The organism is Streptococcus xiaochunlingii (assembly GCF_006385805.1).
Taxonomy (GTDB): Bacteria; Bacillota; Bacilli; order Lactobacillales; family Streptococcaceae; genus Streptococcus; species Streptococcus xiaochunlingii.
On sequence record NZ_VFSG01000001.1, the window covers coordinates 631,817 to 689,487 of the forward strand.

Genomic DNA, 57,671 nt, shown 5'->3' on the forward strand with positions numbered 1-57,671 from the left:
GGATCTGACAAGTTCCAATTTCAGGTACCAAAACGAGTTTCAATTGATTGCCCCTCGCCTTCTTGTCCAAGGTTAAGGCCTGATAAAGCTTTTCCTTATCCCAAGTATGGAATTCTACTGGTAAGCCAAATTTTTGACACATTTGACGAATAGCCTGCGTTAAACCGGCTTGGACCAATCCCTTAGCTTCTGCCACCTTAGTGATTTGCACCATTCCAATCGCTACGGCTTCTCCGTGCATAATCTGGCCATAACCGGCTGTTGCTTCAATCGCATGGCCAAGGGTATGACCAAAATTCAGATATAGGCGAATGCCTTGGTCTAGCTCATCTTCGACGACCATCTTGCGCTTGACTTGACAGGAATGGGCAATCAGGGATTCTGCATGCTCATAAATAGACTCAACGGAGCCATCCATTTGATCCAGCTCTTCCCATAAGACTTGATCTTCTATGAGACCGTACTTGATAACTTCTCCCATGCCCTCGATCAACTCGCGCTTGCCAAGAGTCCGCAGCACTTCAGGATCAATCAATACCCCATCCGGTTGGGCAAATGTTCCTACCATGTTTTTAGCATAGAGTGTATTGACTCCGGTCTTACCTCCGATAGAGGAGTCAACCTGCGCTGTCAAACTAGTCGGTACTTGAACGAAATGAATGCCCCTCATATAGGTGGAAGCTACAAAGCCAGCTAGATCACCGACAACGCCACCACCAAGAGCGAGAATGCCGTCTGATCGTGTCATCCCATTTTTCGCTAAAAATTCATAGACTTTCTGGACGGTCGTCAGATTTTTACTAGCTTCTCCTTCTAGGAACTCATAGCTAATCACTGTAAATCCTTCACTTTCAAGGTTTTTTACCACCTGACTTGCATAAAGAGATCCTACATGGTTGTCTGTAATGACTGCTACTTTTTGAGCTTCCCATAAATGACTGAGCCAGGTTCCAACCTTTTGGATCGCTCCATTCTCAATGACAATCTCATAACCATTCTTTGGTAGATCAACATTCACCTTCATAAGGATCTCCTTTCAAATCCATGTGAAAAAAATTACAATTTCACTATTGTATAAAAATAGAAAACAGAGCATACTTGATTAAGTTTTTCTGTTTTCTTCCATCATTTTTCTAATACATAATCTGGGTATTCCAATTTCAAAGCTTGCCAGACTTCCTCTTCCGGGAAAGTTTTATCCGTCATCAGTTCGAAGGCAACGGCAGCTTGATGGAAGAGCATTCCCAAGCCATTTAAGGTTTTTGCCCCTTGTTCTTCTGCTAATTGAAGAAATGGTGTCTTGACAGGAAAATAAGCTAAATCAGCCACTAGACAACCTTTAGGAAAGATAAAGTCTTTCGGAATAGGGAGAGAAAACCCGTCCATTCCAAGTCCTGTAGCATTGATCAATAAATCCGTCCCCTCTATCGTTGCATTCAACTGATCCCAACTGGATAAGTCATGAAGGACAATTAAAACAGCAAGAGTTTCGGATAGTGGAGCAAAGATAGCCTGATATTTATCTAAGCTTTCTGGACGAACAAATAAATGAATCTCGCCAACTCCTTGCCGAATAGCCTCTACAACAATAGCAGTCGCAGCCCCACCCGCTCCTAAAAGGACGAGTTTCTTATTTTTTATCGAAAAAGTTTTAGGGAGACTCTTCAGAAAACCAAGTCCGTCTGTGTTGTAGCCTGTTAAACGACCATCTTTCTGAACAATTGTATTGACCGAACCAATAAGTTGTGCGCTTCCATCTACCTGATCTAAAAATGGCAAGACCTTTTTCTTATAGGGCATGGAAATATTGGCGCCCAACATATCCAGTACTTTTAAATGTTGAAGACTTTGTGCAACTTCATCTTCTTCCACTTCCCAAGCAAGATAGACCGCATTGGTAGCGGTTAGTTGGTAAGCATGATTGTGAATAAAGGGAGAGATACTATGACGAATGGGCTTGGCAATCACGGCCGCCATTCGCGTATAGCCATCAATCTTCATCTAAGATCTCCCGAATCTTGTGCATGCTGGACAAGCTGATTTGACCTGGTGCACTTTGCTCTCCAACGCTAGCATAGGACCAAACAGAACCGGTTAAATCGGCAGCAATGCGAGAAATTCGGCCAATTTTCCCCATAGAAATGGTAACGAATTCTTGTTCTGGATTTAGGGTTTTAAAACCACGTGTATAGTTCATCAAGTCGAGAACATCCTGCTCGGTATGAGCCATCACAGAGACCTTAACCAATTTCGGTGTAAAGCTGGTTAACTCTGACATAATCTCCATCATATTTTCAGGGGTTTCCTGGAAATTATGGTAGCTTAAGACAAGATTGGAATAATCCATCATCTGATTGAACTCGTCCTGGTGACCAAAGTACTCAAAATCGACATAATCCGGATGATAGATGTTGTTGATATCATGGATAATCGCTACGTACTCTTCACCAGAAAGGTCAATTTCTCCTCCCTGTTCCCGTGTCCGCAGGGTAAATAAAATCTCACGACCGGCAAATTTTTCAAAGATGGCAGGCGCAACTTGTAAGATATCATTCTTATCCAAATAATCCGCACGCCATTCAATGACATCTGCATCCTGATAACGACTGGCATCAATGGCCTGTGCTTCTTCAAAATTTCTTGGCATTACAGAAACGACTAATTTCATTGATCCACCTTAATCGTAAAAACTTTCAAGTAATTACTACTTTCTTCCCTTTCATTGTATTGAAAATCAGCTGGAAGTCCTACTTCACTGATAAAGCGATGCTTTTGGCCTTTGAAGCCCTTTTCAATTTCTTTCTTAAATTTATCCCGACTGACATTGGCAGCATTCGTACTTGCAATCAAAATACCTTTTGGTTTCAAGATCTCTAGGGACTGCTCGATTAGTTTGTGATAATCCTTCGCAACAGAGAAGGTACGCTTCTTATTGCGAGCAAAACTCGGCGGATCTAAAACGATCACATCATAAGTCAAGGCATGACGCTTGGCATACTTATAATAATCAAAAACATCCATGACGATAAAGCGGTGCTGGTCCAATGCTAGACCATTTGCCACAAAATGAGCTTCAGATAGTTCGCGACTCCGCTTAGCCAAATCAACAGAGGTTGTTTCTACTGCTCCGCCCATGGCCGCTGCTACCGAAAAAGCCGCCGTGTAGGAAAACATATTGAGTAAGGATTTACCTGCAGCTAAGCCATCTACTAAACTAGCACGCACATCGTGTTGGTCCAAGAAAATCCCTGTCATCAAGCCATCATTCAGAAAGACTTGGTAGCGAACACCATTTTCCAAAATCAAAAACTGCTCTGGAGCTTCTTGACCAAAAAGATGGGCTGACTCATAACCTGGATCCTTGAAACGGATTTTTTCATATCCTCCCAAGACCTCTGGAAAAACTTCTTGAAAAGCCGTAACAAGAAGCTCTCTGATTTGATAAACAAAGGCATTGTAGATAGAAAAAACAGCATAATCTCCATAGAGATCAATGGTCAAGCCACCAAATCCGTCGCCTTCTTGATTAAAAATTCTAAAAGCTGTATCCAATTCCGAATGATAGTAAGACTGACGTTTTGACTTAGCCTCAGCAAATAAGTAACTAAAGTAAGCCTGATCCAAGATGATTTTCTTCGTAGAAATGACCCAACCAAGCCCCTTGTTTTGCTCTGAAAGATAGCCTGTCCCTAGAAAATGACCTGAAGCTGTGACCAGCTCGACTACCTCATTGTCAAAAGGGAGTTGTTCAAAATCACTCTTCTCTAAAATCTTATAACCTTTATGGATTTTTTTCTCAACTTGTCGGTTAATTGTCAGCTTTTTCATACTTCTATTGTATCAAAATTTTCAAAAATTCACAAAGTCTCCTACTTAAGAATCCTATTATCAAGGAAGTATTCACCATCTTTTTAAACAATCTCACTTCTTTTGTTTAGCTAATGATTACCAATATCAACCATACTCTTTTTTAACATTATTATTTACTTGCTTTATTTTCAAAACGTTTTAAATTATGGTATACTGTTGTAAGAAAATTTTTAGGAAATAAGGCAAGGAAGTATATTTTTGTGAAAAAAATTACCAAAACGATACTCGATGCTATGAGTACCAGACTAGGATTTGTCTTTACCCTACTGTTGCTTTATTGGTTTAAAACCATGTGGGCCTATGCAGTAGACTTTAATCTAGATATTCAAGGCTTTTATCAGGTTTTTCTCGCAGTCATTAACCCGATTCCACTCAGCCTCTTATTCATCGGTCTCGCTTTTTATATTAAGAGAACCAAACTCTTTTATTTGCTATCTTTTAGCATCTATGTCATTTTATTTATCTGGTTGATTTCCAACTCGATTTATTATCGTGAGTTTACTGACTTCGTAACGGTTAATACCATGCTGGCCTCTAGTAAGGTTTCCGCTGGTCTTGGAGCTGCAGCCTTAGAATTATTCCGTCCCTGGGATATTATCTATATTTTAGACTTCCCGATTCTAGCTTTCCTCTTCTTAAAGAAATTGGTCAAACTAGATCACCGTCCCTTTAACAAACGGGCAAGTTTTGCAGTGACTTCGCTCTCTGCTATGCTCTTCTCTGCCAACCTTTTCTTGGCAGAGATTGACCGTCCGGAATTGTTAACGCGTGGCTTCTCAAATTATTATGTGGTCCGTGCGCTTGGCTTGCCAGCCTTCTTAGGTTACAGTGCCAACCAAACCTACATGGCCAACAAAGAACGCTCTAAAGCCTCTGAAGTAGACTTGAAGCCAGTTGAAGAGTACGTTGCTAGCCATTACGCTCAACCAAATCCGGAAACCTTTGGTCTAGCCAAGGGACGAAATGTCATCTATATCCACTTGGAAAGCTTCCAACAGTTCTTAATCGACTATAAATTGAAGGTCGATGACAAAGAATACGAAGTGACTCCTTTTATCAACTCACTTTACCATTCCAATGAAACCTTTGCATTTGCCAATGTCTTTAACCAAGTAAAAGCTGGAAAGACATCAGATGCAGAGACCATGATTGAGACTGGCTTGTTTGGTTTGAACCAAGGTTCCTTTATGGTGAACTATGGTGGGACCAATACTCAACAAGCAGCTCCTTTCATTCTTTCTAAGAACGGCTACCAATCTAGTGCTGTTTTCCACGGAAATGCAGGAAGCTTCTGGAACCGAAATACAGCCTATAAACAATGGGGCTACCATTACTTCTTTGATGCCTCCTACTTTACAAAGCAAGATGATACCAACTCCTTCCAATATGGACTCAACGACAAAATCATGTTGAAGGATTCTATCAAGTACTTGGAACACATGCAACAACCGTTTTATACCAAGTTCATTACAGTTTCCAATCATTATCCTTATACGACTAGTCTGATTGGTGATGAAATTGGCTTCCCTCTAGCTGAAACACAGGATGAAACAATTAATGGTTATTTCGCAACAGCCAATTATCTAGATTCATCCATTAAGGCCTTCTTCGATTATCTCAAAGCTTCTGGCTTATATGAGAACTCCATTATCGTTTTGTACGGTGACCACTATGGTATTTCAAACTCTCGGAATCCAGCTCTAGCTCCTTTACTGGATAAGAACTCGGAGACTTGGTCAAGTTATGACAATGCCATGTTGCAACGCGTGCCTTATATGGTGGTGATTCCAGGTATGGACAAGGGGAAAGTTATTGAAACATACGGTGGTGAGATTGATATGCTTCCAACATTGGAACACTTGTTAGGAATTGATTCGAAGAACTTCCTTCAAGTCGGACAAGACTTATTATCTCCAAATCATAGTCAAATCGTTGCTTTCCGTTCATCTAACTACTTTGTGACCCCTGAGTATACAAGTTACAGTGGCCGGACTTATTATACGAAGACTGGTGAAGAAATCACCAATCCTGACGAAACAACGAAAGAACAACTGGATAAAATCCGTGAGGCAGCGAATTTACAACTCAAGATTAGTGATAGTATTCAAACTGGAGACCTTTTACGGTTCTACACTGGTAACGATCTTGGAAAAGTCAACCCAGATGATTACTCCTACAATAACTCAATGAAAGCATTGAAGAAACTAGAAAAAGAAAAAGGGGATGCATCAACCAGTCTCTATAGCCAAAAAGGCAATCAGTCAACGGTTGATCTCTTTAAGGCACCTAGCTACAAGGAACTCCATCCTGAACAGTTCAGTTCTTCTTCTTCATCGAGTGAGAATTCTAGCTCCAGTAGTTCAAGTTCATCTTCATCAGAAAAAAAATGAGAGTGGGACAGAAATCGGTAATTCGTTAGAATTCGATTTCGTCGTCCTACCTCCGCACGGTTGAGTAGGGCTGTAAAAGCTGATGAAATCAGCGTAGTAGAGCCCACTCAACCACTGCGTCTTGCTCGACAATCCAAAGTCAATTGAGAGGCTAGGACTTTTGTCCTAGCCTCATTTTTGAATGTAGACAAACTATTTTTACTTAAGGTAGTTGGATTGTTTTCCAAAAATAATTTCTATTAATTTGGATTATTAAAGTAAATCTAAAACTTTCCTCTGTGAGAAAAGTGGGTGAAACACTATAGTTTCACCCACTCGGAATTATTGAGACCTTAGGCTCAATAATTAGTCTTGGAACTTCGAAGAAGTTCGCTGACGTCCGTACTCACCTAAGGAAAGTTTTAAAGAAGACTTTATCTTCAATTTGAAATAAGATTGGGATTTCCCAATCTTATTTTTTGTTTATTTCTTCCATTCAAAGACGGAAGCTGTTAAATTCTCAACATAGAATGGACGTTTATTTCGACTATTTCCAACAAGGAGCTCAAGATGATCTGCGTTCTGGAGATAGAATGGTAGTCCACTGGTGTTAAAAATGACATAGTAGTGTTTGTCCCAATTTAATTCAAAGACAACGACACCGCTGCCCATATCCGCTGTATGCACAAAGACATGTTGGTAAATTTCCTCATAAGACTCAAGTGACAAGGCAGGTAAGGTCTTTTTCAAATGAATGATTTGGCGAATATAGTCAATCGTATCCTTGTTGACAGATACCAGATTCCAATCGACTTGGTTGACGGCATCAGGCGCATTATAGGAATTCATAGCCCGTTCTCGGTCTTGAGGAGTCACTTCCCCATCTTCACCCGTTGCAACTAACTTGGTTCGTAGGAACTCTTGTCCAACCTGCATAAAGGCCATCCCTTGGAAGAGGAGATTCATGGCTGTCGCTACCTCTACCTGCTTCTTAATCTTTTCCTGAGAATCATCTGGATGAACATAAGAAAGTAAATCATAGAGGTTGTAGTTGTCATGGGCTTCTACATAGTTGAGGACCTGACTTGGAGTTAGGAAAGATCCTAACTCTGCACTTCCCAGAACAGACCTCGCAATGATGTCTTCTGTAGACTTGCGACTAACATAGCCCCGTTTGATAGAGCCGAAGACTTCAGCTCCCTTAATGGCATCTCGAGAGGTATCATTAAAGAAACCGACTTGGGCCATTTGATAAGCATTGTCCTTTTTAGCCTTATCTTCTGGAGCCAATCCTGTCCCCATATCCCAACCTTCTCCATAAAGGAGGATCCGTGGGTCAATCGCATCCATGGCTTGCCGGATTTCATTCATGGTATCCACATCATGGATTCCCATCAAGTCAAAGCGGAAACCGTCAATCTTATATTCCGTTACCCAATGGGTCAAGGAATCAATCATGAATTTGCGGTACATCTCATGCTCACTGGCTGTCTCATTCCCAACTCCTGTACCATTTTGGAAGGATCCATCTGGATTCATCCGATAATAATAATCAGGAACAGTTGTTTGAAAGGCACCATCTTCTGTTGAATAGATATGATTATAAACGACATCCATAACCACTGAGATTCCTGCTTCATGGTAGGCGTGAATCATTTCTTTTAATTCGCGCATGGTGGTCTTAGGATCGTGAGGTTTGGTCGAATACCAAGTCTCAGGTGCTGAATAATTCTGCACATCATAACCCCAATTGTAGAGGACATTCCCTTCTTCATCATAGGTCTTATAGCGGTCAGTCACTGGTTGCAGTTGGACTACATTGACCCCTAATTCCTTAATGTAGTCAAAGGCAGTGGCATCGCCTTGGGCGTTCTTCGTCCCAGTCTGGTAAGCTCCTCGGTAGGTTCCTCGATAGGCTTCAGCCACACCGGAAGTTGGAGAGATGGTCAAATCCCGAACATGCATTTCATAGACAACCGCCTGACAGGGATTATCTAAACGCCAGTCAGCTTTTTCATAAGCTTCTGTCTGAAAGGCAGGAAAGAGGCAATCCTGATGAGAAAGAATGGCAGATTTTTTCCCATTTTCACTCGTTGCAATCGTATAAGGATCACGCGCAATCTCTGTATGGTAATCAAAATAAACCTTATACTGATAGGCTAGTCCACTGAGATTTCCCATGACATCCGCATACCAGACACCACAGTTATTGCGAACATGGTCGCTAGATTCTCTCTGACCACGAACCATTGGGACAATCTTCCAGACCTTGCTGTCATTGGCGACAGAATCATAGATGAGGAGGTCTACTTTATTGGCAGTAGGTGCCCAAAGTTTAAAGCGGTAATCATCATCTTGCTGGCGATATCCCAACCAGCCCTGATAGCCCCATTTGGCATCAAATTCTTGATAGTGCGTCGCCATATCAAAAGCGTGTGGCTTCCGACGGCTATATTCATGACTCGTCATTGCAGCCTGCAAGGAATAATAGACTGTATCATCTCCTTTGATTAACCAGACTTCTCGCACATGCCCTTCAGGCAAAAGTTCAATATGGTATTCGTCTGACTGACTGATCCAGTTTCCTTCCTTGATGATGACATGGCCAAACCGTTGAGGCGTCTCACAGTCATAAACTAAGAGCCCCTCAACTCCAAAATAATCAAGCTTGGAGAAGGATACTTCCTCTCCCCAAACTCCTTCATGCCACTTCCACATATCACGGGCAAAATAATCGCCTACAGGATGATGGTAGTGGATTTTTACTTGATACTGATGCATCTTATTGTATTTCCTATTTCCTAACTAAGAAGAAGCTAACATTGCCCACTCTCAGCAATGATTCTCCATTATTCTTCTGATTTATATTCCGAATGGACCAAGGCATCGTCATTAATTTCATCGATGTTGGCAAAAAATTCTAAGTGATTGTGGAAGACTTCCAGTTCCACCGGTGTATCTCCACCGTATTCACCATCTAAATTTATCTTGAACTCTTCTTTCTTATCTAAAACTTCAATCTTCAATTTAGAGGTTTTGAGGTATTCAATATTTGAATCGTTGACATGTTTTCCACCATTGACGGCTTGCATAATCAAAGACAACATATCAAATAATTTAGCGGTTTTCACTAAGATTAAAGTAAAATTTCCATCATCAAGTTTCGCATCTGGTGCCACACTTTCAAAGCCACCGATCGAATTGGTCAAAGCCACGAACACAAGAGAAACTGGTCCAACATAGACCCCATTGTCGTGTTCAATCCGTACCTTGCGGGTTTTATTTTTAGGGAACTTCTTCACCGCTTCGGCCACATAAGCAAAGTAGCCATAACGCGACTTCACCTCGCTCGGCACACTAAAGGTCAATTCAGATAAGGTCCCTGCAGCAGCAATATTGATAAAATATTTACTTCCATAAGCACGGCCGATGTCCATTTGGATGGTTTGGTTCTTCTCAATGATCCTTGCAGCAGCTACCGGATCTCCCATTGGAATCTTCAAAGCACGCGCGTAATCATTGGTTGTTCCCGTAGGGATAAAAGCCATTTTTGGACGATGTTCGAGACTAGCAACGCCGTTCACTACTTCATTAATGGTCCCGTCTCCCCCCGCAGCAATGATCAAATCAAATCCTGCTTTAGCAGCCCGTTCTGCTTCTAATTGAGCTGATAAGGGCTCTGGAGTGGTCTGATAGGCACTTGTTTCGTAGCCGACATCCTCTAACACATCCAATACTTCTGCGATGTTCTTTTTAATGATTTCCTGACCAGAGGTCGGATTATAAATGACTCGTGCTTTTTTAATCTTATTTTCCATACATGCCTCTATAAACTCTCAAGCCAGGCTTCATCCTGTATTTCAATCGATAATTCCTGCGCTTTGCTTAATTTACTTCCCGCATCGCTACCTGCAACCAATAGGTCCGTTTTCTTGGACACGGAACCTGTGACTTTAGCCCCTAATGCTTCTAATTTAGCCTTGGCTTCCGAACGTGTCAGACGTTCCAGTTTTCCAGTTAAGACGACTGTTTTACCGGACAAAGGAGCATCTGCTGCAACCTTTTGTCCAAGGTAATCTAAGTTTACCCCAGCATCCTTAAGCTCTTCTAAAAGAAGTTGAGAGCCTTCCTGGGCAAAATAACGCTTAAGACTTTCAGCAACCACCAATCCTAAACTGTCTATCGCTGAAATCTTTTCAACCTCTGCCTCTGCTATAGCTGGAATGGAATGGAATTCCTGGAGCAAGAGCTGGCTAGCCTTACTTCCCACATGACGAATTCCCAGACCAAACAATAGTTTTTCAGCAGAATTCCCCTTTGATGTCTGGATAGCGTCTACTAATTTCTGGGCAGATTTTTCTTTAAAGCCATCCAATTGTAAGAGATCATCCACAGTCAGCCGGTAGATACCTGCCACATCCTGTACCAGTTCTTTGGCAAACAGTTTTTCAACCACTGCTGGTCCCAACCCTGTGATATTCATAGCATCCCGGCTGGCAAAATGGGCAAGCCCTTCTTTTATTTGAGCAGGACAACGGGGGTTGATACAACGCAAGGCCACTTCATCTTCAAAATGAAGGAGTTCACTCTGACAACTTGGACAGTGACTAGGTATCTCTAATCTCTCTTCTGATACGCGCTTATCCACGACAACCCGTAGGACAGCTGGAATAATATCCCCTGCTTTATAGACAATGACGGTATCGTCTTTGCGGATATCTTTCTCAGCAATGTAATCTACATTATGGAGGGTAGCTCGACTGACAGTCGTCCCTGCCAGCTGAACTGGCGTCAAATTAGCCGTTGGTGTCACCACACCAGTCCGACCGACTGTCCAATCAACTGACAAGAGTTTTGCTTCTTTCTCCTCAGCTGGGAATTTGTAAGCCACTGCCCATTTGGGAGCCTTGACGGTAAAACCAAGTTCTTCTTGAACAGCTAGATCATTTACTTTAATCACGACCCCGTCGATATCATAAGGAAGCTGGTCGCGCATGGCTGCTACTTCTTGAATATAGGTCCAAACTTGCTCGATACTAGTCGCTGTCTTGTAATGAGGATTGACAACAAAACCGAGTCCGTTTAATTTGGCTAAGACCTTCTCTTGGGTCGCTTGGTCAGTAGGACTAGCTTCCTGGTAGAGGAAGGTCGCGAGCTTGCGCTCCGCAACAATCTTCGTATCCAACTGTCTAAGAGTACCAGCTGCTGCATTCCGAGGATTCGCAAACTCTGCTTCTCCATTTTCTTGGCGAGACAGGTTAACTGCATCAAAAGATGCACGGGGCATATAACATTCTCCGCGTACTGTTAAAGTAAGAGGTTCTGGCAAGACTAGAGGAATATCGCGAACTCGCTTGAGGTTTTCTGTGATATTTTCTCCAATGTTCCCATCTCCACGTGTAGCACCCATTTCAAGAATTCCATCGACATAAGAAAGTGAAATAGACAGGCCGTCAATTTTTAACTCACATACATAGGTGACAGATGGATATTCCTTGCGAACCCGTTGGTCAAAGGCCAGCAATTCTTCATAGGAGAAGGCATCCTGCAAGCTGTAAAGCGGGTAGGTATGCTGATATTTTTCAAATCCTTTGAGAATGGTTCCTCCGACCCGATGGGTTGGACTATTGGGTTGAACCAATTCTGGATGGGCTTCTTCTAATTCTACAAGTTCTCGGTACAGACGATCATATTCTTGATCAGATACCGAGGGAGCATCTTTTGTATAATATTCTTCCGCATATTGGTTGAGTAGATTTACTAACTCTTTTATTCTGGTTTCCATACTTCTATTTTACCATAAAAACCCTATACTGTGGGCTTTCTGACTATTTCCTACAAGAAAAATATCATTTTTTTCTACCCGGCCGAAATCCTACTTCAATGAACAAAAAAGCCTGAAGCAAGGCTTCAGACTCTTAATTTATTGAGTCAAATCAATTCGTTGGGCAATCTTTTTGATCAAAATAGCCCCGACAATCAGGGAAGCAAATTCACCCAAACCAGTTGTCAACCAATTCAAGAAGAATGGTGTTTTGTTTAAGATATGCAATTCTAAGGCAATCGTGAACATAGAGAGGGCAAAGAAAATTGAAAATAAGAAATGATCCTTGCGAATCCATCCATTAAAGAGCTCTTCCTTTTCAAATCGTTTAAATAGGTAAACCCCAAGTGTTACGAAGACCAAGGTAGATCCACCACCAACGATCAAATCGATAATTCCATAACTCATGAAGTTAGAAATCATACACCCAATGGTAACAGACCAAATGTATTTTCGGTTGTAGAAAGCCATGAAGTTGAGCATTTCAGAAACACGGAATTGGATCTCGTTGCTTCCGATGGCATTCAACGGGGGCGTAATGGTCAAGGCCACATAGAGAGCTGCAACTAGGGCAATCTGTGCCAAGTCACGAACAGTATAGTTTTTCATCGTTTTCTCCTTTAGCGGTTTTTCCGCGTATAATATGCTTGGTGAAAGAAGCTAAGCACCAAGGGTTGATCTTTGCCGATGACCCAAACTAATAGATTTCAAAGCAGCAAATCAACTTTATAAGTATAGCATAAATAAGGAAATTATGATAGACTAATTGTATGAAAAAACTACTTAATCGAATCTTTGATAATGAAATCTTAGCCTACCTGATTTTTGGTGTTGCTACAACGATTGTTTCTGTTGCTACTCGGCTGATTGTTTTCCAACTGACAGACCAGGAACAATTAGCTACCTTGATTGGAAATATTGCAGGAATTCTTTTTGCCTTTGCTACCAATGATACGATTGTCTTTAAACAAGAAAGAAAAGGCTGGTTGAAACGGTTGATTGTTTTCTCTTTTGCTAGAATGGGAACTCTGGTGCTGGACCTCTTGATGACCACCATCTTTGTAACCCAGTATCCGCAAATCATTGGTCAGTTCGTCAATATGAATCGGACGGCAATTAATACCATCGAAACCTTTGCCGCCCAATTTATGATTGTCATTTTGAACTATGTCTTTAGCAAACTGTTTGTCTTCCGAAATAAGAAATAAGCTCCAAATAACCAAGAAAAACCGTCAGAACCTTTATGGTCTCTGACGGTATTTTTTATACTTCCAGACTAGCTTCTTGGGCACTCAAATAAGAGATTTTTCCTTCCACACCAAAATAGTCCTTGACCAAGCCTTTTAATTCGTCCATCGCTTCTTTGGCCCGTTCTGCTTGTTCTTCAGTCACTGCCTCCATCACAAGAATAGCCTGTCGCGTTTCTTCTGTCAGCATGGTTCTTTGGGCTTCCCGCCAGTTTAAACAACGACAAACAGCACCTTCTTGATCATAATAAATGATCTCTTCCGGCAAAGCCGGAGCGTCTTCCTCAGCTCCTAGCGGGAAGAATGGCTCTCCCCCCTTAGCTTTTCCTAAGGATAAGCCTCCAGCTAACTTTTCCATATCCTCACCACCACAGGGGATAGCATAGGCTAGCGAAACACTATTGTAGAGATCAACCAAAGGATTAATGGGATAAAACTCCCGTCCTTGCGACACACGTTTCAATAAGGCTTCGATTGACGAACGTGCACCTTTTTTGGTCTTAAATTTGGTAAAAGCCTGTCGCCATTCCTGAACGACTGGACTAGCAGTGAACTGATCTTCATCAATATATTCTTTTGATCGTGCGACTCCCTTGTCGAGCAGATCCTTAAAATAAGGATCCTTGCTCTCGTCAACATGATTGTCGATACCTTCTACTGTCATCACCACTACTTTTGCTTGGGGAAACAAATCCCAAAATGCTTGATCTACTGTAAATTTCATTTCTTTACCTCACTATAGTTTCTTTTTTGACCTTTTTTCACTTGCTCCCAATCCGCTGCTACGTTTTCTCTCATTTTAGCAAGCCATTCTTCTAATTGAAGGATTTCTGCCTTTGAAAAACCTTTTAAGGCAGTGTTCTCAGAATAAGCATGCTCAGCAAGGATAAAAGGATAAAGTGCTTGACCCTTTTCCGTCAGGATCCATTTTTTTATCTTTTGATTGGAAGGATCATTTAATTCTCGGATAAATCCTTTATCAGCTAATTTTTTAACAGAGCGGGCTACTGTTGAGCGGTCCACTTTTAATAAATCGGATAACTCCTCTTGAATAATTCCTGGTTGCTCCCCAATCCGTACTAAATATAGGTATTGGCCTCTTGCCAGTTCCAAGTCTCGGAACTCAATATTGGCAATCGAATCTAAGGCTCGGGCTATGATGCCAATCTCTCTTAGAACCTTCATCTGCTCCTCCTTTCCTTTATAAGGAGTCTATCACATTTTTGTTGCAAATGCAACTAAATGCACATAAAACAAAAAGCCGGCTGAAAACCGGCTTGTTCCTATTTTATTCTTTAACATCACTCCTGATTTTTTCTCAAGTTTTTAAGATGGAAACGACGCTTGAATGACGCCTCTTTTTGGTGAAAAGCTACTTTAGATGACTTGTACTTGGCTACCACATCCCCGTCTTTTGTTTCAAATCTCGCTTCAATGGCATATTGAATACTAGCATTTAAGATACAGCCAATAATCAATACTTTAGCTACCAGGATAAACCAGAACATAATGACCGCTAAAAGGACTGACCCGAAGAAACGAGCATCTAGGAAACTCGTAATGTAGTGATCAACATATTTCCAGAAAATATTCAAGGTCAAATAAAGGACTGCTGTCACAAAGATGGCTCCTGGAAAGACATAGCGAAACTTAGGAATTTTGATATTGGGTAGGGTGTAATAGAGCAAGAGCAAGGTTAAAAAGAGCAGAAAGTAAACCGAAGGTCCTGAAATATTTAAGAGGCGAAGGTAGATACTTTCATCAAACTTGAAAATTTCATAGACGGAACGAATAATCATCCGGCCAAACATAGTAAGAACCAAAGATAGACCGAACAGACCTTGCAGAGCAAAACTAATCAAAATACTGAAGATTCTCGCCCAGATAATCCCCCTCTCCTTCTCCACTCCATAACTTTTATTGAAGGCTCTCTGCAGGTAAGCGATACACTGTGAGGAGACCCATAAAGCCGAAATGATGGAGAAACTAAGCAAACCAGTAGACGGCTTGGTAAGCACCGATGAAATAACTTGCAAGACAATGCGGTACATGGAGGCAGGTAATACTTCACGCAAGGTTAGCAAAATCTGAGTCGGACGAATCTGGAAGTAAGGAAGGATATTGGCTGCAATCAACAATAAAGGGAGAATGGAAATCAATAAATAATAGGCCACTGCTATACTTGTGATATCCGATTCAGAGGCCATATAAAAGCGCAAGAACCCCTTAATAAACGGTCGTTGGCCTAGCCATTTTAGAAACTTTTTCATATCTATCCTCCCCTAAACAAAGTCATAAAAAGAGAAAAGAGCGAAACCGTTATTTATCTTCAGCTCCATTCTTTCCTCTCTACTTGTTTTAATAGGTTCCTTCTTCGCCTTGACTGGTCAAAATAACCGGTCCATCTTTCGTAATAACAAACTGATGTTCGTACTGACAAGAAAGTCCACCGTCAAGGGTTTTGTGGGCCCAACCTGTCTTCATATCTGTATCGATCTCCCAAGTTCCGGTATTAATCATCGGTTCAATAGTCAAGACCATCCCTTCACGTAAGCGCAAGCCACGTCCTGCACGTCCGTAGTGAGGTACCATTGGTTCTTCATGCATGGTTGGTCCTACGCCGTGACCGACCAAATCACGTACTACACCATAGCCTTTGCTTTCAGCATATTCTTGAATCGCTGCTCCAATATCACCCAGACGATTTCCGACAACCGCTTGTTCAATCCCCTTATAGAGACATTCCTTGGTGACATCCATGAGATCTTTGACCTCTTGGGAAACATTCCCAACTGCATAGGCCCAACAAGAATCAGCCAAACCACCAGAGTAGTTTTCTGTATACTTTTTCACCTGTGCAACATTATCAAAGTCTAATTTTGAGACATCAACAACAGACTTGTCTAAGGGTTCAGACAAGACCATATCCACCTTTAAGAGGTCACCGTCTTTTAAGACATAGTGACGAGGAAAGGCGTGAGCCACTTCATCATTGATCCCACAACAAGTCGCATAGGGATAGTCCATCAAGCTTCCTTCTACACCGATCTGAAGGGGCAAGACGTTGGCTTCTTTACAGCGACGTCGAACATACTCTTCGACTTCCCACAGATCGAGACCTGGTTTGATCAAATCCCGAAGGCCAATATGGATACTAGCAAGAAAGTCTCCTGCACGGTCCATGGCTTCGATTTCACGCTGTGATTTCAATGTAATCATCTATTTCCTACTTCCATTCTAATTAATTTTCAAAGTGACGGTGGCCTTCGTAACTAACTGCAGATTCAAGTACAAATCAAAATCTATAATAGCCGATCGTCTAGTCTGGCGAACAATACGCGTTTCAATCCGCAAGGTATCGTCCACTTGAACAGCTTGGAGGTAATAGACCAAGAGCTGTTCGATAATTAAATTTTTTCCAGAATTCATCATGAGCTGGCGAGTGACTGTTGTTAGAACTTCAGTGAGAACGCCATTCGAGAGAACACCACTCTTTTCTAACATACTTGGTTCAACCGTCAATTCAAAATGATTGGCTTGCAGAACTACTTTTTGACTGATTTGTTCACTAAAGGTTGGCAAGCCCGACAATTGCTCCTTGCTCATCCGGTCCATGACCGCACGACGAGTAATAACCCCTAACAAGGTTTGATTGCTGCGAATAACAGGGATCATCTCAAAATCTTCTGCAATCATGCGTTGACTGACATTGGCGATACTAGAGGATAGGTTTGTCGTAAAGACGCTACGGGACATGACCTTGTCCAGAGTTGTCTGGGGTGTCTTGTCTCCGGCATCTCGCATGGTCACCACTCCGACAACCATTTGGTGCTGATTGACGACAGGAAAACGACTAAACCGGCTTTTTCTTACCAAGTCCAAATAATCTCGTACGGTATCTGTTTCCCGTAAAAAACCATATTCATGCATAGGCGAATAGACTTGTTCGACCGTTAGAATATCTGTTTTAATTTGCATGTTGGCGAGAGCACGGTTGATCATGGTCGCCACGGTATAGGTATCATGCTTGGTACGTAGGATAGGAGTTTGACCACTGCGACCCAGTTCCAAAATAGAAGGATCGACGTCAAAACCACCCGTTACAAGAACAGCATTGTCGTGTTGGAGGGCCAGGCGCTGGATATTGGTCCGGTCTCCCACAATAAGGAGCCCACCTTCAGAGACATAGTCCAAAATATGTTCTTCTGTCATGGCCCCGATATAAAACTTGTTGAACTCTCGTTCCAGCCCTTCTTTCCCTGCCAAGACTTCCGAACCGGTTATTTCTACAATCTCTCGGAAAGTCAGATGTTCTAGGACAGCCTTTTTGGACTTGACACGAACCGTCCCACTACGAGGTCTCGTTTCAACAATTCCACGATTTTCAGCTTCTTTAATGGCCCGATAGGCGGTCCCATCACTCACCTGCAAATAATTCGAGATACTTCTCACACTGACACGTTTGCCAATTGGTAGTTTCTCCAAATAATCTAAGATCGCTTGGTGTTTACTCATTGAGATCTCCTCTATCTATGCAGAACTCGTAATAATCCCGCATCTTTCGGGTATAGCGGTCACTCCCCTTGAATTGCCGTTTCAAACTATAACCGGCATGTAAAGCCACCTGTTGACTGGCAATATTTTCAACATGGGTAATGATTCGGACTTGCTTGAGATGAAATTCCTGAAAGGACAAGAAGGTCATTTCTTTGACAACCTCTGTCATGAGGCCTTGACCCCAATAGTCCTTGTGTAAGAAATAACCAAGTTCAGCTTCTTTCTTAATTTCATCCAACTTTTCAAATTTAATCGATCCAATCACACGGTCTGTTCCCTTGTCACAAATCGCCCATATTCCTAAAGGATTCTTTAGAAAATAATTCGCCAAGACATACTGGCATTCCTCTAGGGACGTTTGTGCTGGGAAAATAAAAGGCAAATTCTCTGGATTGGAGGATATGGTATAAAAGTCAGCGGCATCACTATATAGAAAGGGCCTCAAGAAGAGGCGCTCTGTTTCAAAACATGAAAATGCTGCTAGTTGCGTCCAAATGTTCATAAAAATCGTTCGTTATGCTTCATCAATCAGCTCGATGTCAGCTCCCAATTGTTGCAATTTTTCAATAATATGCGAATAGCCGCGAAGGATAAACTCAATATTGGTAATCTCCGTTCTACCCTGAGCCATCAAACCAGCAATCACCAAGGCAGCGCCTGCACGCAGGTCTGTCGCCTTAACTGGAGCACCTGTTAATTGATTTGGTCCTTGGTAAACAATGTGATCACCAACTGTTTCAATGGTCGCTCCCATGCGCATCAGTTCAGTCACATGGTTGACCCGCTTTTGATAAATAGTATCTACGATGCTTCCCTTTCCATTAGCTGTCAAGAGCAATGGAGTCAAGGGTTGTTGCAAATCCGTTGCAAATCCTGGGTAAGGAGAGGTTTTAATGTGAACAGCTTTCAGATTATCTTGCTTTTCAACAAACACACTATCCTCAGAAATCGTCATACGAACGCCCATTTCTTCCAACTTAGCGATAAAGCTTTCTAGGTGTTCGTAGAGGACATTGTTGATTTGAATCCCTTCTCCAACAGCTGCAGCAAGGGCGATATAAGTCCCTGCTTCGATGCGATCGGGGATCACTTGGTGACGCGTCCCGTGGAGATAGTCCACTCCTTCAATGGTAATGATATCTGTACCCGCACCACGAATGTGTGCTCCCATATTATTGAGAAGGGTCACGACGTCAATGATCTCAGGTTCACGAGCAGCGTTTTCAATAACGGTACGACCTTCCGCTTTAACAGCAGCCAGAATGGTATTAATAGTTGCTCCAACGCTAACCGTATCCATATAGATAGCTGCACCACGAAGACGCTTCCCATTTGTGGAAAGGTTCATACTAGAACCATCCATGGTCATCTTAGCACCCATCGCCTCAAAGGCTTTCAAATGCAGATCAATGGGACGAGGACCTAGGTCACATCCACCTGGTAGACCGACAGTTGCCTGGCTATAACGTCCCAAAAGACTTCCGTAGAAATAGTAAGAAGCGCGAAGACTATTGATCTTACCAAATGGCATTGGCATATCTTGTACACCACGTGGATCGATAATAAGAGTCTCCCCATCTCGCTCCACCTTTGCCCCCATGAGGGTCATAATGTCAATCAAGCTAGCCACATCTGAAATATCTGGAACACCATCAAGGGTCACAATTTCGTCTGCTAAAATAGTCGCTGGAATAAGGGCCACCACGCTATTTTTTGCACCACTAATGGTCACCTCACCTTTTAAAGGGCGACCACCATTAATTATAATTTTTTTCATGTAAATTTGTATAAGCTCTTTCAATCATTCGGTAAAAAATTACCGCATCTATTATATCATAAAAACGCTTCATTTTCCACTACTTCTTATCTTTTGATCGGTCAATCCAATCCTTAGAAAACCTCAACTATATGTTTTACTATTTTTTTATATTTTTGCTTGCAAGACTAATTTATTTATGTGTTCTATTGTTGTTTTTTAAAAAAGGCAGCCCTTTTCGGACCGCCTTTCCTGAGTTTATTTCACTTCATTTCCTAGTTCGTATTTACTGCCTTTTAGAGCTCGGCTCAAGGACCATTTCCAAGATTTCCCCTCAATGGTTACTTGATTTTTTTCTATATCGACTCTTACTTCTTCCACACCTTTTACTGCGGATAATTTTTCAGTGACAGCATTGGCACAACCTTGGCATTTCATTCCACTAATTTCGTATGTTTTTGACATAATTATTTTCCCTTCTTTTACTCGAGGAGGCAATTTTTCTCCTAGTTCTTACAATTTTTTTCTCTTTAATCTTAGAGCATTCAGTACAACCGATACTGAACTAAAACTCATGGCTAGACCTGCTAACATCGGGTTTAAGAGCGGGCCACCAAAGAGATAGAGAAGGCCCATCGCCACCGGAATGGCTAAAACATTGTAGATAAAGGCCCAGAACAAGTTTTCCTTGATGGTCTTAATCGTGTAACGACTAATTTCCAAAGCCCGGACGACATCCATCAATTGCGGTTTCATGACGACGATATCGGCACTTTCCATGGCGATATCTGTCCCAGATCCCATGGCAATCCCGATATCCGCAGTTGCAAGAGCTGGTGCATCGTTGATTCCATCTCCCACCATGATCACAGACTTGCCTTCTGCTTGCAAATCTTGGATCACCCGTGATTTTTCTTGAGGAAGCACTTGACTGATGATCTGCTGGATTCCAGCCTTCTTGGCAATCGCTCGAGCAGTCCGTTCATTATCCCCAGTCAGCATGATGACCTCCTTGCCCATTTTTTCTAGGCTAGCAACCATTTCTAAACTATCTTCCTTAATCCGGTCTGCTACCCCAAATAGGGCCAAGAGTTGTCCATCTTCAGCTAAGAAAATCGGGGTTTGTCCATCCTGAGTTAAGTCCTCCAAGTCAGCCTTGGCAAGATGAATATCGATTCCTTCCTCATCCATGAGCGTTTGATTCCCAGCCAGATAAACCTTCCCAGCATAGCTAGCAGTGAGGCCCCTTCCTGTTAGACTAGAGAAGTTTTTCATCTCTAATAAGTCTATATGCTCTTCTTTCGCAGCATCCAAAATAGCTTGTCCCAATGGATGCTCGGACTTGGCTTCCAGAGAAGCTAGGAGTTGTAAGGCATGGTTCTTCTGACCATAGGTATAAGAAGAAGACAGCTGAGGTTTACCTTGAGTGATGGTCCCCGTTTTATCGAAGACCAAGACTTGCGCTTGGTGAGCTAACTCAAGGACATCCCCTCTCTTATAGAGGATCCCATGCTCTGCCCCTAATCCTGTCCCCACCATGATGGCTGTCGGAGTCGCCAAGCCTAGAGCACATGGACAGGCAATGACCAAGACACTAATTGTTACCGTCATAGCAAAGGTGAAGGTCTCACCCATGATGAAGTACCAAAAGAGACCTGATAAGAGGGCAATCCCCATGACTACTGGGACAAAGACCCCTGCCACTTGATCCGCAATCTTGGCAATCGGTGCTTTGGTTTGTTGGGCATCTTCCACCAGCTGAATGATCTGTGCTAGTAAGGTATCCCGACCAACTTTCTCAGCCTCATAGACCAAGCTTCCTTGACCATTGATGGAGCCAGCATAAACTGGACTTCCTTCAGTTTTTTGGATTGGGATCGATTCACCCGTTAGCATGCTTTCATCAATAGCTGATTGTCCGGAAACCACTTGACCATCAACGGCTATTTTTTCACCTGGTTTGACCAGAATGTGATCTCCAATGACCAAGTCTTCTACAGGCAATTTCACTTCTTTTCCATCCCGTAAGACCGTCGCCTCCTTGGCAGCCAGGTGCATGAGTTTTTTAATGGCTTGAGAAGTACGTCCTTTTGACAGAGTTTCAAAATATTTACCTAGCGTAATTAGGGTCAAAATCACGGCTACAGACTCAAAGTAAAGCTGGTGAACATGATGATGGTGACCAAGCAAGATATGATAAGTTCCATAGAGACTATAAAGAAAGGCAGCGCTGGTAGCCAAAGCCACTAAGGCATCCATATTGGGATAACCTTTTAGAAGAGTTCGGAAGCCATTTTGATAAAAAGCTCGTCCGAAGACCATCACGGGGATGGTTAAGGCCAAAAGAACAAGGGTGTAAGCTACAGGTGCTCGATCAGGTGACACAAAAGCAGGTGCTGGCAGACCAATCATGGGACCCATTGCTAGATAAAAGAGTGGCAGGGTGAAGATGGAAGACCAAAGGAGCCGGTTTCGGATCAATTGTAGCTTGTCTCCTTCCCGTTCCTCTTGGCTCTTGGCTGTATCTGGATTGTAAGGCACTGCCTCATAACCGGCGTCTGCTACCGCTTTTGAAATAGCCTCTGGACTCAGTGGCTCCCCTTGATATTCTACCGTCATTTTTTCAGTGGTCAGATTGACTGTCGCTTTTTCAACACCGTCCAGATGGTTAACAGCCTTCTCCACATTGATCACACAGGATGCACAGGTCATCCCATTGACGACAAAAGTTTCTTCTTTCATTGATTTTCCTCCACGTGACTGACACAGTGACATTGGCCTGGTTGGCAATCACATTGAACCTGCCCCACGCTCTCCTTAGAGGCGAGGATCTCTTGCAAGTCCTTGATCTGTTCTTTCGTCATTGGTGTTTGCTGGATCAGTTTTCCCAATAAATGATGATGCTTGGTCAAGCAGATCTTGCTTAAAACTTCATAGACAGCTGATAAATTGGCCTCTTCTTCATTGAGGACAGCCTGATACAAATAGGTCCGACCTTCTCTTCGGCTCGTCAGATAGCCTTTATCAGCTAAGCGCCCCAAGAGGGTTTTTACCGTTGATGCGGACCAGTCCTGCTTGGTGAAAAGAATCTTAGTTATTTCTGTAGAAGTCGTTTCTCCCTTGGTCCAAAGGACTCTCATGACTTCCCATTCAGCACTTGAAATCTTAGCCATTCTTTTACCTTTCTAGCTCTCATCAAGAACAATTGATTTACATTTGTAGTTTTATTATACACCTTCCATTTTGCTTGTCAATCATTTTGTTTACATTTGTAGATTAATTTCATAAAAAGATAGTGGGACAGAAATCGGTAATTCGTTAGAATTCGATTTCGCCGTCCCACCTCCGCACAGTTGAGTAGGGCCGTTAAAGCTGATGAAATCAGCGTAGTAGAGCCCACTCAACCACTGCGTCTTGCTCGACAATCCAAAGATAATTGAGAGGCTAGGACTTTTGTCCCAGCCTCCTTTCTATCTCATTAGTTAACTGCTTCTTTCAAGGCTTCTACCTTGTCCAAACGTTCCCATGGTAGATCGATATCAGTACGTCCCATATGTCCATAAGCCGCTGTTTGACGGTAGATTGGACGTTTGAGATCCAACATTTGAATAATCCCTGCAGGACGAAGGTCAAAGATTTGACGCGCTGCTGCTTCTAATTTGGTTTCAGCAACTGTTCCTGTACCGAAAGTATCGATACGAACAGATACAGGGTGAGCCACCCCAATCGCATAAGCCAATTGCACTTCTGCTTTCTTAGCAAGACCTGCAGCAACAATGTTTTTAGCGATATAGCGAGCTGCATAAGAAGCGGAACGGTCAACCTTAGTCGCATCCTTACCAGAGAAGGCACCACCACCGTGACGTGAGTAACCACCATAGGTATCTACGATAATCTTACGACCAGTCAAACCAGAGTCACCTTGAGGTCCACCGATAACGAAACGACCGGTTGGATTGATGAAGAATTTTGTCTCATCATCAAGATAAGAAGCTGGAATCACTTCCTTGATGACCTTGTTGATCACATCTTGGTGAATTTGTTCATTGCTCACTTCTGAATCGTGTTGTGTTGAAATAACGACTGTATCCACGCGCACTGGCTGGTCATTTTCATCATACTCAACCGTAACTTGCGATTTGGCATCTGGTCGAAGGTAGCTAATTTCACCCGACTTACGTAGCTCTGCCAAACGACGAACCAACTTGTGGCTGAGTGAAATTGGTAATGGCATGAGTTCTTCTGTTTCATCCACTGCAAAACCAAACATGAGACCTTGGTCTCCTGCTCCGATCAAATCAAGTGGATCTTGATCTGCATTCCCACGAACTTCCAAGGCTTCATTAACCCCTTGGGCAATATCAGGAGATTGTTCCACCAAAGATGGGTGTACTCCTACCGTCTCAGCAGAGAATCCATATTCTGTATTGGTGTACCCAATCTCTGCAATCGTATCACGAACCACACGGTTAATATCCACATAAGCAGTCGTTGAAATCTCACCGAAGACATGCACTGAACCAGTATAAACAGCTGTTTCAGCAGCAACGTGTGCTTCTGGATCTTGCTCTAAAATAGCATCTAAAATAGCATCTGAAATTTGGTCTGCAATCTTATCTGGATGCCCCTCAGATACCGATTCAGACGTGAATAATTTACGTTCTGACATAAAAATGTCCCCCCTTAAAAAATAATCGTTATAGAGTTACAAAGAACTGGTAGATGCTTTCTACCACCTTATCGGGACCATATAACTAAACTATTATATCACGATTTTGCACCAATATTCCTATTTTTATAAAAAGAAAAAGATATAGTTTGAAACTATATCTCTTGTAGTTAAACCGCTATCCATCCCTAGTCCTTACAGTAGCAAGGTCCCTATTAAGACAAGGATAGTGGAAATGATAGATGGAATTCGAAATAGAAACCAATCCGGATCACCAGCTAAAAACATAGAGATGAAAAAGAAAGCTACAGAGACAAATAGAATCTCCTTACTGGCGAATATCCTTCCAATGCCAAGCAGGACTGTGGCAATAATATAAGAAATCAGATGTAATCCCAAAAAGAATAGGAAGGCAATTGCCCATCCTCCTACCATCAGAGCACTGCCTATAAACAGTCCAAGATAGCCGATGTTTAGGAGAAATACAAAAGTTAGAAGCCCTGTATTAGGAGCAGGTTTTTCTACACCTGGTGCCATCATAGGTGGCTGAACTGGTTTTTCTGGACCTTGTTCCATCGTTGGTGACTGAACAACCCCCTCAGGTATATTATTATGCTCTTGGTTTGATTGATACTTTGGATCTTGATCTGTCATCTTTATCCATCCTCTTTTACAAGCTTAAGTTATTTGGCGTTTCTTACTCCTATTATACCGCATTTGATGATTCATTTCATCGGCTATGATGAGTGATAAATTTTATCTATCAGCTTGATAAATTATCCATATTATTCAAATGATTTTTTTCGTGTTACAATGACTGTATTATTTTCTAATCAGTAAGGTAGCATTTCTTTTTTCCTTGCTCATTAGAGAGGAGGAAATCATTTTTGGATTGGTCAATTGTTGAACAATATTTTCCACTCTACCAGCAGGCCTTTTTCTTGACCTTTCACATTGCTGTATGGGGGATTTTAGGTTCATTTCTTTTAGGACTGATTGTCAGTATCATCCGACATTATCGTCTACCGATTTTAAGTCAACTAGCTGGTTGTTACATCGAACTTTCTCGAAATACACCGCTCTTGATTCAGCTCTTCTTCCTCTACTTTGGCTTACCAAGGATAGGTATCGTCCTTTCTTCAGAAGTCTGTGCAACCATTGGTCTCATCTTTTTAGGGGGTTCCTATATGGCTGAGTCCTTCCGAAGCGGTCTAGAAGCTGTCAGTCAAACTCAGCATGAAATCGGTCTCTCCATTGGGCTAACACCTAGACAGGTCTTTCGCTATGTGATCCTACCACAAGCGACCGCAGTGGCTCTGCCTTCCTTTAGCGCCAATGTCATTTTCCTGATTAAAGAGACCTCTGTATTCTCTGTTGTCGCTTTAGCTGACCTCATGTATGTCGCAAAAGATTTGATCGGACTCTATTACGAGACAGATATCGCCCTGACCATGTTGGTCATTGCCTATCTGCTTCTCTTACTACCGATTTCACTTCTCTTTAGTTGGATAGAAAGGAGATTACGCCATGCAGGATTCGGGAATCCAAGTACTCTTTCAGGGAAATAATCTCCTTCGGATACTCCAAGGCTTGGGCGTGACCATTGGGATTTCCATTATCTCTGTCTTCCTATCCATGATCCTTGGAACCCTACTTGGAATCGTCATGACTTCTCATTCAAAAGTCATTCGTCTGCTCACTCGCTTTTATCTGGAATTCATTCGGATCATGCCCCAGTTGGTCTTGCTCTTTATCGTATATTTCGGTTTGGCCCGCAATTTCAACATAAACATTTCTGGTGAAAGTTCAGCCATTATCGTCTTTACCCTTTGGGGAACGGCTGAGATGGGGGATTTGGTTCGAGGGGCCATCACTTCTCTTCCAAAACACCAGTTTGAAAGTGGACAAGCCTTAGGATTAAGCAAGGTTCAACTATACCGCTACATTATCATCCCACAGGTTCTCAGACGATTGCTTCCACAAGCTATTAACCTGATTACCCGTATGATTAAGACAACCTCCTTAGTGGTCCTCATCGGGGTTGTAGAAGTTACCAAGGTCGGCCAACAAATCATCGATAGCAACCGCCTGACCATCCCAACCGCTTCTTTTTGGATTTATGGAACCATTTTAGTCTTGTACTTTATCATCTGCTTCCCTATTTCCAAATTAGCAGGACAGTTAGAAAACCATTGGAGGAATTAATATGTCTGAAACCATTTTAGAAATCAAAGACCTAAAAAAATCCTTTGGAGACACTCCTATCCTCCAAGGCCTTTCGCTCAAGGTTCAAAAAGGGGAGGTCGTGGTGGTCTTGGGGCCTTCTGGTTGTGGTAAGAGTACCCTCCTTCGTTGTATCAATGGCTTAGAAACTATCCAAGCTGGCGATATCCTATTGGATGGTCAATCCATAACCAAAAACCAAAAAGACTTCCATCTGGTCCGCCAAAAGATTGGGATGGTCTTCCAAAGTTATGAACTCTTCCCCCATTTAGACGTCCTCCAAAACTTGATTCTTGGTCCTACAAAAGCTCAAGGACGAGCTAAAGAGGAAGTCATCAAGGAAGCAGAAGAGTTACTGGAACGGGTCGGTCTCTTGGAGAAGAAACATAGCTACGCAAGGCAATTGTCTGGTGGACAGAAGCAACGGGTAGCCATCGTCCGCTCCCTCCTCATGCATCCAGAAATTATCCTCTTCGATGAAGTGACAGCCTCTCTAGACCCTGAGATGGTCCGGGAAGTCCTAGAACTCATCAACGACCTGGCCCAAGAAGGACGGACCATGATTCTGGTGACCCACGAGTTACAGTTCGCACAAGCCATTGCCGATCGGATCATTTTCTTGGATCAGGGCAAAATTGCCGAAGAAGGAAGTGCTCACTCCTTCTTTACCAACCCACAAACCCAACGAGCACAAGAATTTTTAAATGTATTTGACTTTAGCCAATTTGGCTCATATCTATAAAGGAGATTTTTATGAAATTCATTAAACCAATTTTAGTTCTTTTTACCTTCGCTCTCGCTTTGCTCTTTATCACTGCATGTGGCTCTAGCAAGTCATCATCTTCTTCTACCGGCTCTAAAGCACGTACCATTGAAGAAATCAAGAAAAGTGGCGAGCTTCGTATCGCAGTCTTTGGAGACAAAAAACCTTTTGGTTATGTTGATAATGATGGATCCTACCAAGGTTACGATATCGAACTAGGAAACCAATTAGCTAAAGACCTTGGTGTCAAACCGAAATATGTATCAGTGGATGCAGCTAACCGTGCGGAATACTTGATCTCCAATAAAGTGGATATCACATTAGCCAACTTCACCGTAACAGATGAGCGTAAGAAACAAGTAGACTTTGCCCTTCCTTACATGAAGGTTTCACTCGGTGTGGTGTCTCCTAAAGATAAGGTCATCACAGATGTGAAACAATTGGAAGGAAAAACCTTGATCGTAACCAAGGGAACTACTGCTGAAACCTACTTTGAAAAGAACCATCCAGAAGTAAAACTTCAAAAATATGACCAATACAGCGATGCCTATCAAGCTCTCCTAGATGGACGTGGCGATGCCTTCTCAACAGACAACACAGAAGTCCTTGCTTGGGCCCTTGAAAACAAAGGATACGAAGTTGGAATTACTTCACTTGGTAATCCAGATACTATTGCACCAGCGGTTCAAAAAGGAAACAAAGAACTCCTCGATTTCATTAACGATGACATTCAAAAGCTTGGAAAAGAGAACTTCTTCCACAAAGCTTACGAAAAAACTCTTCACCCAACCTACGGCGATGCTGCAAAAGCAGATGACCTCGTTGTTGAAGGTGGCGAAGTGAAATAACAAATAAAGACTCTATCACAATGATAGAGCCTTTTTTCTTGTCAAAAACTATTTTCCTTAGTATCCTTTGGTCGTTTCACCCAAAAGAAAGCACCCAGTAGGACATCGATGGCTAAACAGAAAGAGAGGACCTGTAGTGGCCACAGCAAGCCATAAACAGCTGATAGACCGTTGAAAATACATGCTGATGCCCAAAGTAGTCGAGAATCTATCGCCAAAGCGAACTGGGTTGAGACAAAGCCGATGGTGAATAGGATCAAATGGATACTCGTTGCATAAAAAATCATGAAGGCAAAAGTGCCGGTCAAGATGAGTCCGACGAAGCCCAAGCCATAATAAGTAAGACCGAGCCATTTTGGAAGAGCAAAGAGATAGGAATAAGGAGACGATGCATTTTCTTCCTTGCTTAAGTTCCTGTTAAGGGGCTCTCTAGATGTCTCAAGTGACTGCTGGCTATTGTTGTCTTGCTCAACTGTCACATCCACTGTAGGCCTTTCCTGCCAAGCCACTAAGCCCTTTGTTACGACTCTTTCACTTCTATCACTCGATTGGTTCCCAAATAACATAACAAGAGGAGCGATGACTAATTTTTCTTTCATCAAGACGAATACATTAGGATAGCCATATCGTTTTGGGTAAGAAAGTAAATCGGATAATAAGGAAGAAGATTCCTTATTTCCGGAGCTCACTTCATCCGAACCTCTTTGACTTTCTAACTGCTCAGCTGCCTCTTCTTCATCTCCACATGCAGCACCTTCTTGGTCCGAAAGGGCGCTTGACCGAGCCCCAAAGAGCTTCTGCAAACTTTCCTTCTGTCTATATACCAGGTAAAGAGAAATAACAGAATGGTAAAAAGGAATGGGTGAAGTCGTCTTTAAAACGAGGAGATCTATCAAAACAGAAGGAAGATAGTAACAAGCATAAAGGCAACTGAGCACAAATAGAACCTTCTGACTCTTAATGACAAAGAAACTGGACAACAAGATGACTAGCAGGACTTCTTGGTCCACTCCTTCAAACAATCTCCAGTAAAAGTCAGATTTTGAATGATCCAATATAGTCCACAAGCGTAAGACAACAGGAATCCGATCTACCAATTGTAAGATACTAATCCCAAAGGAAACCAACGGAACGATTGGATACCAGGTTCCTTCCTGACCAACCAAAGAACGAAGACGAGGCCACTCCACCTTATTGATCATTATCAGGACAATGGCTAAGGTTGGAAGTTGAGAAAGTCTCATCACAACCTCCGTACCAAACAAAGCAATAGGAACCTCTTGTGGCCAAAAGATGCTGAGAACTAGGAAGAGAGCATATATAAGAAGCCCTTCCTGCTTCCCCTGGTCTTTCCAGATTTTTACTGTGAGAAAGACTTGAATAAGTAGCCATAAAAGAATCTGAAGGATTGACAACCAGATGATAGGGGGATTCTCTCCATTTCCAGGCTCTCCGGATAAGATCATAAATACTTGAAAAAGAGCTCCAAGAACCTGGACTAGTAAGAGAATGAGGTAGCAAATTTTACGGTTCATCACAATCTCCTTCCTCTAGACGAATCAGTGAAGCGTGAACTCAAAAACGAGCTTTCTTTTTAATTGTAGCTAGTGAGACAACAAGCCATTCTTAAATAAAGTCTGCCTCTGCAATAGCTTCTTTAACCACTTCCAATGGAAGATGGACTAGCTCTACTTCTTTTTCACGGTAGAGATACTCGGCATACTCATCGATGCGGTATTGATGGATATAAACAACCCGCTTGCAACCAACTTGAAGTAGCTGCTTGGTACAATTGAGGCAAGGGAAATGGGTCACATAGGCTGTGAAACCTTTGGGAATCCCCCGTTCCGCTCCCTGTAAAATCGCATTGACCTCTGCATGGAGGGTCCGGACACAATGCCCTTCCACCATGAGACAGTCATGATCCAAGCAATGTTCTGTACCAGAGACAGAGCCATTGTAGCCCGTCGCAACCACCTTATGATCCTTGACCAATACAGCACCCACCTTGGCCCGCTTACAGGTTGCCCGATTCGATATTAACAAAGCCTGTGCCGCAAAATACTCATCCCAAGCTAATCGTTTATGTCCCACAGTCTTGTCCTCCTTCAAAAACCTTCTAATTTTTTTCATTATAGCACGAAATCAGCAAGAAAAAAAGATGACACTGTCACAGCCGATTCCTTCACTCAAAGAAAAAGAGATCCATGCGGATCTCTTTATTAATTATTTACCAAGTTTTGCTTTAGCTGCATCTGCAAGAGCTGTGAAAGCCGCTGCATCGTTAACAGCCAAGTCAGCAAGCATTTTACGGTTAACTTCGATCTCAGCCAATTTCAAACCATGCATCAATTGTGAGTATGAAAGTCCGTTCATACGAGCTGCCGCATTGATACGTGTGATCCACAATTTGCGGAAGTCACGTTTCTTTTGACGACGGTCACGGTATGCATAGTAGTAAGAGTTCATTACTTGTTCTTTTGCAGTACGGAACAAGATGTGTTTAGCTCCATAGTAACCTTTAGCTAATTTAAGAATACGTTTACGACGTTTGCGTGATACAACGCCACCTTTAACACGTGCCATTTATATTTCCTCCAATATTTCCTAGAATTCTTTACTTACAAATACGCGATTATTTCAAGCGAGTAAGCATTGCTTTGATACGTTTGAAATCTCCTGAATGCACCATAGATGCTTTACGAAGATGACGACGTTGTTTCTTAGTTTTTCCGTGGAAACGGTGAGAAGTGTAAGCACGGAAACGTTTAAGTCCACCAGAACCTGTACGTTTGAAACGTTTAGCTGATGCGCGGTGTGTTTTTTGTTTTGGCATGATATTTTCTCCTTTTTTTAACTTTCTGACAGATTATTTCTTGTCAGTTGCTGGTGCCAACTGCATGAACATTTGACGACCATCCATTTTAGCACGTTGTTCGATGATAGCAATATCTTGAGTTGCTTCAGCGAAGTCGGCTAAAACTTTTGCCCCAATCTCTTTATGGGTGATCATACGACCCTTAAAGCGAATGGAAACCTTCACTTTGTTCCCTTTTTCAAGGAACTTGCGAGCATTGCGAAGTTTTGTATCGAAATCACCCTTGTCAATAACTGGGCTCAAACGAACTTCTTTCACGGTCACAACGCTTTGTTTCTTGCGTTGTTCTTTTTGTTTCTTCTGGTACTCAAATTTGAACTTACCGTAGTCCATAATTTTCGCAACAGGAGGTTTAGCTTGAGGTTGAATGAGAACCAAGTCCACATTAGCGTCGTCCGCAAGTGCTTGCGCTTCACCAAGTGGTTTGATACCCAATTGTTCGCCCTCAAGACCGATTAAGCGAACTTCACGTACACGAATTTCATCATTGATGAATAAGTCTTGCTTTGCTATGGTTTTCACCTCTTTTTTTATTTTAGAGAAAAACAAGAGCGGACTTGCTAACGCAAACCCGCACTACATGATTATATTTCATTTCTGAAACTTGATCCGTAGGGGCCAGACAACGTTAGTCGCAAGGCGAGAAGTTCTCACTTCTGCTTTTCTCAACTTTTATATGATATCAAGTTTATGATGGATTGTCAAGGATTTTTTTTGCTTTTTCTTCAATAAATGCAACCACTTGATCAATCTCGACACCAGTCGTATCAAAATTAATGGCATCTGCTGCTGGTTTTAAAGGCGAAACCTCTCGGTGACTGTCTTTGTAGTCCCGCTCTGCAATTTCTTTTTTCAATACTTCTAAATCTGTTTCAATACCCTTGCTCAAATTTTCCTTATAGCGACGCTCTGCACGTTCTTCTACAGAAGCCACTAGGAAAATCTTCAATTCTGCATTTGGTAAGACAACCGTCCCAATATCACGACCGTCCATAACGATACCACCTTGAGCAGCAATCTGTTGTTGCTGAGCTACCAAGCGCTCACGGACTGGAGCTAAGGCAGATACCCAAGAAACATTATTGGTCACTTCATTGTCACGAATTGGATGGGTCACATCGACATCAGCCACGAAGACTAATTGCTGCCCGTCTTCAGACCGACCAAAACTCACAGGATATTGGTTCAGCAAATCAACCAACTGGTCAACATCTGCTTCAGTCAGATCATGACGAAGAGCTAAATAGGTCGCTGCACGATACATGGCACCTGTATCGAGATAAGTGTAGCCTAAATTTTTAGCAATAATCTTAGCAACAGTTGATTTCCCACTGGATGCAGGACCATCAATTGCGATTTGAATTTGTTTCATAGTCTATCCTTTATCGAATTTTGACCACATCACCTGGATTCGCATACCAGGAACCAGTAGACATGTGAGATGGATTCAATTGCTCCAATTGGGCGATCGAAATTCCAGCACGTGCCGCAATCGCTGCCTCTCCTTCACCAGCAAGAACTGTGATAGTCTCTTCTCCTGACTCATCATCACTTGAAGCTTCTGAACTTTTTGCTACAGGAGCTGCACTACTAGATGAAACGACTGTTGTTTCACCATTGTAGAAACCGCTCATTTGTTTCTTCTTATCGCTTCCACCTGTAGAAAGGTAAACTAAGAAGCAGACCATCGCTACAATAATTATAAAGAAAATAATCGCCAAGATGGTTAACAAGCGATCAGCTTTTATTCCATTCAATTTGTTTGTTCGTTTCAATGTTTCTTCTCCATCATCATAAATCTCTTCTTCCCATGGCTCTTTCGGCATAACTTCCTCCTTGTGTTTTCCTGTTAAAATCATTACAATATAGATATGAAAATAACATTAATACCTGAACGTTGTATCGCATGTGGCCTTTGCCAAACATATTCGGACATTTTTGACTATCACGATAATGGCATCGTTAAGTTCGCCTCTGAGGATGAACGATTGGAAAAGGAATTTCCTACCGATGCTGCTATCCAAGAAGCGGTTAAAAATTGTCCAACCCGAGCTCTTATCAAAGATTAAGAGCTTTTTTCATTATCTGCATAGTAGAGTTGATAATAGTCCACATGGATAAAGTTATCTGTCAACTCAATCTCACCCTTAAAATGATCATTTAAGGCTAAGGCATTGATAAAGTATTTTTTGGGCCACTTACGCATACAGAAGGTCCGACTTCTTGATCCATCGTTGAAAATCAACTTGATGGAATTCTTTGTAACTTCCACTTTTTCAATCGATGAAATCGGAACTTTTATAGGAGTTAATGGATTTGCCGTGATAATCCGTAAAAACCCATCATCGTATATGGTAAAATAGCGATGCACTCCTACAGCCAGCAAGGCCATAAAGAGAAAGAATGAAAAGAGTACCACCGTCGGGATACTGGAACTCTCATACATCAGAGCTAGTCCAATAAAGACGGGTATAACCGATAAAGACCAATAGGTAATTAGCATGGATAAATCAGGCTGCCAATGGTATCGGATTTTCCCAAAAATCTTAATCATATGCGGAACCCCCTTCTACTAGTTTAGCATAAAATCAACAAAAATAGAACAGGAAAGCCTGTTCTATTTTTAATAATTTTAGTGATCAAATCACTGAATGACAGATTGATGAAAGCTGGTCTCTTTCCATTAATTTTTCGCCGATGGTACCTCGAAGAAATCTTTGGATAGATAGCCTTTACCACTGATCAAATCATATTCCACCATCTTCAAATCTTCAGCAATCTCTCTCGCTTCTCCTTCTAAAGCTTTTTTGTCAACACTTGCTTTCTTCAAAACTTCCGTCAAGAGAGCATAGTAAGGTGAGACTTTAGAGTTGGTCTGTTCAAAGACCATAGCAGAGAAATCACTTGAATTGACTAAAGGATAGTCTAATTTAGGAGTCTCAAAATTACTCCAAATAAAGTAATCCGTTTGGTACTGACCTTCTGGATTATTTTTAAATGCAGATTCCGGATACAAACCAGGCAAATGATCACCATAAAAGACGACTGTTATCTTTTTATCAATTTTGGCTAACTTTTCTAGGAAGTCTTGGGTGGCATTGTCAGTATGATATAACATTCTGATGTATGCAGATAATTGCTTATTTGCATTATCAGAAAATCCTGGATAAGATGCGTTCATATCAATTGGATTAGGTTCATTCCATGGTGTATGATTTTGCATCGTCATTACTGAAAAGAATTGACTATCTTTATTCATATTTTTTAGTACTAATTGGTAAGTGGACTCATCACTATAATTCCCACCAATATTGTAACCCTCTTTCCCTTTATTACCATAATGAATAAATTTAGCAAAGTCAAGGTTTCCATAAATAATATTACGCGAATAATTACTAGGACTAGCTATATGTATGACAATCCGATTATTAGAATTGAAAGAATTACTTATTGAAGGAAAGTAATTCATGACTGGAGCAACTTGTGTATATAATATAGAAATGGAAGGAGATAAGTTATACATAGGTAAACCAGTTAAGGTTTGAAACTCCATATTAGCAGTTCCACCTCCATAGCCATCCGATTTCATTAAACCACTTGTCGTACGTTTTTTTATTTCTTGGATTTTAGGAATTGGATTAGATGATACTTTCACATCCTCAATACGCGAAGGATCAGAAAAACTTTCACTTAATACATAAATGACTGTTTGTTCGTTTATATTCTCTTTTCTGGTTAGATTTATATCACCCGCAACTTTTTTATATTTTTCTTCAATTTTTTGAATAGAACTTTTACTATAGTCTTTTGGTTTTATCATAACTTCTGATGTTAAATGAGAAAACCAAACATATGATAATGATTTAATTTGAGCATTCGTTGTATTTCCAAACCAAGAAATATCATGTTGATTGTTTAAAATACCAATTACAGGTATACTGTCATCAACCTTACCATCTCTTCTCTGTTTAAAAACACTATAAATACCAATGAAGAAGGAAAAGATAGAAATTATTACAATTCCTCTTAGATAATAATTTTCCAATACTCTCCCATAAAGTAATATTATTCTACAAGACAAGTACAAACCCAAAAATACTGCAACTATTAAAAACACATAAAAATACGATTGAGGCCCAAGCGAATCGAACATAATACCTGGATGCATCAACCAACTTAAATCACTTGGCAAAATAGGCTCTTGCCTATATTGAAACTTAAAATAGCTAGCTATTGATATACCAATGATTAAAAATACACTTAATAGAGTACTTAATAAAAACTCATTAAATAAACAATAAATAAGTAAAAATAATGCAAAAAATACAAGTATTTGAAAGGCGGTTGCACCAGGAAATAAATTTCTACCTAAAATAGTAACATCTGTTCTAATACTATTTTGAATCGTATAATTAAAGGTGATAGCAAAAAAAGAACTACAGACTAAGGCAGCACCGAATTTAGGTCTATTTCTGTATAATTGATCAATACCAATAATACTACAAAAAACAAAAGGAAAAAGTATGATAATTAAAAGAATAATAAATTTATCTAATTCCATTAAATATGAAAACTGGTTTTTAATCAGACCGTCTGTAAATAAATCTCTTAAATAACTAGTTTCCGGTAATATTTTATAAATTTTTGAATCAGTTAGACAAAAACCTATTAACATGAAGCTGTGGAATAATATTGAGTAATATTCCTTGTACTCAGAAATTTTAATAAGCCTATTCTCAAAAATAGGGCAATAAATTGAGATTACATAATGATAAATAAATGCAATTAAAAATATAGAGAAAAGAAATAGGAGAAAATTAACTTGAAAAAAGTCATTCGCTTTAAAAGAAAAAATATTATATTTTAAAACATTTACATTTCTACTACATTCAATAATATACGACCCTAATAAGTATAATAAGTATATAATAGCACTCTTAATAAAAAAGTATCTTGACCAAATTTTCGAAAGGACAACGGATATAAAACTAATACTTATAAAAAAGAGTAAGGGAGCATAATGAGAATACGAAAAATATAAAATTGAATGAGTGGAATTGAAAGGTAGAAAATAATTAAAATTGACAATTAACAATAAAATAAAGCTCGCTAAGAATAAGCATAATTTAATGTATTGGTTTTTAATAAAGTTAAGCATCTTATTTTCTAAATATTCTCCTAACTAACTTTTTTATTCTGGAAATAAAATCTTTATTTTCTACCGTCGCATCAGTTATACAATATACATTTGAAATCAATTGTTCATTTAAAACCGACATAGGAAAATCAGTTAAATTGTTGATTTGACTCTTTATGTAATTAGTCTGTTCAGAATTAACTTGAAATACCTTAACTTTTATAAATGGTACTTGTTGATTAAGAATTTCTTCGGGTCTATAATAAGAAAAATCAGGGTGAATTAGATTACCTGCATCTTCATTTATAGTATTAAAAACCACACCGTATTTAAATCCAGATTTAGTTAGAATACCAGTAAATCTTGTCTCGTAACGATCAATCACACTTCTTATATTTTCATAATCCCTAATACTTGTCCAAAACTTTTGAAAAACTTTTGACGACACAACTTGACGGGAATAAGAAACAAAATAACTCTGAAGATGTTCCTTAAAATACTTTGTTTTTCTAAAATTAGTCATTCCCCAAAAATCAATATCTACTTGTTTTTCAAATTTTTCGAAATACTCTTTTAAATCCCACAAGGGACCAATACATGTATCGTTCATCAAGGTAACCGAATCATAATCTACCAAGGAATTAAATCCTATATAATTCATACCATCTCGCCAGGCAGCAAAATCATACCCAATATTCTCTCGTTGAACAACTTCATTAATGCCAATTTTTCGTAGGGATTTTAAATGTTCAGTTGATAAGCAACTATTCGATATCAATAGAATACGCGAAAAAAGTGGGGAAAGTTTTTCCAATTGATATAAAACATGACTACTTAAATCATCAGACTTATTGTAGTGAACATAAAGTAGAATTCTATTCATCTACATCGTCTCCCATTTCCCATTCCTTTGCAATAATCCGGTAGCAGAATCTTTCGCTGACAAATCATCATCTAAAATATCTGTTCGATTTAATAAAATTATAGGTGAATTATCTCCCTTTGCAAATGCAAGCATTGTATTCGAACTATCTCTTACTGAAACTTGAAGTTTTAATTTGATATCATTCAAGCTTGATAAACTACAAGAATAGCGGAAACTCTTCCTCCCTTTTCCATCAGTTAATAAATCTAAAGAATTATCATTATATACCCAAAGACCGCGATCAATTTCAGTTAGCGAGAAAGCTATGTAAGTTTTTATGTCCTGATTAACATCATATGACACCTCAAACTCAATGGGATCTTCAGGACTTGACATTTTATTCGAAAGCAATTTTATATTTAAATTGCTTACAGCTGCATCCTCAATTGTAACATCATCATTTGAAACTTTTTGATTTGCTGCATTATCATAACTATATTGATTTGCAACATCATCAGGATTTCCAACTACTTTAACTAACCCATTTTCAATTAAAACAGCCTTATTACAATATTTTTTTACAGCATTCATATCATGGGTAACAAGAATTGTCGTCTTACCTGATTTTTTGCGTTCCATAAAGTAATCATTACACTTACGTTGAAAAGCCTCGTCTCCAACCGCTAGAACCTCATCCAAAATCAAGATATCCCCTTGAGCCTTAATGGCAACCGAAAAGGCTAAACGAACCTGCATCCCTGATGAGTAGTTCTTGAGTTTCTGGTTCATGAATTCATGCAACTCGGCAAAGTCTACAATGTCATCATACATGGCATCAATCTCAGTTGTTGAGAAGCCCAGCATGGCTCCATTCATATAGACATTTTCCCGACCTGTCAGTTCTGGATTAAAGCCCACTCCAAGCTCAATAAAGGACACCAGTTTCCCATCGATAGTGACTGTGCCTTTTTCTGGCACATAAATTTCAGAAATAATTTTTAATAGAGTAGATTTTCCAGAACCATTTCGTCCTACAATACCATAGAAATCTCCTTTTTTAACTTCAAAAGAAATGTCACGTAAAACTTCTTGTTTTTTGTAACCCTTAATCCCCCTAAATCGGTTTACTAAAGTTGTTCGTAAACTTTGAGTCGATTCAGTTGGTAACTTAAAGTATTTGCTGACATGGTCAACTTTAACTGCAATATTACTTGACATTATAAAATCTCCGCAAATCGTTTAGAATTTCTGTTAAATACAATAACTCCAATAATAAATACAACTATTGGAATACAATATGGAATACATGCAATTAACTTATTATCAAACAAGTCCCAGCCACGAGGATTGACTGGATCAATAATATAGTGACGCATATCTTGCAAAATTTGTGCAATTGGGTTCATCATCAATAGTTTTGCAACATCAGTATGATTTCGTTGTAATAAATATGTAATTGAATAAATAATTGGACTCGCATACATTCCAGCCTGTAGCACTACTTCCCAAACTGGACCTATATCACGGTATTTAACAAATAGAGCCGATAGGATAAAAGCAAAGCCTAAGGAAAGAAACAAAATCTCAATAAATAAAGGAATGATAACAAGAGTATGAATCCCAAATGAGACATTATTAATCAAGGCGAAAGTGAACACAACTAATAAATTAATCGAGAAGTTGATAGCTGCTCCTAGTACCGATGAAACAACAATAGTCTGTTTTGGAAAATTCAACTTTCTCAACAAATCGCCTCTTGAAACAATAGACAACATCCCCATATTTGTCGCTTCTGTAAAAAAGCTCCAAAAAATCATCGACAAAAGCAATCCAACTGCGTAGTGCGGAGTTCCATCATCAAATCTTAAGAATCGAACAAATACCACATACATGATACTAAACATCATCAAGGGTTTCAGTATTGACCAAAGGTAGCCAATAGCTGAGCCTTGATAGCGTAATTTAAAGTCTGTTTTGATTAATTCTCGTAATAAAATTCGATTTTTCTGACTAAAAACATCAAACATTATTTTCCACCTCTAAATGCAAACTTTGTTAAAATCAAGGTCGTGAACACACACGTGTGAAAAGCCCTGTTCTTGCGATAACCATACTGACGAATCCGTCTCAGACGTTCTTTTAGGGGAACGTCCATAATGGTCACAAAGTTTTCAATAATTTCTTTATTTTGGGGGCTGACTGGCAGATCCAATAAATTTTTTGCTTGTTCTTGACTGGATTCAATGAGCTTCCAATACTTAGCAAACAGAATATGAGGGCGAACCCAGTTTTTAACCCGTTTCCTAAGGGTTCGAGCACCCAGAACATTGCTACTGTGCTGCCGGTACAATTCTGTCGGCTGATCGATATAGATGAGCTTTCCAAAAGTAGCTGCCAGCAAGGCTAAATACCAATCATGCATGAGAAGCGCATGTTTTTCTTGGCCTGTCCATAAGTCAGCCAACGCGTGGTTAATCATGGCTACCCCACCAGTTACTGTATTTTCCGTCAGCTCTTGAATCAATTCTGTATTGGCATGATCAGACTGGGTGCGAATCATACTCTCATGTTGCACGTTCAAGTTTTCATCGACCACTTTTAAATCTGTGTAGACCAACAAAGGCACTTCTTGAGGGTGCTTGGCCACTTCTGCTACTTGAAGAGCAATCTTTTCAGGAAGCCAGACATCATCTTGGTCACTGAAGCAATAAAGATCTGCTTTTTCATATTTCAAGAGGGCCTGGAAGCTCTTGATAACACCAAGATTTTCGATAGTTCCTTGATTGATAAAGCGAATGCGCTCATCCTGGGCCACCAACTCTTGAATAATCTCTACCGTACCGTCGGTTGACCCATCATCTCGGATCAAGAGGTGCCAGTCTTGATAAGTCTGATCTTGGATACTTTTGACCTGCTCTTTTAGATACTGTTCACCATTATAGGTGGACAACAAGATATTTACTTTCATGATAAGAATAATTCCTCGTATTCACCTACAATTTTTTCCCAGGTAAAGTTTTGCTTCATATTGACCTTGGCACGTTGACCCCATTCAGATACATCTTCTAAAGGATCGACATGGTCGATCAAATGCGCCAAATTCCCAGTTTCTTTGGTCCAATATTGGGCTGTATCCTTTGCGACCGTTTGGTTAAAAGAGACTCCTAGAACCAAATTGAGGTCCGTCTGAGCAAGAGCCTCTAGGAGACCAGGATTGGTTCCGCCCACTTCATGACCATGAATATAAGCAAAGGCTTCTTTACGAATATACTTCAAGAGGTCTTGATCATAGACCGTTCCTACAAATTTTACACGTGGATCCTGATCAAAGCCCGTTCGAGCTCGAAGCTCTTCAAAATAGGGATTGCCTTCATGATTACAAATGATCACCAAATCCCGCTTGCTTGAAGAGGTCATAAATTCACGAATGGCGGTCTCGTAATTATTTTCTGGGACAAAGCGACCCAAGATCAAGTAATAGTTCTTCTCCTGTGTCTGCCATTTCTGATAGAATTCTCTGACCTTCCTATCCTGACTGGTCAAGCTGGTCGGAGATAAATCCGTTCCGTAGGCAATATAGGTCGTCTTGGACCAAGGATAGGCTTCCTTGATATAGGACTCAATACCTGGGTTGTCTGAAATTACCAAGTCAGCGTGGCGTGTCATGATTTTTTCAGAATACTTGAGATAGACTTGAATCAATTTAGCCCACTTTGCCCGCTTCCACTCCAGTCCATCCGGATTGATATAGAATATCCCACCCATCTTATGAATCTTACGCGCAAAAGGTGCTACAAAGGCTCCAATTGTATTGCCCAAGACATAAAAAATAGGTTTTTTAATTCCTTGTTTCTTAATGACCTTCAAGGCATAGTTGATGGCCATCATATCATAGGCGATGACACGCGCAGGTCCAAGCTTAGGGGCTTTAATGGTAAAACAATCCACACCCTTGTAGTCAAAATGATAATAAGCTTGATCATTAGAAAGGCAGGCAACATGGTACTGGATATCTGGAGACACTTGATGCGAAACCAACTGGTCTACAAAAGTCTCAAAACCGCCATATTGAGCCGGAAGACCACGACTTCCGATAATAAAAACGTGTTGCATATGATTCCCTTTCTAATAATTTACAGTCTGTTCAATTATACCATTTTAAAGAAAGCTTGTATAACCATTTGTAGTGACAGTAATTGTCTGCAATCATTCTATAACTTTTTTAATACAAATAATTTTTTAAGAAATTTTTAAATACATCAATTTTAGATGATTTTACACCCTTAATATTTAAAAATTTATCTTTTTCCTTTACATTAATCTCTACATCCTCATTTACATGTTTCAATATACACTTATAAGCATTTTCTAAATTATATATTGCTGTTATTTTTTCTTTATTTTGTACCATTTCATTTTTCTTCATAGAAAAATTTGTCAATAAATTTAAGATATGTCTTGATAAATCAGGTATATCACCCAAGCAGTACATTTCTCCTTGTATAAAGAGGTCTTTAACAGATCTATATCCCTTGTTATTCGATACAATTGTTGGAATGTTATTTATTAGTGCTTCAATATATACCATTCCAAACGTTTCTATTTTTGATGTAAATACACATATATCTTTATCTGTTAAAAATTCCCAAGGTTTATCAAGAAAACCTATGAAATGAACATTTTGAATGCCATTATTTTTTACATAATCTTTACATCTTTTTGCATATTCTTCATCTTCTGCACCAATAAATATCAATGGAATATTTGAAATATTTAAATTGTGATAAGCTTTGATTAATTCCAACTGATTTTTATTCTCAGTTATTCTTCCAATCTGAATAATCCTATGAGAATTAGAGGTTTTTAAATTTGTACCACTTATTTCAGAGTATGGTATAAAACTTAAAATATTCTTATCAGTTAATAATTGTGATAATTCCTTTTGCAAAGAACCAGACACAGCAAAAATTTGATCAGAATAATATTCAATAAATTCAAGTTTTTCTTTATAATAACCAAATTCTCCCTCAGGGAATTCATGAATTAACCAAAAATGACGAATATTTTCTTCAGCTGCAGCTAAAGCTCCCTGGAAGACATTAGCTGTGTTACTAATAACTAAATCAACTTTATTCTGATTCAAAATCTCTCGAATTCTTTTAATATTATCCTCGTAACTTTTTACTCGCTGATAATATGTCCCAGGTAATCCACCTGGAGCTTCTTCCCACCACCACTTAACTGCTGGAATACCAATAGCTTGAATTCCAGCTTTCTTCATCTGCTCCAAATAATTTTTTTGAACTGGTACACGATAATCAGGGAAAACGTTTAAGACTCGAAAGCCTTTACTAACTAAAAATTTCATTAAATTAAAAATTGAAATTTCGGCGCCATTATCCATTGTTCCAGTAGGTGAAATAAATAAAATTGTTTTAGTCATCGCAACTCCTAAAATACCCAATAAAATGGAATTAATAAGTAAAGAGAAATCAGATAATTGAATAATAAGGTAACTACAGTAATAGTTAGCAACTTATGCTGTTTCATTTTAAGGTTACCTAAATTTGCAATTATGGGCAAAAATAAGATGAGAAATGGAGTGAAATATCTCCCCTGGCTTCCAACAGAAATATTCGCCCCTTTTCCTAACACTATAGGTGTCCATTGTAGATACATGACCGTTACAGTGGCAAGCACTTGTATTGGAAACAATAATGAAGAGACCGTTGCAAAATCTTTAGTGAAGAAGTATTCTTCGCTTGATAAAAATATAAGAAATAATATGCAAATATTTACAAAAATAAGCCATAATGGAAGCTGAATAGTGAAATTCCCAAAATAACCAAACATACCTATTGTCAAAATAGTATTTAGGTCACCGTTCATATGTTGTTTTAATAATGTATTCGACAACACTTGAATGTAGTGGATTACTCCACCGTTATCTCTCATTAAATAATATAGAACAGCGAAGATTGCAAGTAATAGAACTAAATAAAACACATACTTAAATTTTGAAATAGTCTGTTTAATCACTCTTAAGGGCGTATTTAAAAAACTAAAGACACCTTCAAAATTTAATGGTATAAACGGAATAAGACATAGTAATAAAAAATTATTTGGTTTAGTAGCTAAAAGCAATAACGATATAGTTACTAATAAAAATCCATCTTTATTTGAAAAAGTCTTTTTGTATGCTAAATTCGTTATAAAACCGATTGCTAGCATGATTTCTAAATAATTCATTACATCATAAGATAAAGAAGATGCTTGTTGAACCATTATTGGTTGTAACGAAATAAAGAATAGAGCTAGTTTACCATATTTAAAATATTTAATTAAACAAAAGACACCTATAATATAAGCTAAGGCATTAAAAATTCTGCCCATATAGATTATCATGCCTACTGTTGGCTTTATCAAACTTCCCAATGTCATACCAACCAACTGAGGAAGGAAGGAAAGAGATTTAAGGTTTAGAGTGACTTGATACGGTTCTTTTTCCATATCAAGTTTTTTATTAAGAACCTTTTCATAGTCAGTAGGGTTTACATGAGCATCACTCGAAATCTCGTTCATCCATTTAAAGGACTGTAGAGTTGGTTTGTGGACAGTTTCCCAAGTCATACGCGCGTGGTTTGTTTCGTCTGGCACACGATTAATTGGAAATACTAACATAAATGAAAAAATAAAAATCGTTGCTAAGATGAAAAATAAATTTTCAACTTTTATTTGTTTATTTTTGTTCAAAATAAGTCACCATATCATCTTTCTTGCTTAAGGTACAGTTTTCAAGAACAGCCCGATAAGCAGACTCTGAAATTTTCTGTCTTAATTCTGGAGATAAAACCAAGGCTTCAAGCTTGTCGAACCACTGTTCATCAGTAGCCAACAATCCTGTTTCACCATCAACAACCGTATCTGAGAAAGCTCCTATCTTGCTTGCTACTGTTGGTACCTTCACCAAGGCAGCTTCAATCCACTTAATCTCTGACTTCGCACGGTTAAAGATAGAATCTACAAGCGGTGCTAGGTTAATATCAACCTCACTAATCAAGGCAGGCAATTTATCCCAGTCCACATAATCGTGAGTTACAATTTGATTTTCAAAGGGCTTCATATCCTGAGGGATATCGAGAATCCCGACAATATGTAATTGGACATTGCTATATTTTGTAAGCAGTTGCTTAATAGCTGGTTTAATCAATTCAAAATTCTCATTATGACTAATTGAACCAGAGAAATAACCAATCTTAACAATATCAGATGTTTGAGAGTAATCTTTGATATATTGACTACTAATAGCGATTAATTCATCAGAAGCCAAGTTACGATTAAGTAAAACCTTACTTTGGTACTTATACAACTCCTCCTGCAACTGGTTAGTTGAAGTAATGGCACCATCACAGTTTTCTAGCATATAGCCATAATTTCGAACACCTGCATCATAGTTTCCTTTTTCAACCGAATTCAACCCTTGCGTATAACTCAATTGATCTGTATAAACCGTATCAAAGACTAAATCATCAATATCAAAGAAGACAGGTTTTCCATATTCCTTAGCCAAATGACAGAGACGCAAAAGTTCAGGTGAGATTGGGGAACGGTAGATAATGATGTGACTAGCATTTTGAGCCATCGATAATTGGAAATCAGATAGGTTAACAACTTTGACTGCAAAGCCATGTTTGCGTAATTGTTCTGCCTTGTTCAAGACACGATAACGGGTACATTGCGGAATAATATTTTCAACCCCATCAATCAATAGAATGTATTGATCACGTGGAACAGTCTTAAATTTATTTACAATATCTTCCAAGATTGCCACAGGGTAATCCGTTTTTTCTGCAACAAAGTCCAACAAGTCAGGGACTTCTGAATCACGATCCAGACCTTGCCACAAGAACTGGTCTTCATCATAATTTTTCAGAGCTGTGTATTTCACCAAAGGGCTACCTGCTTTGAGCATCTTAAGTGGGTGAATATACATGGCAGAATCTTCGTATTCTTGCACGACCGCATCGAAACGATAACCCAAATCAGCAAAATGCTTGGTAAAACGTGTCTCATGTCGACCAATCGCCTTATCACGAGAATCTGTATCCGTCAAATGCGTCCAGTACTCATAAAAGGCATCATCATTTAGCATAAGCTTTTCAATAACTAAGAAATAAGATTGAAGATGTTTAGGAATATAACCATAAGGATTCTCCTTAGTAACATCTTCTTGTTCTTCGCCAAATGAAATCCCCCAGAAATCTAGTTGCTTATCAGCCATTTCCTTGAATACTTGAGACAAATCTCTCATCGGACCAATATTGGTATCATTCACCAAGAGGAGCTGGTCGTAATCCTTAAGCTTGTCCTTACCAAAGGCAAAAATTCCTTCTCTAAATGCTGCAGTGTCGTATCCTTTATTGTCACGAGTTAAAACTCGACCATAAGTATCGAGAGTATTGATGTCATCTTCATGAAGGTGGCCATTCACAACAATAATAACATCATCTACTAATGGAGACAGGGCTTGCAAGAAACGTAATTTATATTCTTGAAGACGAGCTTCAGACTCAAAAATAACATAAACCAGCACTTTCTTACCATTATATGATAAGGCAGAGCGTTGACTATTTCTAAGACGGCGTAACTGACGAACCTTAAGTGGTGTCATACGACGACGTAGCTGCACAACTTTGACTTTTAAAGCTCTCAAATAACCTTTAATAGCTTTGGGATTCTTAGCAATTACTCCTACTGTCTTTATTGGAGTAATAAGGGCGTTCCCTAAACGATATGACAGCGAACTTCGGATAAGCTCAATTTCTTCTTGAGCGTCTTTCAGTTGTTTAGACTGCGTATATTTTCTTCGTTCAAGTTGATCACGTTCTTTTTTCAAGCGGTTAACATAGTCTGTTACTTCATCGTGATGTTTAATCAAGCTATCCAACCGCTCTTCCAAAACCATGAGGTTATCACAAACTGCTTTGTAAATTTCATGAGGAATCTTATCAAGATATTTCTCTAGAATGTCAAGATAGATTTCATAATGGTAGCGAACGGAGTCACGTCCAGAAATTGATCCTGTTTCAAAGACACGATAATTAAGCTTAGTATTTGGCTTATAAATTGCTTTAGCACCGTTATTAATAATCAAGTTCAATAAGAAGTCATAATCTTCAAGCTTTTTTCGATTTAACTTCTCATCATAACAAGCTTTTCCAATAATACTTCTACGAATCAAAGAACAGTTATCAATAAAACTAGCATTTAGAAATGCAATTAGGTCAAATTCACGGCTTTTGAGGTAGAACTCTTCTTTTTCTGGGTTAAAAAGATCACAGTAAACGATGTCAGCATTTGTTTCCACCAACTTACTGTACAACTGTTCCACATAATCTTCATCAAGGTAATTATCACTATCTACAAATAGCAAGTAATCACTTCGAATAAGCTCGAGTCCTAAATTTCGATTCTTTACTACCCCAAGATTTTCATGAGTTTCAAATCTTGTCTCAAAAGGTGATTCCTTCAAAACCTCTTGGATAATTTGGTTAGAACTGTCTGTCGAACCATCATCAAGAACAATTAATTCAATGTTTCGATAGGTTTGGTTAAAAATGCTTCGCAAACATTGTTCAATATAATTTTCATGGTTGTAACATGTTACAACTACTGATATTAAATCATTCATTTTCCCATCCAGTTTGTTTAACAAAATTTCAATTAGTATCTGATAATTACTAATATTACTAAGCTTCAAAGATTATTAGTTAGATTAATCTTTGAAAGTGCATACTACTTTAATTATACTATAGTTTATTCAAAAAAGAAAAAGTCCTCTTAATATTGAGTAAAAAAAGCAGATCGATTCTGCTTTATATTGATTTTCTGTGTCATTCATTTATAAAATAGTTATTCTTTGTTTTAGTTCTTATATAAATTAACAAAAATATAAAAGTCGACAATAGTGAAATAAGAAATGAAAGTTTAGCTAACAAAGTATAGGAATAAGTCACTCTTAAGATATGAGTTCCCGGTGGGACTTCTACAGCAGTCGAAGACCATTCACTTAACGAACTCAATACTTTTTGACCATCTAAATATACTTTTTGACCTTTATAATAATAAACTGGAAGGTAAGCTATTTCTGTTTTGTTTTGACTATTAGTAAACTGGAAGGTAGCAGTACTAGCTGAATAAATACTCTGTTCACTATTAACCAACTGTTTACCTAGATAGATTTCGTGTTGAACAACTCTCCACCTTGAATCCTCTGGCATAATATTTGTTTTAGTTCCTTCACTTATTTCATTTGTATAATCCGGAACAAACACAGAATGTGTTAATTTATAATAATCATTCCTCTTTGATAATTCTCTAAAAGCAACTTTAACTGGCTCTTCAGCAAGAAAGTTACATGTCTTCATCACACTAAAAGTATTCATAAATATGGCTAGAATAATAAACGAAACATAAATATATTTCTTTAATTTTAAAAGAACAACAGCTAATAAATAAGATAAAAACACTGTTGTAAAGCCATTTAAACGCCACGGAAATTGTATTACTTTGAGCAAAGCTAAAGGGAATTTCTCCCAATTCACTAAACAAGTAGTAACTAAAAGTAAACATAAGCTAATTACAAAAAGTATACGCCACATTTTTTCTATATATCGAAATCTAATACAGATAACCACTACAGAAATAAAAAGAACAAGCCCAACTTGCTTATCTAATTGATTGGCTAAGTTAACCATAATCAACTGTTTAAAATTAAACAGTTGATTATTTAATGGAAAAGTAACTGGGGAAGACAACTTCGTAAATAGAATTTGTTCAATCAGAGGAACTATTTGAAATAATGACATCAAAGTACAAGATAATACTGAATTTATAAGAGCAATTATTCGCTTTTTTCTCTCATCAGCACAAATCAAAAAAATGAAAAGGTAAATTGTAAGTAAAAAGGTGGCTATAAAAACAGATAATAAATGAGAGTAAACAAGCAATGTCATACCAATAGATAACATCGGCCATTTTTTATAATCACCTTTAAAAACTTGGTATGCTCCTGCAAATATCAGGGGTAAAAACGCCATAGCTAAAATTTCACCTGTGGCAAACCTAATTAGAATATTATAACTACGATATGTACTAAATGTATATATAATTGCAAATAAGTAACCAACAATTTTTGAATTTGAAACACTAGTTGCTGAGTAAAAAGAAATAGATAATGTTATAAATGTTATGATAAACAGATAAATGTACCACGAAAACCATATACTATGAACAAAACTAAAAATTATATAAAAAGGATAGTAGATTAAAAATGGGTAAAAGAAATTAATCCCCTGACCACTATTGTAGAATGTTTTAAAATTAATTGGACTATCAAAAATATTTGACAAGCCTAGCATTCTATCCAAGTGAAAATGTAAATCATCACCATATAAACTTCCTTTTGAAAACAAAAAAGGAAAAATAAAAACAAGTGAAAACACTATCATGATCAAATAAGGTTTGACTCTATTAACGATATTATTTTTCATCTATTTTTATTTCTCCATCAATTATTCGTTTTTTGACTCTTCATATATTGTCTCATAAGCAACTTGGCGATCCAATTAGGCCAGAAGAGTTGGTACATGTATAGGTCTTCTTTACTACGAGTATTGTCTGCGATGGTTTTTGATGTTTCAGACTCTTCATGGATACGGTGGCACATAAGTTTGTCAGATACATAAGCAAAACGACCTTTATACTCACTAATCTTATACCATGCGTACCAATCCAAACTCACCCTCATTGCTTCATCAAAATAAAAATTCTTCAGATTTTCTCGATTATAAGTAACTGCTGGACAACAAATCGGATTTCCAAAGGCCATCACACGGTTACGCCAGAAATGACTTGCTGGAAAAAGATTCATGGTTTTTAACATTAATGACTTAATCTTCAGATTCATATTCGCAGGAATTCTATGGCCATCTTTTTCTTCAAAATAATCAGAATAGCCAATTAACACATCTGAACGCTTTTCCATCTTAGCCAAAACTTTCTCAGCATACTCTGGCTCATAATAATCGTCTTGATGGGCAATGGTAGCAAACTTTGTCTCTACAAAAGACATAGCATTGTTCCAATCCTTACCAATTCCTCCACCTTGCTTCGTATAAAATGGAATATCATAACGCTGACAAAGTTCCTGTATTGATTTCAGTGGTGTTGAACTGTAACAAATAATCTGTGATTGGAGGGTTTGTTCCTTCAAGGATTGAATACAGGCTTCTAAATATTCGCTTTCTCCATAAGCACAAATCACCCAGGTGTGATTATCTTTCATTCTTCTCCTCTTTCATTTCTATATGGCTTTTTAAAATAGACAACTCTTGAACCAAATGTTTCATCTTCTCTTTCTGTTTCGATAAGGTCATAGTTTGTAAAAAAGAAATAACTAAAAGGAAAAATATAGCTAGTGATAGTAAAAAATTCGAAGTCAATTCAAATCCAAGTAATCTAGCAAAATAACCAGGAATGACATCGAAAATGGAAATAATAATCATGAAAAAACTGATTACAATCCACATGAATGCCTGTTCAAATAGGATATTATTTTTGTTGATATTTCTGATGACTAGATAAAGGAAAAAGATTGAAGCTACCAACATAACAATAGATAATACTGACATTATTCACTCTCCCTCATAAAGGCTGCGATTAAAATGGATGAACATACTTCAAGCATGTAACGAATAGACTTGATAGGGGTGATCGAGGATACGCCACCTGTCCGTTCAAACATATTAGCAGGTTTTTCCACAACTTTATATTTACGTTTCAAAATATGAACAATTGTTTCAGGTTCTGGATACTTGATTGGGTAACGTCTAGCAAATTGTTTGATCACAACTTTGTCAGCTAATCGATATCCCGAAGTTGTATCTAAGACCCTTTGACCTGTTGTCCACTTAATCAAGTTAGAAATAACTCCTATACCAAAGCGTCTCATAAAAGTTGTCTGAAATTCTGATTTAACATCACCAACAAAACGAGATCCAATAACTAAGTCTGCTTCGTTTTTTCTAATTGGTTCTAGCAAATCTGACAGGGATTCGATATCATGCTGACCATCACCATCAAACTGAACAGCAACATCGTAATCATGCGCCAGTGCATATTTATATCCTGTTTGAACCGCACCACCGATTCCAAGATTCATCACGAGATGAACAGCATTAAAATGGTTCTCTTCAAGAATTTGTTTTGTCATATCTGTTGATCCATCATTGATAACCACATAGTCCAAATCAAAATCAACCTTCTTGCGGTAATTCAAGATGCTCGTTACCGTATCGAAAATACTTTCCTCCTCATTGTAGGCAGGAATTATCATTAATACTTTCATGTATTCTAATTCTTTCTGTTTTTAACGTCTATCTTTTATTTTTTTTGAGCTGTTTTTTTCGGTATTTCATAAATGCCGGTATCAACGAGTTAATAATCTTATATCTCAACATTGGAAAAGGTTTCATAATTATATTAAATGTCCTAAAACAAATAAAGTATAATTCCCAACCTGTTTCCATCGGAGATTTTGACCAAGGTGTAAGATTTTTGTACTCAAGATATTGCTTTCTTAGTTTATGGGTATTTCCCTTTCTCCAAGGACGTTCTTCTCCCAGATAATGAACAATAACTGGCTCTTTAATAGATTCTTTCAACTCTTTTTTACTAATAAACTCAGCAGGTAAAGAAAGTTTTTTTAACACCTTATAAGGGTAAAAGAAGTAAATATTGAAGAAATTATATTTTGGAGAAAAAACATAAATGTCATCCTTTAAAGATCCATTAATTGCATCTTGATCGTTAGCAAAAAGATTACCATCATGTTTTTTATAATATTCTAGAACTTTCTCTCCGAGTTTACGCTCTCTCCACTTCTCCAAATTAATAAGTAGGACCCCAGCGTTACAATACATTTGTTTTTCCAAACCTAAAAATTCTCTTCGTCCTGCGTCAACTGTAGATTCAGGCCCCATTCCGATTGAACGGTTACCCATATCTAATTTCCAAAGAGATTCCAAACTCTCCAATACCAAAGTATCACCATCTAAATACAAAATTCTATCGATATCTTCTGGTAAAAGCTTGTCAACTAAAAGGCGTGCCAACACAATTGGGGACCAACCATTTGTATCAAAATCAAAATCTATCAGACTCCTCAGATTAGGTAGAGTAATAAAATGAACTGAACGACCATAAAGTTTAGTGAATTCTTGTAGTTTTGATTTATTAGCCTCAGTGATATCGGTATTTAGTAAATAAATATTAATCTCATCCATTGATTTATTATTCTCAAAAATTGAACACATACATGTTGCAACTTGAGGAACAAAAGCGTTATTTAACGTAAATAGAATATTCATTAACTTCTCTTTCTTTTATCGTTATTATTTACCCAAATATAAATTATTATGCTAGTGCTAAAAAAGATAATCATTGAAATAAAAAATGACAATGATGCACCCAAAATACCTTCTCCCTTTACAAATGGTATTGTGATAAATTTGGCCACAATAAAGGTAGCAATGTATGCAATGACAAGATAGGCCTGCTTTCTAAAAATTGTCATAACGATATCAATAACAAGTGCCAACACATTAAGAATACCTCCCGCCAGAAGAATTGCAAAAGGCACTTTATATTCTACCAGGGATGTTCCGTAGACTAAACCTAATATCTCTGTACCTATTAGATAACCTAGACCAATAATGATTACCCCTAAAGCTGTCATAACAACAAACAAGAGACGAATTTGTTTAAAAAACAACTCATATTTCTGTTCATACCAATAAATCGATAATTGCGTCGTCAAAGGTCTTAAAATAAAAAATAAAAGGGATAAAACAAAGACAGGCATAAACAACACATTAAAGTCTCGCTGAATACCATTGGAAAAATGTCCCTGGGTTAAAAGCAAATCAATATCAATCTTAGCTTCATTATAGACGTAGGTAATTAAAAAACCATTTAGAAATAAAGGAAATGCTTCTCTTAAAATAGAAAATATACTACTCAAATCTTTTACTAATGAAGGGGAAAAACTTGTATTGAAATTCCTAATTGAAATTCTATAATCTAAGATAACTGTAAGTAATAAATTTATCAAACAGATAACGATACTAGAAATCATTAATGATTTCGTCAGTAACAAACTAAATCCAAAGACTATTATACAAATCCAACTTCGATAAAATTGGACTTTCCCTGCAAGATCAGAACGATTTTTTTGCTGAAAGTATCCTTGGAAAACGTCAGAATAAGCATCTATTGCACGATATAATACCAACAGTAATATTATTGCAGATTTATAAAAATCATACCCCTGAATAAATACATATCCAACAGAAGCTATTATCATCATTATTATTGTTACAATCCGCGTATTATGATAAGACCTAAATGAATATTTTTCCTGAATATCAGTAGATTGCATATTACGTATCTGGAAATATCCTAAAACAAAAAATTGTTGCCCCAAAGCATATGCAATACTAAAAATATCTGAATTATGTGAATCAAGTAATCTTGAAGCAAAAAGTAACAGTATAACTGAAATTAACGACGAAGAAGCTGTTCCAAATAAGTTCCAAACATAATTTTGTTTTGTAGAAACATTTAATGAGTCTTGATTTGAAATATTAATTTTTTTAAGTTTACTACTTTTAACCGAAACTTTATCCTTTGAAATCATAATTTCTCCTACAAATTACTTTCTCTTCATTATATAATACTATTTTTAAAGAGAGAAGGCTTATAGTTATATCGAAAAAAATACTTTGATACTACATTGTTAATAAAGAATATACATAGATTTTTTTCAATTAGCATTTTATTTACTACTTTTAATTGTTAGATTCTTAAATAAAGTTTGTATATATTTTAGAACATTTAATAATAAGTATGTTATTAATATGGATTGGCATAACAAAAAGAAAACAATCAAAGGAAATTTTGGTAAGATGCTTGCAAAATCTCCCCATTTCTCAACTATTTTAGGATACCAATATAAATCTCCTATCACAGATAGTAAATAAATAGGAAGAGTGTTCTTAGAGATAAATAAAACAACTTTTTGTAGCCACTTATTTTTAATATCGACTCGTAGTTGAATAACTGAATAAAAGATTAATGAAGACAATAGAAATACTGGAAGAACACCGTATTCTATTCCAAAACTAGATTCTGATATTACTGATAATCCTAAAACACTTAATACATCGAGAATTAAAATGACTAAAAAAAGTTCTTTTATGGTCGACCTCTTCTTAAAAGAAGCAATAAAAGCACCAACAAGATAATATGTAATAGGCCAGAGTCCTTTCCAATAATCAGGAATTAGGTGCGATACAATCATAAAAATTTGCTTATTGTTATTAAACAATGAAAGAGTAGCTGGGATAATAGTTAATAATACTAGAACACCTAATGCAATAGCTTGATTTCTACGATTATTAAATGATTTGAAACCTGCATTTAAAAATGGAATCATTATATATAACCCAATATACATATTTACATACCATGCATAGTGGCTAAAGGAAAATATATTTACTAGTAACTTACCAAGATAATCTATATTAAAAACTCTAACGTCGAAAAAAGTATAGATAGAAGCGGCAAGACAGTAAATTCCAATTACTGGTAGTAATTTTATAAAGTAAGTTTTACTATAAGTCTTATCTTTCATTAAATAACCTGTAGTCATGATAAATATGGGAACACAGGTCATAAAAATCATCCAAATAAAAGATGATAAAAATATACTTTTATAGGTATAGGAACGACCATAATAATTGGTATGAAGAAAAAAATGCACAGCTACTACAAATACTATTGCAATACATTTTAGTATATCTATATTTAGTTTTCGCTCTTTCATAAATCTCCTTATTGTATTACCGAATGAAAAGATGGTTTCGCACCATCTTTCCATTTTAATTATTTCACTTCTTGTTTATAAAATTCTTTTAAGGCATCTTGCCAAGTTGGAATGACAAACCCTGTTGCTTTCGCTTTTGCCAAGCTCATCGTTGAGTTAAGTGGACGTTTCGCCTTAGCTGGGAATTGGCTGGAATCCACTGGCTTCACTTCTACATCCATATCTTTGAGGATCTCAACTGCAAAGTCATACCAAGTTGTGTCTTCTTCTGCATCATTTGATAAGTGGTAATAACCATATTTTTTACGGTTTTCAGCCAAATAGGTCATAAATTCTGCAAGAGTACGTGTCCAGGTTGGACGACCATGTTGGTCATTAACAACTGTCAAAGTCTTGTGAGTCTTCGCTAGGTTTTGCATCGTAAAGACGAAGTTTTTACCATAATTTCCAAAGACCCAAGCTGTACGGATGATGTAGAAGTTAGATACATACTTCTCAACCAATTCTTCTCCCATGCGTTTTGTACGACCGTACTCTGTTTGGGGATTTGGTTGATCGTCTACTTCCCATTCTTGTCCAACTGGCTTATTCCCATCAAACACATAGTCCGTAGAAATATAGACTAGGGTTGCCCCATGTTTTTCAGACGCCTTCGCTACATTTTCCGTACCAGTCACGTTAATAGCATAGTCCAACTCTTTCCCTTCATCTTCAGCAGCATCAACGGCTGTATAGGCAGCACAGTGATAGACTAGAGTTGGGTTCACTTGCGCAAAAACCTCATCTACTTTCTCTGCATTTGTGATATCCATTTCAGCCACATCAACGGCTACATATTCTTCATTTCGCTCATCCAACAAATGGCGAAGTTCAGTTCCAAGTTGACCATTTGCTCCTGTAATTAAAATCATGTTAAATTCCTTTCATATGCTTTATCCTTATCATTATAGCAAAAAAAGCAGAAGTTTTCTGCTTTTTACTTGCTTTTCTCTTTGATGACATAGACTGGTCGATTCTTAGTTTCTAAAAAGATTTTACCAATATATTTACCCAAAATTCCAATGGTTAGCAATTGGAATCCTCCAAGAAAGAGAATCACAGTCATGAGGGATGGCCATCCAGAAGTTGGATCTCCAAATACTAGAGTTCGAATTACGATCAAGACCATCATTATAAAAGCTAAAATCCATGACAAAAGTCCACCGATAAAGGCAATATTTAAAGGTGCGTCTGAAAAATTAACAATCCCCTCAATAGAATATTTGAAGAGAGACCAAAAATTCCAAGAGGTTTCTCCGGCCACTCGCTCGACATTTTTATACTCTAAATACTCAGTCTCAAATCCAACCCAAGCAAAAATCCCCTTAGAAAATCGATTATACTCAGATAATTCGAGAATCGCATCGACCATCGGACGACGCATCAAACGAAAATCACGCGCTCCGTCAACCATTTCCACTTGGCTGATCTTATTGATCAATTTATAAAACATCCGTGCAAAGAAAGAACGAATCGGTGGTTCCCCATCACGGGTCACCCGACGGGTTCCGACACAGTCCAGATTTGACTGCTGATCCAATTTCTGCTTCATTTCAATCAATAACTCTGGCGGATCTTGTAGGTCCACATCCATAACGGTCACATAATCTCCTGTAGCATATTGAAGGCCAGCATATAAAGCAGCTTCCTTTCCAAAGTTACGTGAAAAAGATAGATAATGGGCACAAGGATTTAAGAGATTGAGTTCACGTAAAACATCTAAGGTTTTATCAGAAGACCCATCATTAATAAAAATATATTCAAATTCTTCTCCCATGGAGATCCGAACTCGTTCCATCTCTTCATAAAATAATGGAATCGATTCTTCTTCGTTAAAACATGGGACTACAACTGATATGGTCATTTAACTCTCTCCTTGATTTCTTCACCTTCTATTGTAACAAAAAACTAGAATAAACCCTAGTTTTTTATTATTTCAATCCTATTATGATTATGTTCTCAATTGATAAAACATGATTAAAACATAGTAGATAGAAGGGAGCAATGATAAATATAGAATTTGTCTTGCAGATTTTTCATCTAATTGACTCTTACCATTTGAAAAAGGAATCAGTAAAATTAGAAAAGAAATACCGTCCTTGAACACAATTAATTGCATCAGCCCCCACTTCTGTGACCTGCAAATAAAAATTAATAATAAAATTCCTAAAAATACCAATTTAGAGAAAAGATTATAAATCATGCGATATGATTTTTCAATCACAATACTATCTTTTTCTTGAATTCTAAAACTAGTAAACATACAAAATATGGAAAAGAATGAAATTGTAATTGGAACATGCATCATTTTTAAAAGATCGGAATAACCTAACTGAAATTCAAAATATGGAAAATTTATAATGCTTTCAAAAAAAGTTTTCATCGCTTTTAACGGATGAGCAAATATAAAACTCAACTGTCTGCCTTGATCAATATTCTTTGCCCCATAGTAAATTATATTCCCGTTTATATTTTTGATATTCAAATACCATAAAACTGTCAATAAGGCACAGTAAATTAAACTTCCACTTAACAAATAAATCTGGGATTTTGATAACCTAACCCTTTTAACACTAATGTAAATTAACGGTAAGTAAAGCGCTAGGATAGCTAATGCCGGCATTTTAGACATGACAACTAGAATGGAGCACAAGATTAAAGAAACAAATTCGCTCTTTTTAATTTCACTGTTAAGAGCTAATTTTTGATATAAGCTTATAATTTATGAAACAAATAGGAATATAAGGCCATAAGTAAGCGTACCAGCAGATATAGCTGTAAAGGATAAAATTACAGTTGGGATGGACCAGATGATTAAAAGAGTCGCCTTCCCAAATGGTATTTTTCGAATCGCTAATAAGAATAACCAAAAAACTGATAAAAATCCAACTAACCTTAAGAGTAAAAATGTATTGATAGTACTTAGGTTAAGTAACTTCGAAGTCCAAGCAGTTATAATATACGGGAAATATACTAAATGAGAATACACTGCTGCCATAGATCCATCCTTAGTGAGTACTTTTTCTTTGCTATCTGTTAGATTATTAAATTCACTCTTCCAATCTATACTTATTATCTTTTGACTCTCCTGCGCTAATGACTTAGAAATGATTGTCATTGATAAATGAATAAAGTCTTGTTCGCTTTGAGTAATATATCCCTCACTTTTGGAACTCAAATTATTCGAATAGGTAAGAACTCGAGCATAATGAACTTGTTCGTCATACCATGACATTGGATAACGTACAAATATAGATAGCAAACCAATCAAGATGATGAGGTATAGTTGAATCAAGTATATTGACTTGTACCTACTCTTTTCAATCTTTATAAATCCTATTATTCATACTTTTCCTTCCCTACTAGAACCATGTCTCCATACAAAATACAATCAGAATAATTGTGACTAACAATATCCATTTGGATGCTTACTCTGCCATCTCCAAGCATCTTGGCACATCCGATGAATATCAAATTGGGCACTCCATCCTAGTTCTTTGCGTGCTTTGGATGGATTTGCATAACAGGTTGCGATATCCCCTGGTCGTCGATCAATAATCTTGAATGGAATTGTTTTTCCTACAACCTTCTCCATATTTTGAATAATTTCTAATACAGAGTAGCCCCGACCCGTACCCAGATTATAAATATTTAACCCAGAGTCGTTGGAAAGTTTTTTCA

Annotated in this window: 54 protein-coding genes, 1 pseudogene, 1 riboswitch and 1 other annotated feature (2 of these 57 running past the window's edge); of the genes and pseudogenes, 7 read left to right on the top strand and 48 right to left on the bottom strand. The window is 38.3% G+C overall.

All coding sequences use genetic code 11. The features are described 5' to 3' along the window. The 4 genes from aroB to FJR71_RS03280 all read right to left on the bottom strand — a co-directional run. On the bottom strand, positions 1 to 1,024 hold the 5' portion of the coding sequence (aroB, locus tag FJR71_RS03265) for a 3-dehydroquinate synthase (RefSeq protein ID WP_048688136.1). Its footprint begins 41 nt before the window's first position; the window shows 1,024 of its 1,065 coding nt (coding positions 1-1,024); the start codon lies at positions 1,022 to 1,024; its stop codon lies off the left edge, out of view. 101 nt (positions 1,025 to 1,125) lie between these two features. Continuing rightward, positions 1,126 to 2,001 carry a shikimate dehydrogenase gene (gene aroE, locus FJR71_RS03270; protein WP_140814085.1) on the bottom strand — a complete coding sequence of 292 codons (876 nt, stop codon included), beginning with the start codon at positions 1,999 to 2,001 and terminating at the stop codon, positions 1,126 to 1,128. Further along, on the bottom strand, positions 1,991 to 2,668 hold the full coding sequence (gene aroD, locus FJR71_RS03275; protein WP_140814086.1) for a type I 3-dehydroquinate dehydratase: 678 nt from the start codon (positions 2,666 to 2,668) through the stop codon (positions 1,991 to 1,993). Before aroD ends, aroE begins: the two co-directional genes overlap by 11 nt. Beyond that, entirely contained in the window at positions 2,665 to 3,828 is a 1,164-nt protein-coding gene (locus FJR71_RS03280) for a class I SAM-dependent rRNA methyltransferase (protein ID WP_140814087.1), read from the bottom strand. Before FJR71_RS03280 ends, aroD begins: the two co-directional genes overlap by 4 nt. A 242-nt stretch (positions 3,829 to 4,070) precedes the next feature. Between FJR71_RS03280 and FJR71_RS03285 the strand changes: the two genes are divergently transcribed. Next, entirely contained in the window at positions 4,071 to 6,260 is a 2,190-nt protein-coding gene (locus tag FJR71_RS03285) for an LTA synthase family protein (protein ID WP_140814088.1), read from the top strand. Positions 6,261 to 6,722: 462 nt separating this feature from the next. On the opposite strand, the gene pulA is transcribed toward FJR71_RS03285, so the two are convergent. The 4 genes from pulA to FJR71_RS03305 form a co-directional block, all read right to left on the bottom strand. Beyond that, positions 6,723 to 9,020 carry a type I pullulanase gene (pulA, locus tag FJR71_RS03290; protein ID WP_140814089.1) on the bottom strand — a complete coding sequence of 766 codons (2,298 nt, stop codon included), beginning with the start codon at positions 9,018 to 9,020 and terminating at the stop codon, positions 6,723 to 6,725. Between the two features lie 68 nt (positions 9,021 to 9,088). Next, positions 9,089 to 10,057 carry a diacylglycerol kinase family lipid kinase gene (locus FJR71_RS03295; RefSeq protein ID WP_140814090.1) on the bottom strand — a complete coding sequence of 323 codons (969 nt, stop codon included), beginning with the start codon at positions 10,055 to 10,057 and terminating at the stop codon, positions 9,089 to 9,091. An 8-nt stretch (positions 10,058 to 10,065) separates the two neighbouring features. Further along, a complete protein-coding gene (ligA, locus tag FJR71_RS03300; RefSeq protein WP_140814091.1) occupies positions 10,066 to 12,024 on the bottom strand; it encodes an NAD-dependent DNA ligase LigA in 1,959 nt (652 codons plus the stop codon). A gap of 138 nt (positions 12,025 to 12,162) precedes the next feature. Continuing rightward, complete coding sequence (locus tag FJR71_RS03305) at positions 12,163 to 12,672, bottom strand: QueT transporter family protein (RefSeq protein WP_140814092.1); 510 nt, start codon at positions 12,670 to 12,672, stop codon at positions 12,163 to 12,165. Continuing rightward, positions 12,670 to 12,805: riboswitch (PreQ1 riboswitch) on the bottom strand. Its footprint overlaps the gene before it by 3 nt. Before the next feature lie 28 nt (positions 12,806 to 12,833). Between FJR71_RS03305 and FJR71_RS03310 the strand changes: the two genes are divergently transcribed. Beyond that, entirely contained in the window at positions 12,834 to 13,271 is a 438-nt protein-coding gene (locus FJR71_RS03310) for a GtrA family protein (protein ID WP_048688108.1), read from the top strand. 55 nt (positions 13,272 to 13,326) lie between these two features. On the opposite strand, the gene FJR71_RS03315 is transcribed toward FJR71_RS03310, so the two are convergent. From FJR71_RS03315 to FJR71_RS03375, 12 genes are all read right to left on the bottom strand, one after another. Then, positions 13,327 to 14,034: a B3/B4 domain-containing protein gene (locus FJR71_RS03315; protein WP_125336046.1), complete on the bottom strand. Its 708-nt coding sequence runs from the start codon at positions 14,032 to 14,034 to the stop codon at positions 13,327 to 13,329. Further along, positions 14,031 to 14,495 carry a MarR family winged helix-turn-helix transcriptional regulator gene (locus FJR71_RS03320; RefSeq protein WP_048688103.1) on the bottom strand — a complete coding sequence of 155 codons (465 nt, stop codon included), beginning with the start codon at positions 14,493 to 14,495 and terminating at the stop codon, positions 14,031 to 14,033. Before FJR71_RS03320 ends, FJR71_RS03315 begins: the two co-directional genes overlap by 4 nt. Positions 14,496 to 14,611: 116 nt before the next feature. Beyond that, positions 14,612 to 15,580, bottom strand: a complete 969-nt coding sequence (locus FJR71_RS03325) for a YihY/virulence factor BrkB family protein (protein ID WP_048789125.1) — start codon at positions 15,578 to 15,580, stop codon at positions 14,612 to 14,614. A gap of 88 nt (positions 15,581 to 15,668) precedes the next feature. Then, on the bottom strand, positions 15,669 to 16,529 hold the full coding sequence (locus FJR71_RS03330) for a methionyl aminopeptidase (protein WP_048789126.1): 861 nt from the start codon (positions 16,527 to 16,529) through the stop codon (positions 15,669 to 15,671). Between the two features lie 18 nt (positions 16,530 to 16,547). Further along, a complete protein-coding gene (gene spxR / locus FJR71_RS03335) occupies positions 16,548 to 17,825 on the bottom strand; it encodes a CBS-HotDog domain-containing transcription factor SpxR (protein WP_006596063.1) in 1,278 nt (425 codons plus the stop codon). Further along, positions 17,818 to 18,369 carry a GNAT family N-acetyltransferase gene (locus FJR71_RS03340; RefSeq protein ID WP_140814093.1) on the bottom strand — a complete coding sequence of 184 codons (552 nt, stop codon included), beginning with the start codon at positions 18,367 to 18,369 and terminating at the stop codon, positions 17,818 to 17,820. Before FJR71_RS03340 ends, spxR begins: the two co-directional genes overlap by 8 nt. A gap of 12 nt (positions 18,370 to 18,381) precedes the next feature. Next, positions 18,382 to 19,644 (bottom strand): UDP-N-acetylglucosamine 1-carboxyvinyltransferase, encoded by a 1,263-nt coding sequence (locus FJR71_RS03345; protein ID WP_048688087.1) that lies wholly within the window; start codon positions 19,642 to 19,644, stop codon positions 18,382 to 18,384. A 237-nt stretch (positions 19,645 to 19,881) separates the two neighbouring features. Next, a complete protein-coding gene (gene copZ / locus FJR71_RS03350; protein ID WP_048688240.1) occupies positions 19,882 to 20,088 on the bottom strand; it encodes a copper chaperone CopZ in 207 nt (68 codons plus the stop codon). A gap of 48 nt (positions 20,089 to 20,136) precedes the next feature. Continuing rightward, on the bottom strand, positions 20,137 to 22,365 hold the full coding sequence (locus FJR71_RS03355; RefSeq protein ID WP_140814094.1) for a heavy metal translocating P-type ATPase: 2,229 nt from the start codon (positions 22,363 to 22,365) through the stop codon (positions 20,137 to 20,139). Beyond that, a complete protein-coding gene (locus FJR71_RS03360; RefSeq protein ID WP_140814095.1) occupies positions 22,362 to 22,796 on the bottom strand; it encodes a CopY/TcrY family copper transport repressor in 435 nt (144 codons plus the stop codon). The genes FJR71_RS03355 and FJR71_RS03360 overlap by 4 nt, the downstream gene beginning before the upstream one ends. A 305-nt stretch (positions 22,797 to 23,101) precedes the next feature. Beyond that, on the bottom strand, positions 23,102 to 24,292 hold the full coding sequence (gene metK, locus FJR71_RS03370) for a methionine adenosyltransferase (RefSeq protein WP_140814096.1): 1,191 nt from the start codon (positions 24,290 to 24,292) through the stop codon (positions 23,102 to 23,104). A gap of 195 nt (positions 24,293 to 24,487) precedes the next feature. Next, the gene (locus FJR71_RS03375; protein ID WP_140814097.1) at positions 24,488 to 24,946 is read right to left on the bottom strand and encodes a hypothetical protein; all 459 of its coding nucleotides are present in this window, start codon (positions 24,944 to 24,946) and stop codon (positions 24,488 to 24,490) included. A 233-nt stretch (positions 24,947 to 25,179) separates the two neighbouring features. Between FJR71_RS03375 and FJR71_RS03380 the strand changes: the two genes are divergently transcribed. From FJR71_RS03380 to FJR71_RS03395, 4 genes are read left to right on the top strand one after another with little or no spacing between them, the layout of a single operon-like run. Then, positions 25,180 to 25,860: an amino acid ABC transporter permease gene (locus FJR71_RS03380; protein ID WP_048716920.1), complete on the top strand. Its 681-nt coding sequence runs from the start codon at positions 25,180 to 25,182 to the stop codon at positions 25,858 to 25,860. Then, on the top strand, positions 25,820 to 26,497 hold the full coding sequence (locus tag FJR71_RS03385; protein WP_140814098.1) for an amino acid ABC transporter permease: 678 nt from the start codon (positions 25,820 to 25,822) through the stop codon (positions 26,495 to 26,497). Before FJR71_RS03380 ends, FJR71_RS03385 begins: the two co-directional genes overlap by 41 nt. Position 26,498: 1 nt before the next feature. Continuing rightward, positions 26,499 to 27,257 carry an amino acid ABC transporter ATP-binding protein gene (locus tag FJR71_RS03390; protein ID WP_048688064.1) on the top strand — a complete coding sequence of 253 codons (759 nt, stop codon included), beginning with the start codon at positions 26,499 to 26,501 and terminating at the stop codon, positions 27,255 to 27,257. An 11-nt stretch (positions 27,258 to 27,268) separates the two neighbouring features. Further along, entirely contained in the window at positions 27,269 to 28,126 is an 858-nt protein-coding gene (locus FJR71_RS03395; protein WP_048716914.1) for a cysteine ABC transporter substrate-binding protein, read from the top strand. A 41-nt stretch (positions 28,127 to 28,167) separates the two neighbouring features. On the opposite strand, the gene FJR71_RS03400 is transcribed toward FJR71_RS03395, so the two are convergent. The 7 genes from FJR71_RS03400 to FJR71_RS03430 all read right to left on the bottom strand — a co-directional run bounded on the left by FJR71_RS03400 (position 28,168) and on the right by FJR71_RS03430 (position 32,830). Next, positions 28,168 to 29,661 (bottom strand): hypothetical protein, encoded by a 1,494-nt coding sequence (locus tag FJR71_RS03400; protein ID WP_140814099.1) that lies wholly within the window; start codon positions 29,659 to 29,661, stop codon positions 28,168 to 28,170. Positions 29,662 to 29,752: 91 nt separating this feature from the next. Further along, entirely contained in the window at positions 29,753 to 30,220 is a 468-nt protein-coding gene (locus tag FJR71_RS03405) for a deoxycytidylate deaminase (RefSeq protein WP_023023644.1), read from the bottom strand. Between the two features lie 132 nt (positions 30,221 to 30,352). Then, complete coding sequence (gene rplT, locus FJR71_RS03410; protein WP_000124834.1) at positions 30,353 to 30,712, bottom strand: 50S ribosomal protein L20; 360 nt, start codon at positions 30,710 to 30,712, stop codon at positions 30,353 to 30,355. 49 nt (positions 30,713 to 30,761) lie between these two features. Then, positions 30,762 to 30,962 carry a 50S ribosomal protein L35 gene (gene rpmI, locus FJR71_RS03415; protein ID WP_001125942.1) on the bottom strand — a complete coding sequence of 67 codons (201 nt, stop codon included), beginning with the start codon at positions 30,960 to 30,962 and terminating at the stop codon, positions 30,762 to 30,764. A 33-nt stretch (positions 30,963 to 30,995) separates the two neighbouring features. After that, a complete protein-coding gene (gene infC, locus FJR71_RS03420; RefSeq protein ID WP_006597373.1) occupies positions 30,996 to 31,526 on the bottom strand; it encodes a translation initiation factor IF-3 in 531 nt (176 codons plus the stop codon). 15 nt (positions 31,527 to 31,541) lie between these two features. Further along, positions 31,542 to 31,672: a sequence feature (ribosomal protein L20 leader region), on the bottom strand. 20 nt (positions 31,673 to 31,692) lie between these two features. Continuing rightward, positions 31,693 to 32,376 carry a (d)CMP kinase gene (gene cmk, locus FJR71_RS03425; RefSeq protein WP_048688051.1) on the bottom strand — a complete coding sequence of 228 codons (684 nt, stop codon included), beginning with the start codon at positions 32,374 to 32,376 and terminating at the stop codon, positions 31,693 to 31,695. Positions 32,377 to 32,386: 10 nt separating this feature from the next. Then, a complete protein-coding gene (locus FJR71_RS03430) occupies positions 32,387 to 32,830 on the bottom strand; it encodes an SAG1386/EF1546 family surface-associated protein (protein ID WP_048688049.1) in 444 nt (147 codons plus the stop codon). A gap of 45 nt (positions 32,831 to 32,875) precedes the next feature. Between FJR71_RS03430 and FJR71_RS03435 the strand changes: the two genes are divergently transcribed. Further along, positions 32,876 to 33,073 (top strand): ferredoxin, encoded by a 198-nt coding sequence (locus FJR71_RS03435; protein WP_048688046.1) that lies wholly within the window; start codon positions 32,876 to 32,878, stop codon positions 33,071 to 33,073. Here FJR71_RS03435 and FJR71_RS03440 read toward each other — a convergent pair. From FJR71_RS03440 to galE, 21 genes and pseudogenes are all read right to left on the bottom strand, one after another. Further along, complete coding sequence (locus FJR71_RS03440; RefSeq protein ID WP_048688043.1) at positions 33,070 to 33,558, bottom strand: EbsA family protein; 489 nt, start codon at positions 33,556 to 33,558, stop codon at positions 33,070 to 33,072. The genes FJR71_RS03435 and FJR71_RS03440 overlap by 4 nt on opposite strands. Positions 33,559 to 33,687: 129 nt before the next feature. Continuing rightward, positions 33,688 to 36,162 carry an LTA synthase family protein gene (locus FJR71_RS03445; RefSeq protein WP_140814100.1) on the bottom strand — a complete coding sequence of 825 codons (2,475 nt, stop codon included), beginning with the start codon at positions 36,160 to 36,162 and terminating at the stop codon, positions 33,688 to 33,690. A gap of 1 nt (position 36,163) precedes the next feature. Further along, complete coding sequence (locus FJR71_RS03450; RefSeq protein ID WP_023023650.1) at positions 36,164 to 37,024, bottom strand: rhamnan synthesis F family protein; 861 nt, start codon at positions 37,022 to 37,024, stop codon at positions 36,164 to 36,166. Beyond that, complete coding sequence (locus FJR71_RS03455) at positions 37,025 to 38,224, bottom strand: ATP-binding cassette domain-containing protein (protein WP_140814101.1); 1,200 nt, start codon at positions 38,222 to 38,224, stop codon at positions 37,025 to 37,027. Then, positions 38,224 to 39,033, bottom strand: a complete 810-nt coding sequence (locus FJR71_RS03460; protein WP_003006678.1) for an ABC transporter permease — start codon at positions 39,031 to 39,033, stop codon at positions 38,224 to 38,226. The genes FJR71_RS03455 and FJR71_RS03460 overlap by 1 nt, the downstream gene beginning before the upstream one ends. Further along, positions 39,033 to 39,974: a glycosyltransferase family 2 protein gene (locus FJR71_RS03465; RefSeq protein ID WP_140814102.1), complete on the bottom strand. Its 942-nt coding sequence runs from the start codon at positions 39,972 to 39,974 to the stop codon at positions 39,033 to 39,035. The genes FJR71_RS03460 and FJR71_RS03465 overlap by 1 nt, the downstream gene beginning before the upstream one ends. Further along, a complete protein-coding gene (cps2T, locus tag FJR71_RS03470; RefSeq protein WP_140814103.1) occupies positions 39,971 to 41,119 on the bottom strand; it encodes a beta 1-4 rhamnosyltransferase Cps2T in 1,149 nt (382 codons plus the stop codon). Before cps2T ends, FJR71_RS03465 begins: the two co-directional genes overlap by 4 nt. A gap of 109 nt (positions 41,120 to 41,228) precedes the next feature. Beyond that, positions 41,229 to 42,449 (bottom strand): glycosyltransferase family 4 protein, encoded by a 1,221-nt coding sequence (locus FJR71_RS03475; RefSeq protein WP_140814104.1) that lies wholly within the window; start codon positions 42,447 to 42,449, stop codon positions 41,229 to 41,231. Between the two features lie 8 nt (positions 42,450 to 42,457). Further along, entirely contained in the window at positions 42,458 to 43,759 is a 1,302-nt protein-coding gene (locus tag FJR71_RS03480) for a DUF2142 domain-containing protein (protein ID WP_172605091.1), read from the bottom strand. Then, complete coding sequence (locus FJR71_RS03485; protein WP_140814105.1) at positions 43,746 to 46,697, bottom strand: rhamnan synthesis F family protein; 2,952 nt, start codon at positions 46,695 to 46,697, stop codon at positions 43,746 to 43,748. The genes FJR71_RS03480 and FJR71_RS03485 overlap by 14 nt, the downstream gene beginning before the upstream one ends. A 202-nt stretch (positions 46,698 to 46,899) precedes the next feature. Next, positions 46,900 to 48,558: a glycosyltransferase family protein gene (locus tag FJR71_RS03490; protein WP_140814106.1), complete on the bottom strand. Its 1,659-nt coding sequence runs from the start codon at positions 48,556 to 48,558 to the stop codon at positions 46,900 to 46,902. Positions 48,559 to 48,575: 17 nt separating this feature from the next. After that, the gene (locus FJR71_RS03495) at positions 48,576 to 49,352 is read right to left on the bottom strand and encodes a glycosyltransferase family 2 protein (RefSeq protein WP_140814107.1); all 777 of its coding nucleotides are present in this window, start codon (positions 49,350 to 49,352) and stop codon (positions 48,576 to 48,578) included. Then, positions 49,342 to 49,698: a DUF2304 domain-containing protein gene (locus FJR71_RS03500; protein ID WP_140814108.1), complete on the bottom strand. Its 357-nt coding sequence runs from the start codon at positions 49,696 to 49,698 to the stop codon at positions 49,342 to 49,344. Before FJR71_RS03500 ends, FJR71_RS03495 begins: the two co-directional genes overlap by 11 nt. Continuing rightward, positions 49,698 to 50,414, bottom strand: a complete 717-nt coding sequence (locus FJR71_RS03505) for a glycosyltransferase family 2 protein (RefSeq protein ID WP_048789143.1) — start codon at positions 50,412 to 50,414, stop codon at positions 49,698 to 49,700. Before FJR71_RS03505 ends, FJR71_RS03500 begins: the two co-directional genes overlap by 1 nt. A 28-nt stretch (positions 50,415 to 50,442) precedes the next feature. Further along, positions 50,443 to 51,435 carry a glycosyltransferase family 8 protein gene (locus FJR71_RS03510; protein ID WP_140814109.1) on the bottom strand — a complete coding sequence of 331 codons (993 nt, stop codon included), beginning with the start codon at positions 51,433 to 51,435 and terminating at the stop codon, positions 50,443 to 50,445. After that, positions 51,435 to 52,763, bottom strand: a complete 1,329-nt coding sequence (locus FJR71_RS03515; RefSeq protein WP_140814110.1) for a lipopolysaccharide biosynthesis protein — start codon at positions 52,761 to 52,763, stop codon at positions 51,435 to 51,437. The genes FJR71_RS03510 and FJR71_RS03515 overlap by 1 nt, the downstream gene beginning before the upstream one ends. 138 nt (positions 52,764 to 52,901) lie before the next feature. Then, positions 52,902 to 53,951 carry an acyltransferase gene (locus tag FJR71_RS03520; RefSeq protein ID WP_172605092.1) on the bottom strand — a complete coding sequence of 350 codons (1,050 nt, stop codon included), beginning with the start codon at positions 53,949 to 53,951 and terminating at the stop codon, positions 52,902 to 52,904. A gap of 59 nt (positions 53,952 to 54,010) precedes the next feature. After that, positions 54,011 to 54,862, bottom strand: coding sequence for a dTDP-4-dehydrorhamnose reductase (rfbD, locus tag FJR71_RS03525; protein ID WP_140814112.1), 852 nt, complete (start codon positions 54,860 to 54,862; stop codon positions 54,011 to 54,013). Between the two features lie 65 nt (positions 54,863 to 54,927). After that, positions 54,928 to 55,854 carry a glycosyltransferase family 2 protein gene (locus FJR71_RS03530; protein ID WP_023023673.1) on the bottom strand — a complete coding sequence of 309 codons (927 nt, stop codon included), beginning with the start codon at positions 55,852 to 55,854 and terminating at the stop codon, positions 54,928 to 54,930. Positions 55,855 to 55,941: 87 nt separating this feature from the next. Continuing rightward, positions 55,942 to 57,285 (bottom strand): annotated as a pseudogene (locus FJR71_RS03535) (DUF2142 domain-containing protein). Between the two features lie 111 nt (positions 57,286 to 57,396). Further along, on the bottom strand, positions 57,397 to 57,671 hold the end of the coding sequence (galE, locus tag FJR71_RS03540) for a UDP-glucose 4-epimerase GalE (protein WP_023023679.1). It continues 742 nt past the right edge of the window; only the last 275 of its 1,017 coding nucleotides appear in the window; the start codon falls outside the window, past its right edge; its stop codon occupies positions 57,397 to 57,399.

Bases quoted from the DNA above. Each gene is read 5' to 3' on its own strand.
- aroE (WP_140814085.1), bottom strand. From the start codon at position 2,001: ATGAAGATTGATGGCTATACGCGAATGGCGGCCGTGATTGCCAAGCCC.
- aroD (WP_140814086.1), bottom strand. From the start codon at position 2,668: ATGAAATTAGTCGTTTCTGTAATGCCAAGAAATTTTGAAGAAGCACAG.
- FJR71_RS03280 (WP_140814087.1), bottom strand. From the start codon at position 3,828: ATGAAAAAGCTGACAATTAACCGACAAGTTGAGAAAAAAATCCATAAA.
- pulA (WP_140814089.1), bottom strand. From the start codon at position 9,020: ATGCATCAGTATCAAGTAAAAATCCACTACCATCATCCTGTAGGCGAT.
- FJR71_RS03295 (WP_140814090.1), bottom strand. From the start codon at position 10,057: ATGGAAAATAAGATTAAAAAAGCACGAGTCATTTATAATCCGACCTCT.
- ligA (WP_140814091.1), bottom strand. From the start codon at position 12,024: ATGGAAACCAGAATAAAAGAGTTAGTAAATCTACTCAACCAATATGCG.
- FJR71_RS03305 (WP_140814092.1), bottom strand. From the start codon at position 12,672: ATGAAAAACTATACTGTTCGTGACTTGGCACAGATTGCCCTAGTTGCA.
- FJR71_RS03310 (WP_048688108.1), top strand. From the start codon at position 12,834: ATGAAAAAACTACTTAATCGAATCTTTGATAATGAAATCTTAGCCTAC.
- FJR71_RS03315 (WP_125336046.1), bottom strand. From the start codon at position 14,034: ATGAAATTTACAGTAGATCAAGCATTTTGGGATTTGTTTCCCCAAGCA.
- FJR71_RS03320 (WP_048688103.1), bottom strand. From the start codon at position 14,495: ATGAAGGTTCTAAGAGAGATTGGCATCATAGCCCGAGCCTTAGATTCG.
- FJR71_RS03325 (WP_048789125.1), bottom strand. From the start codon at position 15,580: ATGAAAAAGTTTCTAAAATGGCTAGGCCAACGACCGTTTATTAAGGGG.
- FJR71_RS03330 (WP_048789126.1), bottom strand. From the start codon at position 16,529: ATGATTACATTGAAATCACAGCGTGAAATCGAAGCCATGGACCGTGCA.
- spxR (WP_006596063.1), bottom strand. From the start codon at position 17,825: ATGAGTAAACACCAAGCGATCTTAGATTATTTGGAGAAACTACCAATT.
- FJR71_RS03340 (WP_140814093.1), bottom strand. From the start codon at position 18,369: ATGAACATTTGGACGCAACTAGCAGCATTTTCATGTTTTGAAACAGAG.
- FJR71_RS03345 (WP_048688087.1), bottom strand. From the start codon at position 19,644: ATGAAAAAAATTATAATTAATGGTGGTCGCCCTTTAAAAGGTGAGGTG.
- copZ (WP_048688240.1), bottom strand. From the start codon at position 20,088: ATGTCAAAAACATACGAAATTAGTGGAATGAAATGCCAAGGTTGTGCC.
- FJR71_RS03355 (WP_140814094.1), bottom strand. From the start codon at position 22,365: ATGAAAGAAGAAACTTTTGTCGTCAATGGGATGACCTGTGCATCCTGT.
- FJR71_RS03360 (WP_140814095.1), bottom strand. From the start codon at position 22,796: ATGGCTAAGATTTCAAGTGCTGAATGGGAAGTCATGAGAGTCCTTTGG.
- metK (WP_140814096.1), bottom strand. From the start codon at position 24,292: ATGTCAGAACGTAAATTATTCACGTCTGAATCGGTATCTGAGGGGCAT.
- FJR71_RS03375 (WP_140814097.1), bottom strand. From the start codon at position 24,946: ATGACAGATCAAGATCCAAAGTATCAATCAAACCAAGAGCATAATAAT.
- FJR71_RS03385 (WP_140814098.1), top strand. From the start codon at position 25,820: ATGCAGGATTCGGGAATCCAAGTACTCTTTCAGGGAAATAATCTCCTT.
- FJR71_RS03390 (WP_048688064.1), top strand. From the start codon at position 26,499: ATGTCTGAAACCATTTTAGAAATCAAAGACCTAAAAAAATCCTTTGGA.
- FJR71_RS03395 (WP_048716914.1), top strand. From the start codon at position 27,269: ATGAAATTCATTAAACCAATTTTAGTTCTTTTTACCTTCGCTCTCGCT.
- FJR71_RS03400 (WP_140814099.1), bottom strand. From the start codon at position 29,661: ATGAACCGTAAAATTTGCTACCTCATTCTCTTACTAGTCCAGGTTCTT.
- rplT (WP_000124834.1), bottom strand. From the start codon at position 30,712: ATGGCACGTGTTAAAGGTGGCGTTGTATCACGCAAACGTCGTAAACGT.
- rpmI (WP_001125942.1), bottom strand. From the start codon at position 30,962: ATGCCAAAACAAAAAACACACCGCGCATCAGCTAAACGTTTCAAACGT.
- cmk (WP_048688051.1), bottom strand. From the start codon at position 32,376: ATGAAACAAATTCAAATCGCAATTGATGGTCCTGCATCCAGTGGGAAA.
- FJR71_RS03430 (WP_048688049.1), bottom strand. From the start codon at position 32,830: ATGCCGAAAGAGCCATGGGAAGAAGAGATTTATGATGATGGAGAAGAA.
- FJR71_RS03435 (WP_048688046.1), top strand. From the start codon at position 32,876: ATGAAAATAACATTAATACCTGAACGTTGTATCGCATGTGGCCTTTGC.
- FJR71_RS03440 (WP_048688043.1), bottom strand. From the start codon at position 33,558: ATGATTAAGATTTTTGGGAAAATCCGATACCATTGGCAGCCTGATTTA.
- FJR71_RS03445 (WP_140814100.1), bottom strand. From the start codon at position 36,162: ATGCTTAACTTTATTAAAAACCAATACATTAAATTATGCTTATTCTTA.
- FJR71_RS03450 (WP_023023650.1), bottom strand. From the start codon at position 37,024: ATGAATAGAATTCTACTTTATGTTCACTACAATAAGTCTGATGATTTA.
- FJR71_RS03455 (WP_140814101.1), bottom strand. From the start codon at position 38,224: ATGTCAAGTAATATTGCAGTTAAAGTTGACCATGTCAGCAAATACTTT.
- FJR71_RS03460 (WP_003006678.1), bottom strand. From the start codon at position 39,033: ATGTTTGATGTTTTTAGTCAGAAAAATCGAATTTTATTACGAGAATTA.
- FJR71_RS03465 (WP_140814102.1), bottom strand. From the start codon at position 39,974: ATGAAAGTAAATATCTTGTTGTCCACCTATAATGGTGAACAGTATCTA.
- cps2T (WP_140814103.1), bottom strand. From the start codon at position 41,119: ATGCAACACGTTTTTATTATCGGAAGTCGTGGTCTTCCGGCTCAATAT.
- FJR71_RS03475 (WP_140814104.1), bottom strand. From the start codon at position 42,449: ATGACTAAAACAATTTTATTTATTTCACCTACTGGAACAATGGATAAT.
- FJR71_RS03485 (WP_140814105.1), bottom strand. From the start codon at position 46,697: ATGAATGATTTAATATCAGTAGTTGTAACATGTTACAACCATGAAAAT.
- FJR71_RS03490 (WP_140814106.1), bottom strand. From the start codon at position 48,558: ATGAAAAATAATATCGTTAATAGAGTCAAACCTTATTTGATCATGATA.
- FJR71_RS03495 (WP_140814107.1), bottom strand. From the start codon at position 49,352: ATGAAAGATAATCACACCTGGGTGATTTGTGCTTATGGAGAAAGCGAA.
- FJR71_RS03500 (WP_140814108.1), bottom strand. From the start codon at position 49,698: ATGTCAGTATTATCTATTGTTATGTTGGTAGCTTCAATCTTTTTCCTT.
- FJR71_RS03505 (WP_048789143.1), bottom strand. From the start codon at position 50,414: ATGAAAGTATTAATGATAATTCCTGCCTACAATGAGGAGGAAAGTATT.
- FJR71_RS03510 (WP_140814109.1), bottom strand. From the start codon at position 51,435: ATGAATATTCTATTTACGTTAAATAACGCTTTTGTTCCTCAAGTTGCA.
- FJR71_RS03515 (WP_140814110.1), bottom strand. From the start codon at position 52,763: ATGATTTCAAAGGATAAAGTTTCGGTTAAAAGTAGTAAACTTAAAAAA.
- FJR71_RS03520 (WP_172605092.1), bottom strand. From the start codon at position 53,951: ATGAAAGAGCGAAAACTAAATATAGATATACTAAAATGTATTGCAATA.
- rfbD (WP_140814112.1), bottom strand. From the start codon at position 54,862: ATGATTTTAATTACAGGAGCAAATGGTCAACTTGGAACTGAACTTCGC.
- FJR71_RS03530 (WP_023023673.1), bottom strand. From the start codon at position 55,854: ATGACCATATCAGTTGTAGTCCCATGTTTTAACGAAGAAGAATCGATT.